Below are 45,988 nucleotides of genomic sequence, written 5' to 3'. Positions count from 1 at the left end.
CCGATCTCGGGCCTCAACACCTCAAGATCTGCACAGGGGACGGCGTGTACTGCGTCAGGCGCTCCTCAGCGACCCACAGATGGAGCACAAGAGCCCTTTAGGCCCCCCAAATGAGATGTCCTCCTAGGGGGCCGTCATGACCGCCGAGATGGTCGTGCCCGCGTGGATGCGTGCCCAGGTCACGGCGGAGCAGTACGACGCATGGTCCGAGGAGCAGTGCGCCGGCATCGAGATCGTGGACGGGATGATCGTCGTGAGTCCGAGCGCGTCCAAGCAGCACAGTCGCCTGGCCCGGATCCTGGCGAACGCCCTGGACGCCGCCGCAGGACCGGAGGTGGAACACCGGCACCGACTTCGACGTCCGGCTGCAGGACGTGCCGCTCACCAACCGCCGCCCCGACGTCGTCGTCTGCCGCGCCGACACGATCGACGTCACGCCGACCCGCCCGGAGCACATCCCGTTCTACTGGCGGGTCGAACGGGCTCCCACGGGTGTCCCGCTCGTCCACACGCACCGGCTCGATCCCGCGTCCGGGAGCTACCGGGACGGCGAGGTGTTCGCCGGGACGGTCAGGGCCTGGCGCCGTTCGCCGTCGAGGTCGATCTGGGGGGCCTGACCCTGCCCCGGCGGTACTCCGTCCGGGTAACACCCCCCGATCGGGGGTGTCCGTGCGCTTCGCCCGGCGGGCACAGTGACCGCATGCAGACTCCACTCTCTGTGCTGGACTTCCTCCACCGGGCCGAGCTGGTCTACGGCGACCGGGTCGGAATCGTCGACGAGCCGGACCAGCCGGCCGCCTCCTGGGGCGAGGTGACCTACCGGCGGATGGCCGAGCTGGCCCGGGCGCAGGCCGCGGGGCTGGACCGGCTGGGGGTGGGGGCCGGTGAGCGGGTGGCGATCGTGTCGCACAACTCGGCCCGGCTGATGACCTCGCTGTTCGGGGTGAGCGGTCACGGCCGGGTGCTGGTGCCGGTGAACTTCCGGCTGAAGGCGGAGGAGGTCGCGTACATCGTCGAGCAGAGCGGCGCGTCGGTGCTGCTGGTCGACCCCGAGCTGGACGAGTCCCTGGCGGGGGTGGCGGTCCGGCACCGGTTCGTGCTGGGCGCGGAGAGCGACGCCGAGCTGTACGACTTCGACCGGGAGCCGGTGGCCCGGGAGGTGCCCGAGTCGGCGACCGCGACGATCAACTACACCAGCGGAACGACCGCCCGCCCCAAGGGCGTTCAGCTGACCCACCGCAACCTGTGGCTGAACGCGGTGCTGATGGGCCTGCACTTCGGCGCGAGCGACCGCGACGTGTACCTGCACACGCTGCCGATGTTCCACGCCAACGGCTGGGGCATGCCGTTCGCGCTGACCGGCCTCGGCGCGCAGCACGTGGTGCTGCGCAAGGTGGACGGCGCGGAGATCCTGCGGCGGGTGGAGCGGCACGGGGTGACGTTCCTGTCCGGGGCGCCGGCGGTGGCGGCGATGGTCCTGGAGGCGGCGGCCGAGTGGGACGGGCCGGTGCCGGGCCGCGACCGGGTGCGGATGATCGTGGCCGGGGCGCCGCCGCCGACCTCGATGGTGCAGCGCATCGAGAGCGAGCTCGGCTGGGAGTTCATGCAGATCTACGGGCTGACCGAGACCTCCCCGCTGGTCACGGCCAACCGCACCCGGGCCGAGTGGGACGCGCTGCCGCCGGCCGAGCGGGCCGAACGGCTGGTGCAGGCGGGCGCTCCCGCGCTCGGCAGCCAGGTACGGGTGGACGGGCAGGGCGAGGTGCTGGTCCGGTCCAATGTGGTGCTGGACGGCTACTGGGGCCAACCGGAGGCGACCGCCGAGGCCGTCCGGGACGGCTGGTTCCACACCGGTGACGGCGGCACGCTGACCGACGGGTACCTGTCGATCTCGGACCGCAAGAAGGACGTCATCATCTCCGGCGGGGAGAACGTCTCCTCGATCGAGGTCGAGGACTGCCTCTACGACCACCCGGCGGTCGCCGAGGTCGCGGTGATCGGGGTGCCGGACGAACGCTGGGGCGAGACGGTCAAGGCCCTGGTGGTCCTGCGCGAGGGGCAGAGTGCCGGGGAGGACGAGCTGATCGCGCACTGCAAGCGGCGACTGGCCGGCTACAAGGCGCCGACCTCGGTGGAGATCCGGGAGTCGCTGGCCCGGACGGCCACCGGGAAGCTGCAGAAGTTCAGGCTGCGCGAGCCGTACTGGCGGGACCGGCCCCGTCAGGTCAACTGACCGGGTCGCCGACCAGGCCCACGTCCCGTGCGGCGAGGGCGAGTTCGACCCGGTTGCGGACCCCGAGCTTGTGCATGGCGCTCTTCAGGTAGCCGGTGACGGTGTTGCAGGTGAGGCCGAGGTGGCCGGCGATCTCCGGGTTGGTCCGGCCGGTCGCCGCCCACCGGATCACCTCCCGTTCGCGCGGCGTCAGCCCGGCGGGCGGCGCGGCCGGGCCGGGCGGCTGGCACCAGGCGGCGGCCCCCGCCAGGGCCCGGGTGGCGGCGGCGGCCAGCCGGGCCACCGAGCCGATCCGGACGTCGCCGAGCGGGACCACCGTGCGCACCGAGGCGTACACCACACCGTGCACGGCCGTCCCGTGCACCAGGGGCACGGTGAGCATGGTGTACAGGTCCTCGGCACCGACGGCGGTGTCGTACTGGTGCGAGATGGTGGTCGCGGCGCGGTAGTCGGACACCCAGGTCGGCGTCCGCTCGGCCAGTGCGCGGCCGCCGAGGCCGGTGCCGATCGGGACATCCAGGCCGTGCAGCAGGTCGGCCCTGGTCCCTGACCAGTGCCGTAGGGTCATCCGCCCGGGGCGCTCCGCGCGGTCCGGGACGCCGACCAGGCCGACGTCGGCGCCGCACTCGTCCACCACCCGGCGGGCCAGGTCGCCGAGGACGGACTGCCGGACCAGCTCGGCGGCCCGGGCGTCGAGCTCGGCCGCCCGGGTAGGGATGGACTCCGTCGCCGCGGTCATCGGGCGATTCTCACACGGGTCGCGGGAGTTGGGGAGTCCCGTGAAGCACCCGCGAACCACCCACCACCGAGGAGTGCACGACATGACACAGCTGGATGCCCTGCTGGCCGACCTGCGGGCGGAGAGCGCCGAACTGGACGGCCTGGTCGCCGGTCTGGACGCGGCGGGACTGGCCACCGCGACCCCGGCCGTCGGCTGGACCGTCGCCCACCAGCTCTCCCACCTCGCCTGGACGGACCGCTGGTCGCTGCTGGCGGCCACCGATCCGGAGGGGTTCGGGGCGGCCGTGCAGCGGGAGTTCGCCGCCGGGTTCGACGTCGTCGAGGAGGGGGCGGCCGAGGGGGCCGGCGAGGACCCGGCGAAGCTGCTGGACCGCTGGCGGGACGGCCGGGAGCGACTGGCGGCGGCCCTGGCGGCCGTGCCCGCCGACGTCCGGCTGCCGTGGTTCGGGCCGCCGATGAAGGCGCCGTCGATGGCCACGGCCCGGCTGATGGAGACCTGGGCCCACGGTCAGGACGTCGCGGACGCGCTGGGCGTCGTCCGGGTGCCGGGCGAGCGGCTGCGGCACGTGGCCCACCTCGGGGTGCGCACCATCGGGTTCGCCCTCGCCCTGCACGGGCTGCCGGCCGACCGGCCGGTGCGGGTGGAGCTGGTCGCGCCCTCGGGAGGGGCGTGGTCCTGGGGCCCGGAGGACGCCGCGGACCGGGTGAGCGGCCCGGCCCTGGACTTCTGTCTGCTGGTCACCCAGCGGCGCCACCCCGACGACCTGGCGCTCACCGCCACCGGCCCCACGGCGCAGGCCTGGCTCCCGATCGCGCAGACCTTCGCCGGCCCGCCCGGAGCAGGGCGCCCGCCGCGGGGGTGAGGGCCCGACGCAGGGGTGAGGGCCCGACGCAGGGGTGAGGGCCCGCCGCGGGGGTGAGGGCCTGACGCGGCCCGACGCGGTCCGGGGGCCGGCGTCGTCGCCTGCCGCGTGGCGCGTGGCGCGTGGCGCCGGGCAGCCTCCGCCGGCGGTCCGGTCCGCCCGAGCTGCCGGGCCGGGCCGTCGCGACGACCACGGTGCCCAACTCCTGCACCACTCCGCTCGGTTCGCTGCTCGGCGGTTTCCTCGGCGAGGTGATCGGGCCCCGGCCGGCGGCGGTGGAGCCGGCCGGGTGTGCCACAGTGGGCCGATGAGGACGATCGGGCTGCTCGGCGGCATGAGCTGGGAATCCACGGCGGAGTACTACCGCCTGCTGAACGTGCTGACGCGGGAGCGCCTCGGCGGCCTGCACTCGGCGAAGTGCGTGCTGTACTCGGTCGACTTCGCGGAGATCGAACGGCTGCAGGCGGCCGGGCGGTGGGAGGAGGCGGGCCGGGTGCTCGCCGCGGCCGCGAAGTCGCTGGAGGCGGCCGGCGCCGAGCTGCTGCTGATCTGCACCAACACCATGCACAAGGTCGCGGACCAGGTCGAGGCCGCCACCGCCGTCCCGCTGCTGCACCTCGCGGACACCACCGCCGGGGCGGTGCTGGCCGCCGGGCTGGACCGGGTCGGGCTGCTGGGCACGGCGTTCACCATGGAGCAGGACTTCTACCGGGACCGGCTGGCCGGCCACGGTCTCGAGGTGCTCGTCCCGGACGCGGCGGGCCGGGCGGAGGTGCACCGGGTGATCTACGAGGAGCTGTGCGTGGGCGTCGTCCGGGAGGAGTCCCGGGCCGCCTACCGGCGGGTGATCGCCGATCTGGTCGCGGCCGGGGCGCAGGGCATCGTCCTCGGCTGCACCGAGATCGAGCTGCTGATCGGCCCCGAGCACAGCCCCGTCCCGGTCTTCGCCACCACCAGCCTGCACGCCCGGGCCGCCGTCGAGGCCGCGCTCGGGAGCTGACGACGACGGTGCGGCGACCCGGGTACGGGTCCGACCGCCCCGCTCACAGCGTGCGCCAGCGGGCCGAGGCGAACGAGAAGACGCCGAAGAGCAGCAGGCCCGCGGCCACCGGAAGGAGCAGCCACGGCCCGGCCGGGCTGACGGCGAAGGACCGCAGCGTGTCGTCCATCCCCTTGGCCCGGCCGGGATCGAAGCGGACGGCGGCGGTCACCACGAAGACCCCGGCCCCGGCGAAGACCGCGCCGCGGGCGAGGTTGCCGCCCACTCCCGCCGCCGTCACCGCCGTCCGGGTCCGCGGGCCCATCGCCGCCGTGTCCAGTTTGCGCAGGAACCGGCGCAGCAGCGCCCGGACGGCGACGGTGACGCCGGCCACGACCAGCGCGGCGCCGGCCAGACCCGCCAGGATCCGGCCCGCCGGCAGCCGCAGCAGCGCCGCCGTCCAGTCCCGTGACTCGGCGTCGCCGCCGCCCGAGCCCGCCTGACCGCCCGAACCCCGGGCGCCCGTGCCGCCGGACGTTCCCAGGGCGAACGCCGCGGTCCCCCAGCACACCGAGGCGTAGAACGCCGCCCGGACGGCGTCGAGCGCCCGGCTGCCGGCCTTCCGCCGGCCGGCCCCGCCGGGACCGGTCGAACCGAGGACCGCCGCCGAGCCCCGCCAGAGCGCCATGCAGCCGAACCCCGCCGCCAGCGCCCACAGCATCACCGACCCGAACTCCTGCGCCGCGATCTGCCGCAGCGCGCCCTGCCGGTCGGCCTCCTCGTTGCCGGAGCCGAGTCCGATCCGCGCCGCCAGCAGTCCGATCAGCGTGTACACCACACCGCGGGCGAGGAATCCGGCCCGCCCGGCCGACCGCACCGCGCGGCGTCCCGCGGGGCCCGGGGCGAGCTGCCGGCCGGGGCCACCGGCCCGGTCGTGGACGTGAGACGACATCGCGGCATCCTTCCGACGGGTGGAGCGCGGCGCGCTCCCGTCCCGGGCCGTCTGCCCGCTCCCCCCGCCCGCACGCCTGCTCGGCGTGCCCCGGTGTCCGCGCGCCGCCCGTCCCCGTTCGCACGCCGGGCGCGCGGCCGCCGGGGCTGGGCCACCTGAGTGGTCGGGGGCGCACCGGCGTGTGACACGGCGTCCGGTGGTGAGAACCCCGGGGAGTGAGCGACCGCACCCCGGAAGGATCGCCATGATCGTCTCGATCTCCGCCGTCGTGTTCTTCGGCGTCCTGCTCGTCTTCCTGCTCCGCGCCCGCCGGTCGACCGTGTCCACCGCCCTGGTCGCCACGCTGTTCGGCTTCCTGCTCGCCTCCTCCGGCGTCGCGCCGGCCGTCGACAGCATGCTGCGCAGCGTCGCGCAGGCCGCGCACACCCTCAAGTGAGCGCGGGACGAAGTCCGTGCGAACGCGCCGCCGTTGGTCAGGACGGGCCGCTCGGCCTGCCGGGCGAAACGATTCGCCGCCCGGCGGACACGGACGGGCCCGGCAGCCGGAGCCACCGGGCCCTTCACTGGCGTGACGTCAGTTGCTGGTGTTGATCGCGGTGTCGTCGATCACGAAGCTCGTCTGGAGCGAGGAGTCCTCGACGCCGTTGAACTTCACGGTCACCGACTGGCCCGCGTAGGAGGACAGGTCGACCGTCTTCTGGACGTACCCGGTGGCCTTGTTGAGGTTCGAGTACGAGGCGACGGTGGTGCCGTTCGCCGTGACGGTCAGCTTGTCGTACGCGGTGGAGGTGCTGGTCTCCGCCGTGTCGACGTGCAGCCAGTAGCTGAGGGTGGCCTTGCAGCCGGCCGGGATGGTCACCGTCTGCGCGGCGGAGTCCGTGTGGGCCGAGCCGTAGCCGTTCAGCCAGGCCTTCCAGGAGCCGGCGTGCGAGGCCTGCGAGGCGCTGTTGTCGACCACGCCGCTGGTGGTCGTCCACGGCGCGGCGGTGCCGGTCTCGAAGCCCGCGTTGCCGAGCAGCTGCGCCGGGGTGCAGGTGCCGCCGGTGGTGTTGACCGTCCAGGTGAAGCCGGCGGTGCCGGTCTTGTTGGCGGTGTCCTTGGCGGTCACGACCACGTTGGAGGTGCCCACAGTGGTCACGGTGCCGGTGATCTTGCCGGTGGAGGCGTTGATCGACAGGCCGGCCGGCAGGCCGGTGGCCGAGTAGGTCAGCGCGCCGGTGCCGCCGGAGGCCGAGATCTGCAGGTTCACCGCGGTGTTGACCAGAGCGGACTGGTTGCCCGGGTTGGTCACGGTGACGCTGGTGCTGCCGGCCGGCTTGGTGAGCAGGCAGCCGCTGACGCTGAGGTCGATGGCGCGGCCGGCCCCGAGGCAGGTGGTGAACCAGTAGGTCTCCTCACCGTAGCTCTGCCCCTTGGTCACCGTGGTGGTGCCGTCGGCCGCCACCTCGCAGGGGTTGTTGAGCGTGCACATCTCACCATCGTCGTTGCCGGTGTTGTTGATGCCGACGATCTTCTTGCTGGTGGCGTCCACGATCGGCGAGCCGGAGGTGCCGTGGGTGGTGTTGCAGCCCGTGCTGTAGCGGATCGAGTCGCGCCAGGTCCACTGGTCCTCGCGCAGGGTGTCGACGAACCCGTTGACGGAGCAGTTCCACACCTGCTTCCAGTAGGACGAGGGTATGAACATCGAGGACCCGTTGACCGGGTGCGTGTCACTGATCGTCAGCGCCGTCGCACCGAACTTGCTGGTGACGGACGCGAAGGTGTCGGTCAGCTGGTAGAGCGCGACGTCGGTGCCCGTCATGGTCGCGTAGAGCACCTTGTCCGCCTGGACGGTGCCCAGCGAGGTGCCGGCCCCGTTGAGCAGGGTGCCGCTGCGGCTGGCGCTGGTGTTCTGGATCACCTGCCCCGCGGACGGCATGGTCGGCAGGCAGTGGCCGTTGGTGAGCATCATGGCCCGGTCGGTGTCGACCGAGGTGGGGTAACGCACGAGCGACGCCGAGCAGTTGCTCAGCGCGATGGTCGACGTCAGATCGCCTGCCTGGACGGCGTGCGCCGTGGTGGCCGCGGGGATCAGTGTGCCCGCGACGACCGCGACCGCTCCGAGCCCGGCGGCAAGTCCCTTGAACATGGGTCTCCTTGTGGGGGAACGCCGGGCGCACGACCGGTTGCGAACGCCAGGCCGCACGAAAATGCCATGGCCACTTCAACGCGGTCAACTGTTCGGACAGAATTGCTGGTTGAGGCCACCCCCGCCCAACCTGACCACCCCGGCCGCCCCGGCCGCCCCGGCCCCCGGGTCCCGCCCGGTCAGGCGCCGATCCGCAGCGGGACCAGCCGGGTGGCGACCAGGTTGGTGGCTCCGTGGTCGCGTTCGACCTGGCCGTGCACCAGGAGGCCGGCCCGGTCCAGGGCGGTGCGGCGCTGCGACTCCCAGACCGGTCGACTGCAGATCACGTTGATCAGACCGGTCTCGTCCTCCAGACTGAGGAAGAGCACCCCACCTGCCGTCGGCGGCCGCTGACGGTGCGTCACCAGTCCGCCGACCACCACCTGGGAGCGCGGCGGCACGGCCCGCAGTTCGGCGGCGGTGAGCGCGCCCGCCCGGCGCAGGACGTCGCGCAGGTGCTGCATCGGGTGGCTGGTCGCGGAGGAGCCGGTGGCCCACAGGTCCGCGATGGTCTCCTCGACCGGGCTCATCCGGGGCAGCGGGGGCGCGGCGGTGCCCGGGGTCGTCCCGGGGATGGTGTCCGGGCCCGTGGTGGCGTACACGCCGGCCATCCACAGCGCCTGGCGCCGGCTCAGCCCGAAGCAGCCGAAGGCGCCGGCAGTCGCCAGTGCCTCCAACAACGGCGCGGGCAGCGCGCTGCGGCGGGCGAAGTCCTCCAGGTCCGCGTACGGCTGCCCGGCGACGAGCGCCTGGGCCTGCGGGAGGCCGATCCCGCGGACGGTGGCCAGGCCCAGCCGGATCGCCGGCTGCGGCTTTCCCGCGGTGAGCGGCGGCGGGGCCGAGGGTTCCGGATCGGGTTCCAGCGCCGGACCGGCGGCACTGGCGTTGGCGTCGACCCCGCGCACCCGCACCCCGTGCCGGCGGACGTCGGCGATCAGGCTGAGCGGCGAGTAGAAGCCCATCGGCTGGTTGGCCAGCAAGGCGCAGGTGAAGGCCGCCGGGTAGTGGTACTTGAGCCAGGCGCTGATGTACACCAGGTAGGCGAAGCTGATCGCGTGGCTCTCCGGGAAGCCGTAGTTGGAGAAGGCCTCGATCTTGGTGTAGACGTCCTCGGCGACGTCGGCCGGGATGCCGCGCCGCGCCATCCCCTCCAGCAGCCGGGCGCGCAGTTCGGCGACCCGCTGGTGGGAGCGTTTGGCCCCCATCGCCTGGCGCAGCCGGTCGGCCTCGGCGGGGCTGAACCCGGCGCAGTCGATGGCGAGTTGCATCATCTGCTCCTGGAACAGCGGCACCCCTAGGGTCTTGCCGAGAGACTTCTCCATCAGCGGGTGCGGGCAGTCGGGGGCCTCCACGCCGTCCCGGCGGCGCAGGTAGGGGTGGACCGAGCCGCCCTGGATCGGGCCGGGGCGGATCAGGGCGACCTCCACCACCAGGTCGTAGAACGTCCGCGGCCGCAGCCGGGGCAGGGTGGCCATCTGGGCCCGGGACTCGACCTGGAAGAGGCCGACGGTGTCGGCGCGGCAGAGCATCTCGTAGACCTGCGGGTCGTCGTCGGGGATGCCGGCCAGGTCGTACCGGTCGCCGTGGTGCTCGGCGATCAGGTCGCAGGCGTCGTGCAGGGCGGAGAGCATGCCGAGGCCGAGGAGGTCGATCTTGACCAGTCCGGCGCCGGCGGTGGACTCCTTGTCCCACTGGAGGACGGTGCGGCCGGGCATCCGGGCCCACTCGACCGGACAGACCTCGCCGATCGGGTCCCGGGTGAGCACCATGCCGCCGGAGTGGATGCCCAGGTGCCGTGGCAGGCCGTGCAGTTGGAGCCCGAGGTCGAGGACGTCGGCGGGGATCACGGCGTCCGGGCCCGGGGTGGAGCGGAAGTCGACCTGCCGGGTGAAGGCCTCGACCTGGCCCATCGGGTAGCCGAGCACCCGGGCGGCGTCGCGCAGGGCCAGCCGGGGCCGGTAGGTGATCACGTTGGCGACCTGGGCGGCGTGCTCGCGCCCGTATCGGCCGTAGACGTACTGGATGACCTCCTCGCGGCGGCGGTTCTCGATGTCCAGGTCGATGTCGGGCGGTCCGTCGCGCTCCAGGCTGAGGAAGCGTTCGAACAGCAGGCCGTAGTGGACCGGGTCGACCGAGGTGATCCCGAGGGCGTAGCAGACCGCGGAGTTGGCGGCCGACCCGCGGCCCTGGCACCAGATGTCCTGCTCCCGACAGAACGCGACGATGTCGTGGACGATGAGGAAGTACCCCGCCAGGTCGAGCTGTTCGATGACGTCGAGTTCGCGGGCGAGCTGGTCGAGGGCGGGCCGGTTGCCGGCGCCGAAGCGGGCCGGGCCGCACTCGACCACCAGGGCGCGCAGGTGGCCGGCCTCGGTGCGCCCGGCGGGAACGGGGAAGCCGGGGAGTTCGGGGGCGAGGCCGCCGAAGTCGAAGGCGCAGGCCCGGCCGAGGTCGACGGTGGCCTCGCGGACGCCCGGGAAGCGGGCCAGCCGGGCCGCCATCTCCCGGCCGGAGCGCAGGTGGGCGGTGCCGGCGGCGAAGGTCCAGCCGGCCGCGTCGTGGAGGGTGCGGCGGTCGTGCAGGGCGGCCAGGCTCTGGGCCAGCCGGGCCTGGCCGGGCCCGGCGTGGTGGACGTTGTTGGAGGCGACCAGCGGCAGTCCGGTCCGGGCGGCGAGCGCGGCGAGGCGGTCGTTGCGGGGGTCGTCGCCGGGCAGCCGCTGGTCGGTCAGTTCGACGAAGACGTTGCCCCCGCCGAACGCCTCCCGCAGCCGGTGGAGTTCGGCCGCCGCGGCGTCGTCCCCGTGGTCGGCCAGGGCGGTCCTGACCCGGCCCCTGCGGCAGCCGGTGAGGACGGCCCAGTGGCCGTCGTGGGCGCCGGCGAGCTCGGCGAACTCGTACACCGGGCGGCTCTTGGCGCCGCCCCTGAGCTGGGCGGCGCTGATCGCGGCGGACAGCCTGCGGTAGCCGGCCGGGTCGCGGGCGAGGACCAGCAGGTGTTCGCCGGGGCCGGTCGAGAGCTCCGCGCCGAAGACGGTGGCGAGGCCGGTCCCCCGGGCGGCGGCGGCGAGCCGGACCACCCCGTAGAGGCCGTCGTGGTCGGTCAGGCCGAGGGTCTCGATGCCGAGCCGGTCCGCCTCCTCGGCCAGCGCCTCCGGGTCGCTGGCGCCGTCCAGGAAGCTGAAGGCCGAGTGGGTGTGCAGCTCGGCCCACGGGACGGCGCCCCGGGACGGCTCGGGGTGACGGGGCTCCGGACGGCCCGGCCTGCGCAGCGGCAGCACCGTGCCGTCCGCCGGGCCGGCCATCCGGCGCTGCAGTTCGCTCCAGGGGAGCGAGGGGTGGCTGGTGAAGCCCATGGCGGGTGGTGCTCCGTCGTCTCGGGGTGGTTCGGTCGAGCTCGGGCCCGTCGGGACGGGCGGCCCCCCGGCAGCCGTGCAGGTCAGTCGTAGGCGCCCTCCACGTACCAGCGGCCGTCCTCGACGGTCAGCAGCAGGGCCCGACCGTCCGCGACCGCGACCTGGAAGCGGGCCCGACGGCGGGCCCTGGCCTGGTCCCACCAGTACTCGACGGCCGGCCAGGGGCCGGTCCAGGCGGTGACCGGGAGCGGACGGCCCGCCAGGTCGAGCCGGGCGGGCGGGGCGGAGACCTCGGCCCGGCCGCTGACCGTGACGGGCGCCCCGCCCGCGTCCAGGACCCCGATCGGGACGGGGGCCCGCGGCACCACGGACGGCGAGGGGTCCGTGAGCCGGCCGGGCCAGGGGGCGGGGCCGCGGGCGGGCGGCGCCTCGCCCCAGGGGGTCCGGGCGACCTGCTCGGCCGGTCCGCGGCCGCCGGCCGGGTCGACCCGGCGCAGCCCCGCGTACCCGAGCAGGGACTGCACCCGGGCGACGGCCCGTTCGACCCGGTCCTCGGCGACGGCCCGGCCCCACAGCGCCAGCTGCCGGCCGCGGTCGGGCACCAGCTCGTCGGGGACCAGCCGCAGTCCGGTGAAGCCGTCCGCCGGGCCGCCGTCCGCCCCGAACGTCCCGGTGGACTGCCAGGCCTGGAGCTGCCAGCGGACCCGTTCGGCGAGGGCGGCGGCGGACAGCCGGCCCTCGTGCCGCCAGAGCCGGGCGGCCGTCCTGCCGTCGGCGCAGGTCACCTCGACCGAGACCCGGCGGCAGGCCAGGCCGGCCGCGCCGAGCCGGGTGTGCAACTGCTCGGCGAGGGTGCGGGCGACGAAGACCAGCGGCTCGGCCAGCCGCTCGGGCGGGTCGAACAGCTGCTCCGCGGTGAGGTCCGGCCCCTCCGGCCGGGACGCCACCGGCCGGGCCTCCAGGCCCCGGGCCAGCCGGTGGGCGGCCGTCCCGGTCGGACCGAAGCGGTCCGCCACGGCGGCGCCGGCCAGCGCGGCGAAGGCCCCGACGGTCTCGACCCCGAGCCTGGTGAGCAGTTCGGCCAGGACCGCATCGCCGAGCGCCGCCACCGGGTACGGGGCCAGGAACTCCGCCGTCCGGCCGTCCGGGACGAGCACCCCGACCCGGGCGGCCAGCACGGCGGCGAACAGGCCGTCGGCCACCCCGACGTGGCTGCGCGGCGGGTCCCGGGGCGGCGGGTCCTGCGGCGGCTCGGCGGCGGTGGGCTCGGGGGCGGGGGCGGGGGCGGAGGCTGCGGGCCGCGGGGGTTCCGGGCCGCGGGCGGGCTCCTCCCAGCCGAGGGCGAGGGCCGCGGCCACCGCCGCGTGCACCTGGGCGGCCAGGGCCTCCTCGCCGCCGAAGTAGCGGCCGGGCCCCTTGACCGGGATCGCGCACATGCCGGGGCGCAGCACCTCCACCCGGGGCGTGAAGGTCGCCACGGCGGCGACCACCGACTCGAAGCGGCGGGCCTCGGCCTGGGGGTCGCGGTCGCGCAGGCGCAGCTGCGGGCAGAGCCGCTGGGCGAGCCTGAGCCGCTGGCCGCGCCGCACGCCGGCGGCCCGGGCGGCGTCGGAGCAGGCCAGCACCCGGCCGGCCTCGACGACCGCCACCGGGTCGGCCGGGGTGTCGCCGGGTTCGGGGGCCGCCGGGTCGGTGGCGACCACCGGCCAGTCCGGGCACCACACCACCAGCACCCGCAGCGCTCCGGGCGGCGGTGGTTGCCGGTGCTGCTGCGTCGGGGTCATCTCACACCGCCGCCAGACCGGTGCCGGCGAGGGCCGCCCGGGCCACGCCGTGGATCGCCGGCACCACCGGCGTCACGGGCAGCTCGGCCGGCTCCACCGGGCGGGCCGCGCCGTGCTCGTCCGGCAGCCAGAGCCTGGCTGTACGCGCCCGGTCGGCCGCGCCACGACCCCGGGCGGCCACCTCGACCTGGCGGCCGCGCAGCTGCCCGTACCCCTCCCCCAGGCCGAACCAGCGGCCCGAGCGCACGCTCAGCCGCAGCCCGGCACCCGGCCAGGCACCGGCCACCAGCAGGGCGCAGCCTCCGCGGCGCAGGACGGCGGTGAGGCGTGCGGCCAGCTGCGGGGCGACCGGGCCGGTGGGGCGCAGCAGGATCAGGCCGACCGCGCCGGCCAGGGCGGAGACCACCTCCGGCCACTGCGGGCCCGGGTCGTCCACCAGCAGCAGGCGGCCCAGGTCCATCCCGTACCCGGCGGCGGCGGCCAGTCCGAGGTCGGGCAGTCCGACCGTGGCCGCCCAGGCGCCCTCCGAGGCGGCGCCGGCGGCCAGGGCCAGCAGCAGGCCGGTGTCGCCCTCCACCGAGACCGCCGCGCCGCGCCGCAGTCCGCCGCCGGGCAGCAGCGGGGCCAGGGCGGGCAGGGCGGGCAGCAGCGTGCCGCCGCCCGGGAGGGCTTCGCACCCGGACGGGTTCGCCCGGGTCGAGGGCGAGGGCGGGGTCGAGACCGAGACCGAATCGAACATGTGCACGCATTAAGGATCGAACACATGTTCGCCGATGTACAAGTCCGGAAATCTGACCGAGCCGCAGATCAGACCCACCCGAACACAGTGCGTGACGACCACGTCGAACGCTCCCGTGGAACTCCCGCCCGGGCCCCGCCCTCAGCCGCGCCGCCGCCGGTGCTCGCCGCGGAGCACCAGCGCGGGCGCCAGGTCGTCGTAGGCCCCGCACGCGGTGGCCGACCACGGCGACCACTGCTGCGGCACCGCGTAGTACGGCACCAGCACCCGGGGCGAGCGGCGGCCGGAGGCCGGGAGCAGCGCCGGCAGGACGTCCGGGCTCTGCCCGGCCAGGATCGCCCGGCGGCAGGCCGGGCAGGCGGGCCGGCGGTCGGCGGCCGCCTCGCGGGCGCCCAGCCGGCGGCGCTGCCGCTCCCGGTGCGAGCTCCGTGCGGCCGCGGGCGGCGCGGGCGGCACGGGCGCGTGCAGCGGGTTGTAGAAGCAGCGCACGACGGGCGTCCCCGGCCGCCGCCCGGCGTGGACGGCGTGCGCCGCGGCGAGCCGCTCCACCGCCCGCTCGGCGAGGACGACCACCGCGGCCAGGTCCGGCAGGTCCGCGGCCTCGTCGAGGAGCCGGCCCGCCGCCTCGTACGCCTCCAGGGCCCACAGGTAGTCCCGCCGGGCAGCCTCCGCCTCGGGCGGCAGGCGCAGTTCGGCGGCCCGGAACACCTCGCCCGCCGCCGCCACCCGCTCGCCCGCGACGCCGGCCAGCCGTTCGCGCAGCACCTCCCACTCCCGCAGGAGGAGCTCCTGCCGCAGCTTCTGATCCTTCGACAGCCGGCGTCCGGACAGCCGGCGTTCGGGGTCGGGGTCGGGGTCGCGCAACAGCCTGACGAACCACCAGCGGCGGAACACCTGACCTCCTGTCCGGGTGACGTGGAGCGCCCATTGTCCGCGCGCCGCGCGGCCGGGGGAAGGCCGGACCGCACAGGGGGCGACGCAACGGTCCGGTCACGATCGCCACCGCCCCGCCCGCCGGGCCGTCGGCCCCCGCAGGATGATCCGGTGGACATCTCCGGGGGAACGCGTCGGGCCGTCGCGGCCGTCCTCCTGCTCGTCCTGGCCACCGGCTGCGGCAGCACCGCCGCGGACCGGCAGACCGGCACCGGGAACGGCCAGAGCCCGCCTCCCACCGGCAGCCCGGTCGCCGTCGCCTTCTGCCCGCCGTCGGAGGCCGGCCCCGCTCCGACCCCGTGCATCCCCGCCGGCGAGGCGCAGCGCTACGCGGAGAACCACGCCCACCGGCAGGAGATGCCGCTCTCCGCGTCCGCCGCGGCCGAGAACGGGCGGCGCGCCGAGGCCCTGGTGGCCGCCCTTCGCAGGCTCGCCGCCGCCGCACTGACCGAGGACGGCCTGCGGGACGCGACCGCCGCCGCGACCGGCGTCGAGCCTGCCGCCGTGCACGTGGAAATGGGGGGCGACGACCGCTCCGCCCGGGTCGTGGTGGAGGTCGGCGGCGGCTGCGTGACGGGTGACGTCCACAACGGCGAGGCCGACGCCGGGAGCACCGGCGCCCTCGCCGACGGTGGCTGCGTCCCGGCCGTCGGCCACTGACGGCCGGGCGCGGCGGGACGCCACCCGGCCCGGCGTCCCCGGAACGGCCACCCGCTCCGACGATCCACGAGCCCTAGGCTGCGGACATGATTCGTGCGGTGGTGTTCGACGTCGGCGAGTGCCTGGTGGACGAGACCCGTGAGTACGGGAGTTGGGCGGACTGGCTCGGGGTGCCGCGGCACACGTTCGTGGCGCAGTTCGGGGCCGTCGTCGCGCAGGGGCGGGACTACCGCGAGACGTTCCAGGTGTTCCGGCCGGGTTTCGACCTGGACCGGGAGCGGGCGGCCCGGGCCGCGGCGGGGCAGCCGGAGTGGTTCGGCGAGGGCGACCTGTACCCGGACGTGCGGCCGGCGCTGGCCGGGTTGCGGGCGGCCGGGCTGTGGCTGGGCGTCGCGGGGAACCAGACCGCGCGCGCCGGGCGGATCCTGCGCGGGCTGTTCGAGGGCGAGGTCGACCTGATCGGCACCTCGGAGGACTGGGGGGCGAGCAAACCGGATCCCGGGTTCTTCCGGCGGCTCGCCGGGGCGATCCCGTTCGGGGCGGGCGAGACCCTGTACGTCGGCGACCGTCTCGACAACGACATCGGGCCGGCCGCCGCGGCGGGCCTGTGCACCGCGCTGGTCCGGCGCGGGCCCTGGGGGTGGATCCAGCAGCACGACCCGGCCGCGGCCACGGCCACCTTCCGGATCGACTCCCTCGGCGAACTACCGTTCCTGATAGCCGAGTTCAACGCTGCAGCGCGCTGAGCGTCGCCGACCAGCTGTACAGCCGGTCGTCGACCCGCCGGACGGCCGGCGAGTCCTGCCAGGGCACCAGCGCCCGGCGGGCCTCGCGGACCCGTTCCATGCCGGTGGCGTACCAGGTCACGGCGAGCTGGTCGAGGGCCTGGTCCAGCAGCTCGCAGGCCTCCTGGGGGTGCCGGGACGCGGCCTCGACGGCGGCCAGGTCGCCGAGCACGACGACACGCTGCTTGCCGTCGGTGCCGGGCAGCCGGTCGAGGACGTGCCGCAGGGTGTCACGGGCCTGCGGCAGGTGGCCGGCCCGCAGTTCGGTGTTCCCCTTGAACGCGGCCAGCCGGACCGGCGAGAACCAGTCCAGCCAGTCCGGGCTGGTGTGGCCGGAGCCGGCGGCCAGGGTGGCTTCGGCGCGGTTCAGCAGGGCCAGCGCGCCGCGCTGGTCGCCGCACCTGGTCAGGCACTCGGCCTCGACCGCGTCGAGCCAGGCGAGCAGTTCGGCGGAGGCCGGCCCGCGGCGGGCGTACGTCCGGGCGGCCTGCATCCGTTCGACCGCCTCCTCCCGGCGGTCGGTCCAGCCGGGGAGGAAGGCGGTGTGCGCCAGGATCGCGGCGCCGAGCAGCGAGTCGTCGGCCTCGCCGGCCGCCTGCAGCGCGCGGACGTAGGTGCCGTCGGCCTGGTCGGGCTGGCGCAGGTCGAAGAACTGGATCCGGCCGGCCAGCAGCAGGCTCTCGGCCAGGGCCGCCGCCAGGACCCGCCGAACGACGCCGGTGGTCTCGCCGAGCAGCACCGTCCCGAGGTTGGCGTGCTCGGCGACGGCCTGGTGCAGGGTGGCGGGCGCGACGCTCCAGTACAGCCGGCGGTGGGCCGCGGTCACGGTCGCGTAGGTGGCGCCGACGGTGTCGGGCTGGACGGGGGCCGACCGGGCGGGGCGCGGAAGGGTGGGGCGGGGCAGCACCGGACGGACGGTCGCGGCCGGCCCCGGGGCCTGCGGGCCGGTGCCCGCCCGGAGGGCGTCCTGCCACGGCGCCCGGAAGCCGAGGCGTTCGACCGGCAGGTGCAGGACGTGGGTGAGCAGCCGCTGGTAGTCGTCGCGCGGCCACGGCGGGGTGTCGGACTCCCAGCGGCCGATCTGGCGGGTGCTGACGGTGATCCGGCCGAGGCCGAGCTGTTGGGCGGCGGCGGCGAGCGCTTCGACGAAGGCCCGCTGCGAGCTGAGTCCGGCGGCCTGGCGGGCCGACTTCAGCGCGGTGTTGCCGCTGGAGCGAGGAGGCATGAGACCCTCCGGGTTGGTCGACAGTCCGTCAACGGTAGCCGCGTGCAGGACGGTTGGGCGACACCTTCGGCCGACGCCCCGGCCGGAAGTCCGGGAAGAGTCCGCAATGAGTCCTGGGCAGGGCATTCAAACGGCGGCGGCCGCCGACGACGATGGACCGAGACACCCCTTCGTCGAGGGATCGACCACGCGCAGAGCACAGGGGGACGGCCATGTCCGACGCCGCACCGCGGGCCGCTCGCCCGCCCGCCGCCGACCAGTTGACCGACGGACAGCGCAGGGGCAGGGCCTGCTGGCACTGCGGCAGCACGGCAGCGCCCCTCCATCCGGACGGGCACGCCTACCTGGAGGCCTCGGCGGGCGCCCCGCTCGGCTTCGCGATCGTCGCCTGCGCCACCCACCTGCGCACTCCGGCCCCCGGGCGCCACGAGCCGGAGCTGCGGCACGGCTACTGCGTCGCCTGCGGCCTGTACGGGGTCGGCACGTTCGCGCACGTGATCAGCGCGTACGCGGACGCCATCCGGGAGCACACCCGGTGCCGCGGGCCGGCCCCGCCCGACGGAGCCGCCCGGGCCACCGGCTGACCTGCCGCGGGACGCGGGTGCGGCGGCCGCCGGTGCCGTCGCGCGTACCGCCGCCGGTGCCGTCGCCGCCGCGGGTGCCGTTGTCGGTGACGGGTGACAGGCTGGCCGGATGACCGAGAACCCCCCGCAGCACTACGCCCAGGGCTGGGCCGACGCCGAGACCCGCCGGACGCCGCCGCTGGTCGGTGACGAGCGCGAGATCCTCACCTCCTACCTGGAGTTCCACCGCGAGACCTTCGCGCTCAAGTGCGCCGGCCTGCCGGCCGACCGGCTCTCGGAGCGCGGCCTGCCACCGTCGACGCTCAGCCTGCACGGGCTGCTGCGGCACCTGACCGGGGCGGAGCGGTGGTGGTTCCGGCAGCAGTTCGCCGGCGAGGACGTGCCGATGCTCTACTACTCCGACGAGGACCCGGACCAGGACTTCGAGCGTCTGGACGGCGATCCGCAGGAGGCGTTCGCGCTGTGGCGGGCGGAGTGCGCGCGCTCCCGCGAGATCGTCGCGGCCGCGGCCTCACTGGACGAGACCGGGGTGCACCGGGCGAGCGGCGACCCGGTGTCGCTGCGCCGCATCGTGGTGCACGTGCTCGCCGAGTACGCGCGGCACAACGGGCACGCCGACCTGCTGCGGGAGCGGATCGACGGCGCGACGGGGTACTGAGCGACGCCGCCGGGCGGCGCTACGGGGTACCGAGCCGCTCGGCGGCGAGCCGGACCGGCTCGCCGGGGGCCGGGGCCGGTCCCGGCGCGTCCAGGAAGGCGCAGTCCGCGTAGCTGCGGCCGAGCCGGGCGAACCCGGCGGCCAGGATGTCGCGCACCACGGCCTCGATCTCGGCGAGCGGGGCGCCGGCCGCCAGCCGGGCCCGCATCGCCTCGAACGCGGTCGCTCCGGCCGCGTCGGCGAAGCCGGTGAACAGGGCGAGTTCGGCGCGGACCACCGGCTCGGCGCCGGCCGGCCCGGCCCGGTCGAGCAGCAGGGCCAGCAGCATGCTCCGGCGCTCGTCGACCACCGCGGTGTGGAAGCGGTGCAGGGCGGGGCTGGCGAGCAGGATCCGGGCGAAGGTCCGGGAGGCGTCCTCCACCTCGGGGGTGAGCACCAGGCGCGCGTTGCCTGCGTAGTAGCCGTGCAGCCCCTCGATGAGTTCCTCCCCCGTCCGGGCGTCGACCACGGCCCCCGGGAGGGCGTCTGCGAACTCCTTGCGCCGGCTGAAGAAGATCTCCTCCTTCGACGCGTAGTGCGTGAAGACGGTGGCCGGGGCGACCTCGGCCTCGGCGGCGATCTGCGCCAGGGTGACGCCGTCGAAACCCCGCTCGGCGAACAGCCGGAAGGCGGCGTCGGCGATCGACCGGCGGGTCCGCTCGCGTTTGCGCCCCCGGAGGCCCGGGCGGGCCACGGGCGCGGCGGGGTCGGCGGCGGGGGTCGTGGTCATGGATTCAGAATAGTGCACGGCCTCAGAAAAATGGAGATGCTACATTTTTGGAGAGTCTCCAGAAACAACCCTCCCGGAAGGAGCCCGCCGTGGGCACCAGCCCGTCCACCGTCCGCCCCTCGGCCGGCACCGGCCGCCCGGCCGCTCCGCCCGGCGGCCGCCCGCTGTCCACCACCGCCGTCCTGGTGATCGCCTGCGCCGCGCAGTTCATGGTGGTGCTGGACGTCTCGATCGTGAACGTGGCCCTGCCCGCGATGCGCGCCGACCTGCACCTCACCCCGGCCGGCCAGCAGTGGATCGTCAACGCCTACACCCTCGGCTTCGCCGGGCTGTTGCTGCTCGGCGGCCGGATCGCCGACCTGGTCGGCCCCCGGCGGGCGTTCCTGACCGGGCTCGGGGTGTTCACCCTGGCCTCCCTGGTCGGCGGCCTCGCCGACGGCGCGGGACCGCTGATCGCGGCCCGCGCGGCCCAGGGCGTCGGCGGTGCGGTGCTGGCCCCTGCCACCCTCACCCTGATCATGACCACCTTCACCGAACCCCGGGCCCGCACCCGCGCGATGGGCGCCTGGAGCGCCGTGATGGCGGCCGGCGGCGCGGCCGGCGCGGTGGTCGGCGGGCTGCTGACCGAGTACGCGGGCTGGCGTTGGGTGCTGTTCGTCAACGTCCCGGTGGGCATCGCGCTCTTCCTGGCCGCGCTGGCGTACGTGCCCGGCGGCACGGTCGGCCGGGGCGGGCTGCGGCGGATGGACCTGCCGGGCGCCGTCACCGTCACCGCCGGGCTGACCGCCCTGGTGTACGGGATCATCTCGACCGAGTCGCACGGCTGGGGCTCGCCCGCCGTCTGGGGGCCGCTGGCGGCCTCCGGTCTGCTGCTGGCCGCGTTCACGCTGATCGAGTCGAAGGTCGCGCACCCGCTGGTGCCGCTGCGGATCCTGCGCCGCCGCACCCTGGTGACGGCCAACGTCGTCACCATGCTGGCCGGTGCGGCGATGTTCGCCATGTGGTTCGTGCTGTCGCTCTACTTCCAGCAGGTCCTCGGCTACAGCGCCGTGCGGGCCGGCCTGGCCTTCGTCGCCGGGTCGGTGGCGATCATCGCCGGCTCGCAGATCGCCACCCGGACGATCGCCCGGACCGGCCCCCGGCCGCTGCTGGTGGCCGGCACCCTGACCAGCACCGTCGGCTTCCTCTGGCTGTCGCGCTTCGCCGCCGACGGCAGTTACCCCGTCGACGTGCTCGGCCCGTTCGTGCTCTGCACGCTCGGCATGGGCCTGTCGATGATGCCCGCCACGGTGACCGCCACCAGCGGCGTCCCGCGGGAGGAGGCCGGACTGGCCTCCGGGCTGGCCAACACCTTCCGCCAGGTGGGCGGCGCGGTCGGCCTGGCCGTCCTGGCCACCGTGGCCTCGCACACCACCGCCACCCGGCTCGCGGAGGGCGGGGTGAGCGCCGCGCAGGCGCTCACCGACGGCTTCGGGCGCGCGCTGCTGGTCGGCGCCGCCTTCACCACCTGCGCGCTCGTCGGTGCCCTCACGCTCCCCGCCCGGCAGGCCCCCGCCCGCGCCGCGGAGGCCACCGGCTCCTGACGCCGGGTCCCGCCGAACGGGCCGCCGGCCCCCGCAACCGACGGACGGCCGGCCCGGCTCCCGGCCCGGCGGACGGCCCCCCGTTCGGAGGCGCCCGGCTGGCCCGCGCCGCGGGCGGTGCCCGAAGGTCGACTTGGGCCGCACGCCGCGGCCCACCGCACCGACGGGAGAGCCGGATGCCGAAGTACCTGATCCGGGCGAGCTACACCGCCGAGGGGGCCCGGGGGCTGCTCGCCGAGGGCGGCACCGGCCGCCGGGCCGCCGTGGAGAACGTGCTGCGGCCGCTCGGCGGCACGCTGGAGTCGATGTACTTCGCCTTCGGCGAGGAGGACCTGTACTGCATCCTCGACCTCCCCGACCACGTGTCGATGGCCGCCGTCTCGCTGACGGTCCGGGCCAGCGGGGCGCTGCGGTCCAGCGCCGTCGCGCTGCTCGACCCCGAGGAGGTCGACGCCGCAGCCCGCCGGCAGGTGGACTTCCGGAGCCCCGGCGTCTGACCGCGCCGCAGCGTCCCAGCGCGCTCCCTTGACGAACCGTCACCGTTGACCAAGCCTGGTCAAAATGCTCCCCGGCCGAGGAGGTCAACGGTGACCGGACAGGCGTCCCACACGCACGGCGGTGCGGAGGTCGCGCTGCTGGACGAGACCATCGCCGAGCGGCTGGACCGGACGGTCGCCGCCTTCCCCGACCGGGAGGCCCTGGTCGACGCCCCGACCGGCCGGCGCTGGACGTACCGGGCGCTCGGCCGGGACGTCGACCGGATCGCCCGGGGCCTGCGCGCCCGGGGCGTGGCCCGCGGCGACCGGGTCGGCATCTGGGCGGCCAACTGCCCCGAGTGGGTGCTCACCCAGTACGCCACCGCCCGGCTCGGCGCCGTGCTGGTGAACGTCAACCCGGCCTACCGCGCCCACGAGCTGGCGCACGCGCTGAACCGGGCCGGGGTCTCGCTGCTGGTCGCACTCGCCGACGAGCGCGGTGGCGACCGGCCGGGAACGGTCGCCGGGATCGCCGACCGATGTCCGCGGCTGCGCGAGACCCTGTGGATCGGGGAGGCCGCCTGGAACGGACTGGACGGCCCGGACACCGGATTCCCGACGCTGCACTGCGACGATCCGATCAACATCCAGTACACCTCGGGCACCACCGGCTCCCCCAAGGGCGCCACCCTCTCGCACCGCAACATCCTCAACAACGGCCACTGCGTCGGCGCGCTGCTCGGCTACACCGAGCAGGACCGGATCTGCGTGCCGGTGCCCTTCTACCACTGCTTCGGCATGGTGCTGGCCAACCTCGCGGCGCTCAGCCACGGCGCCTGCGTCCTGGTGCCGTCCCGCTCCTTCGACCCCGCCGCGACCCTGCGTACCGTCGCCGCCGAGCGGGCCACCGCGCTGTACGGCGTCCCGACCATGTTCATCGCCGAGCTCGGCCTGCCGGACTTCGCCGACCACGACCTGTCCTCGCTGCGCACCGGGCTGATGGGCGGCTCCCCCTGCCCGGTCGAGGTGATGAAGCGGGTCCGGGACGACCTGGGCATGGCCGAGGTCGCCATCGCGTACGGGATGACCGAGACCTCCCCGGTGTCCACCCTGACCCGGCGCGACGACGACCTGGCGCACCGCACCGGGACGGTCGGCCGGGTGCTCCCGCACGTCGAGGTCAAGGTCGCCGACCCGGCCGACGGGCGGACCGTGCCGCGCGGCACGGTCGGCGAGCTGTGCACCCGCGGGTACTCGGTGATGCTCGGCTACTGGGAGGAGCCCGAGCGGACGGCCGAGGCCGTCGACCCGGACGGCTGGATGCACACCGGCGACCTCGCGGTGATGCACCCGGACGGCTACCTGAGCGTGGTGGGCCGGATCAAGGACATGATCATCCGGGGTGGCGAGAACGTCTACCCCCGCGAGGTCGAGGAGTTCCTGCACACCCACCCCGCCGTCGCCGACGCCCAGGTGGTCGGCGTGCCGGACGAGCGCTACGGCGAGGAGGTCTTCGCCTTCGTCGTGCTGCGCGACCCCGCCACCGGGCCCGGGCCCGAGGAGCTCACCGCGTACTGCCGGGCCGGGATCGCCCGCTTCAAGGCACCCCGGCACGTCCGGGTGGTGGACTCCTTCCCGATGACGGTCAGCGGCAAGGTCAGAAAGGGCGACCTGCGCGAGCTGGCGGCCAGGGAACTCGGTCGGTGACCGGGCAGCGGCCCCGGCCCCCGCACCGTGTTCGCCCACCGCCCCGACGATCATCTAACCTGGTGACGTGCTCATACTCGTCAGCCGTCGCCACGTGGACCTGCTCCGCGTCACGAGCATGTCCTGTCGACGCTCCGGCTGATCTCACTCCCTCTCCTGCCCTCGGGGGCACACACCCTCCCCCGGCCCCGCCGCACCCGCCCGATCGGACGGGTCGGCGGCAGCGTTCCCGGACACCCGCCGGGCGCCGCCGGGGCACCGACACAGCGGATGTCACCCATGACACAGCAGTCCCAGACCACCGGTCTCCCCGTGATCGACCTGTCCCTCGCGGACGGCACCGAGGAGGACCGTGCCCGCCTGCACGACGCACTCCGCTCGGCCGCCACGGACGTCGGCTTCTTCCAGCTCACCGGCCACGGCATATCAGCCGACGAGACCGGGTCCCTGAACACCGCCATGCGGGCCTTCTTCGACCTCCCCGAGGCCGACCGGCTGTCCGTGAGCAACCTCAACTCCCCGCACTTCCGCGGCTACACCCGCACCGGGGACGAGCGCACCGGCGGCAGCCGGGACTGGCGCGACCAGCTCGACATCGGCGCCGAACGCCCCCCGCACGTGCCCGGCCCGGCCGAACCCCCGTACTGGTGGCTGGAAGGCCCCAACCAGTGGCCCAAGGCCCTGCCCGAGCTGCGGACCGCCGCGCTGCGCTGGATCGAGCGGCTGGAGGCCGTGGCCCACCGGCTGCTGCACGAGCTGCTCGCCTCGATCGGCGCCCGGCCGGACTTCTACGACGACGCCTTCGCCGGCCAGCCGCACCTGCGGCTCAAGCTGGTCCGCTACCCCGGCACCGCACCGGACGGCGCCGGCCAGGGCGTCGGGACCCACAAGGACTACGGCTTCATCACCCTGCTCCTCCAGGACACCGTCGGCGGCCTCCAGGTCGAGCGGCCGGACGGCTCCTTCCTGGAGGTGCCGCCGATGGAGGGCGCCTTCGTGGTGAACCTCGGCGAACTGCTGGAGGTCGCCACTGACGGGTACCTGAAGGCCACCAGCCACCGGGTGGTCAGCCCGGCCGGGGCCCGGGAGCGGTTCTCCGTGCCGTTCTTCTACAACCCGCGCCTGGACGCCCACATCGAGCCGCTGGACTTCCCGCACGCCCACCACGCGCCGGGCGCCACCCAGGACCCGTCCAACCCGCTGTTCGCCGAGTTCGGACGCAACGAGCTCAAGGGCTACCTGCGTGCCCACCCCGAGGTGACCAAGCGGCACCACACCGACCTGATCCCGCTCGCCGGCGCCTGAGCCGGAGCCCCCGATCCGGCCCACGCCCGACCAGCGCCCCGGCCCGCGCCCCGGCCCGCGTCATCGCACGCGGACCGGGGCGCGGCGCCGTGCCCGGGCCCGCCTGGACACCCGCGGGCTCAGACCGGGAGCGGCTCAGCCGGTACCGCCCGCCGGCTCCGAACCGAGCGCCGCGGCCAGCCCCTTGCGGCTCACCCCGAGCTTGCGCAGGACGCTCGCCACGTGGTGCTCCACCGTGCGGGCGGACAGGAACAGCACCCGGGCGACGTCCTGGTTGGTGGCGCCCTGCGCGACCAGCTCCGCCACCTGCCGCTCCCGGGGCGACAGCCCCTCGCCGTAGCCGCGGCGGCCCGGCGACGACGCCCGGGCCCCTCCCAGCTCGCGCAGGGCGTGCTGGCAGCGCGCGGCGTCGGAGGTGGCGCCGAGGGCGGTGAAGGATTCGGCGGTCCCGGCCAGCCGGGCGGCCGCACCCTCCGGATCGGTCACGGCCAGCGCGCGGGCCAGGTGTTCCGCGGCGAGCGCCGCGTCGTACGGCCGGCCGATCTCCGCCCACCCGGCCCGGGCCCGCTCGAACTGCCGGGCGGCCTCCTCCGGCCGGGTGTCCCGCAGCAGGGCGCCCCGGGCCAGCCGGACCCCGGCGGCGGCGGCGGGCGCGTCCCGACCCGCCAGACCCTGCTCGGCGTCCTCGGCCAGCCGGGCGGCGGCCGGCCGGTCGCCGCAGGCCAGCAGCGCCTCGACGGCGGCCGGGAGCAGCTCCGCCCCGCGCGCCCACGCACCGGCCCGGCGCAGCGCGGCCACCGCCGGGGCGACCGCCGCCGCGGCCTCCTCGACGGCGCCCTCGGCGAGCCGGAGCGCGGCGAGGCCCGCGGCGGCGCGCAGCACCATGGTCACCTGGGACTCGCGGTCCGCGTACGCGGCGGCGGCCGCGAGGCAGGCCCCGGCCCGGGCGCGGCGGCCGCGGGCGACGCCCGTCCGGCCCGCCAGCAGCGCCTGCTCGGCGCCGGCCATCGCCAGGTCGGGGAACTCGGTGCCGAGGGCGGCGAACCGCTCGTCCAGCCGGTCCCAGCGGCCGGCCAGGCCCTCCAGCCGGAGCAGCGCGATCCGGCTGTAGCACTCCAGGTACGGGATGCCGGCCGCGCGGGCCAGCCGGCGGCTCTCCCGCAGGAGGTCCGCGGCCCGGCGGTCGTGGCCGAGCTCGACGGCGATGTCCCCGGCGTTGTAGAGCGCCCGGGCGCTCTGCCGGACCACCTCCGGGTTGCCGGCGGTGCGCGGCAGCTCGTCCAGCCGGGGCCACACGGCGGGGTCGCCGGCCCGGGCGAGGAACGTCAGGCGGGTGGCGCGGACGGCGGCGGCGGTGGCCTCGTCGGGGGCGGCCGCCAGGGTGCGGTCGGCCCGGTCGAGCCGGCTCCAGGCGTGGTCGCCGGCGCCGTCCCGTTCGTTCATGGCCAGCGCGACCATGGCCCGGGCGGCCCGGGCCGGGCGGTCGGCGAGCTCCTCGACGGCCTGTTCGATCTCCCGGTAACCGGCGCGGTCGCCGCCCTGGGTGGCCATCAGGATGCCGAGGGTCAGCCGGATCTCGCCGCGGTCGGCGGCGGACAGCCGCGGGTCCGCGATGATCCGGGCCAGGGCCGCGGCGCTGGCGCTGGCGTCGACGCCGTTGGCGGCGATCCGGGACAGCGCGAGGGCGACCCGGCCGCGCTGCTCCTCGCCGAGCTCCGGTTCGGCGAGGATTCGGCGCAGCATGGCCTCGGCGGTGCCGGTGTCGCCGAGGGCGACGGCCTGGTCCGCGGCGGCCTCCGCGACCCGCAGCCAGGCCCGGTGGTCGCCGAGCGCGCGGGTGTGGTGGGCGATCTGCACCAGTGGCGGCGGGGACTGCGCGTCGAGGGCCGCGACGGCACGGCGGTGCAGCAGGGTCCGGCGGGGGCCGGGGACGCGGCGCAGGGCGACCTGCTGGGCGAGGGCGTGCCGGAAGCCGTAGCGGGCCGGGGCGCTCTCGTGGAGCGCGGCGGCCTGCAGGGCCTCGGTGAGGCCGAGCGCGGTCTGATCGGCGTCGAGCCCGGCGACCCGGGCGAGGAGTTCCTCGCCCGCGGGCACGCCGAGCACCGCGGCGGCGTCGGCGACGGCCGCGGCGGCGGGCGGGAGGGCGGCGAGGCGTTCGGTGACGGCGTCCCGCAGGCCGCGGGGCACCTCGGCGTGTTCCAGGTCCGCGGTGAGGTCGGCGGCGTCGGCGAGGCCGCCGGGACGGCCCTGCTCGCAGAGGGTGATCAGGTCCTCCTCGGCGACCAGCGGCAGGCCCTCGCTGCGCTCGAACAGCACCCGGGCCAGCGCGGGGGTGGCCCGCGGGCCGAGGGCGGCCTGCGCCAGTTCGTGGACCTCGGGCTCGGCGAGCGGGGCCAGCGCGATCCGGGTGCCGCCGACACCGGGCGGGCGGCGGTAGGCGGCGCCGAGCACGGGGGTGTCGCGGGGCAGGTCCTCGGCCCGGTAGGTGAGCAGCAGGGCGAGCTCGGGCGGCAGGTCGCGGGCCAGGAGCAGGAGCAGGTCGCGGGTGGCCTCGTCGACCCAGTGCATGTCCTCCACGACCAGGACGGCCGGGCCGATCGAGGTCAGGAGCGAGCGGGCGGCCTGGACCAGCCGGTGCCGTCCGGCGCCGGTGTCCGCGGGGGCGGGCGGCAGCCGGTCCGCGAGGTCCGGCAGCAGCGGGGCCAGCGCGCCTGCGCTCGGCGGGATCAGCGCGGCGGCGGGCAGCCGGGGGCCGGCCGCCCGCAGCGCGTCCACCACCGGGCCGAACGGGAACGGCTCGCGCAGCGGGTGGCAGAAGCCGGTCAGGACCGGCCGGCCCTCCCCGGCGAGGGCGGCGGTGGCCTCCGCGACCAGGCGGGACTTGCCGATGCCGGCCTCGCCCTCGACCAGCACGACCGAGCGCGGGCGGCGCAGTGCGGCGAGCAGCAGGGCGAGCTCCCGGCGGCGGCCGACGAAGCCGAAGCCGCCGCCGGGCGCGCGGGTGTCCTGACCGGCCGGGGTCATGCGGGCCGGCCGGGAGCGCCGGTGCGCGGTGGGCGGTGCGCGGGGGTCATGCCTTCATGATGACCGGGGGTGCCGCGGGCCGGGGCGGCCGGGGGTTCACCGGTCGCGCCACCGGTCGGTGGTCTCGTGGCGGCCGAGGTCCTGACGGACGGTCAGCGCGTCGGGGGTCGGCGCCGGCCGGGCGCCCGAAGCCGCGGGCTGATCCGACACGACCGCCCGGACAGGACCTGACGCCGGGCACCGGCAGGGGTGGCGGTCGAGGGTGCCCGGGCTGCTGGACCGGTGTGGAGGGGCGGTGTCACACTTCTGCTGTCACAGTGCTGCTGCATCACGCTCCGAGGACGGACCATGACGGCTACTCCCCCGGCGCCGGCGCGCCTGACCGTGGACGAGCTCGCGGCCCGGGCCGGGGTGACGGTCCGGACGCTGCGGTTCTACAGCGCGAAGGGGCTGCTGCCGCCGCCGGAGCTCGGGCCGCGGCGGGTCGGGCACTACGGGCCGGAGCACCTGGGGCGGCTGGAGCTGATCGAGGAGTTGCAGCGGCAGGGGCTGACGCTGGCGGCGATCGAGCGCTACCTGGCCCAGTTGCCGGAGGACATCAGCTCGCTCGATCTGGCGATCCACCGGGCGCTGGTGGCGTCCTGGACACCGGAGGCGGCGGAGGAGGCCGGCCGGGAGCAGGTCGAGCGGCGGGCCGGGCGGACGCTGACCGACGCCGACGTGGACCGGCTGACCGCGATGGGGGCGCTGCACCGCACCGGGGACCCGGAGGTGTTCAAGGTCGACCCGGGTCTGCTGCCGCTCGGGGTGCGGGTGCTGGACGTGCCGATTCCGCTGGAGACGCTGGTGGCGGCCCGGGCGGTGGTGCGGCTGCACAGCCAGGCGACCGCGCACGACCTGCACCGGCTGTTCCGGGAGACGGTCTGGAAGCCGTACCGGGAGAGCGATCCGCCGGCGGAGGAGCTGGAGCGGATGAAGGAGCTGACGGACCAGATCCAGCCGATGGTGGTGCAGGCGCTGGTGACGGCCTTCCAGCGGTCGCTGGCGGACGAGTTGGCGGCGGGGGACGCGGGCTGAGGGCCCGGCCCCGGGGCGCGGGGTGCCCCCCCGGGGGCGCGCGGATGCCCTCGCGCCCCCGGGGTGCCGGTCAGCCGGTGAAGGTGCGGCCGTCGGCGGCCATCCGCTCCAGCAGGGCGGGCGGCTGGAAGCGCTCGCCATAGGCGGCGGCCAGTTCGCGGGCGCGGGCGGTGAAGCCCGGCAGCCCGCCGCGGTAGCCGTTGATGTACTGGAGCACGCCGCCGGTCCAGGCCGGGAATCCGATGCCGAGGACGGAGCCGACGTTGGCGTCGGCGACCGAGGTGAGGACGTTCTCCTCCAGGCAGCGGACCGAGTCCAGCGCCTCGGCGAAGAGCATCCGCTCCTTCATGTCCTCGAACGGGATCTCGGCGCCCGGCCGGGTGAAGTGCTCGCGCAGGCCGGGCCACAGCCGGGTGCGCCGGCCGTCCCGGTACTCGTAGAAGCCGGCGCCGCCGCTGCGGCCGGGCCGCTCGAACTCGTCGAGCATCCGGTCCATCACCGCGTCGGCCGGGTGCTCGGACCAGCTGCCGCCGGCCTCCTCGATCGCCCGCCGGGCCTCGTTGCGGATCTTGCGGGGCAGCGTGAGGGTGAGTTCGTCCAGCAGGGACAGCACCTTGGCCGGGTAGCCGGCCTGGGCGGCGGCCTGCTCGACCGAGACCGGGTCGAGTCCCTCACCGACCATGGCGACGCCCTCGTTGATGAACTGGCCGATCACCCGTGAGGTGAAGAAGCCGCGCGAGTCGTTGACCACGATCGGGGTCTTGTTGATCTGGCGGACCAGGTCGAAGGCGCGGGCCAGCGCCTCGTCGCCGGTCTGCGGGCCGCGGATGATCTCCACCAGCGGCATCTTGTCGACCGGCGAGAAGAAGTGCAGGCCGATGAAGTCGGCGGCGCGGGTGACGCCCTCGGCGAGCAGGGCGATCGGGAGGGTGGAGGTGTTGGAGCAGAGCAGCGCGTCGGGGGCGACGACGTCCTGGACCTCCTGGAACACCTTGTGCTTGAGCTCCGGGTTCTCGAAGACCGCCTCGATCACCGCGTCGCAGCCGGCCAGGTCGGCGGCGTCCGCGGTCGGGGTGATCCGGGCCAGCAGCTCCGCGCGCTGCTCGGGGGTGGTCCGGCCGCGGGCCACCGCCTTGTCCAGCAGGCCGGCCGAGTAGGCCTTGCCGCGCTCGGCGGCCTCGGCGGTGACGTCCTTGAGCAGCACCTCGATGCCGGCCCGGGCGCAGGAGTACGCGATGCCGGCGCCCATCATGCCCGCACCGAGCACGGCGACCCGGCGCACCGTGCGGGGCTCGACGCCCTTGGGACGGCCCGCGCCGGAGTTGACGGCCTGCATGTCGAAGAAGAACGCCTGGATCATGTTCTTCGAGATCTGACCGCAGGCCAGCTCGGTGAAGTAGCGGGCCTCGATGACCATCGCGGTGTCGACGTCGACCTGGGCGCCCTCGACCGCGGCGGCCAGGATGTTGCGCGGGGCCGGGTAGTCGGCACCGGCCAGCTGCTTGCGCAGGTTGGCCGGGAAGGCCGGCAGGTTGGCGGCGAAGGCGGGGGTGCTGGGGGTGCCGCCGGGGATCCGGTGGCCCTTGACGTCCCAGGGCTGGACGGCCTCCGGGTTGGCGGCCACGAAGGCGTGCGCCTTGGCCATCATCTCCTCGCGGGTGGCGGCCAGTTCGTCCACCAGGCCGTTCTCCAGGGCCTGCGCCGGACGGTACTGGCGGCCCTGCAGCAGGACCTTGAGCAGCGCGTCGGTGATGCCCATCATCCGCACGGTGCGGACCACGCCGCCACCGCCGGGGAGCAGTCCGAGGGTGACCTCGGGCAGGCCGATCCTGCTGCCGGGCGCCTCCAGGGCGATCCGGTGGTGGCAGGCGAGGGCGATCTCCAGGCCGCCGCCGAGCGCCGCGCCGTTGATGGCGGCGACCACCGGCCGGCCGAGGGTCTCCAGGGTGCGCAGCGCGCGCTTGATCCGCATCGAGTTGGCGAAGACCTGGTCGGCGGTCTCCGGGGTGGCCGCGGAGATCAGCCGCAGGTCGCCGCCGGCGAAGAAGGTCTTCTTGGCGGAGGTGATGATCACGCCGCGCAGGCCGTCGGTGGCCTTCAGCCGCTCGACCGTCGCCTCCAGGGCGTCGGTGAAGGCGGCGTTCATGGTGTTGGCGGACTGGGCCGGGTCGTCGAGGACGAGGGTGACCACGCCGTCCTGGTCCTGCTCCCAGCGGATGGCAGTCGTGTTGCTCATGGAAACGTGTCTCCCGGGAGTCAGATGCGCTCGATGACGGTGGCGACGCCCATGCCGCCGCCGACGCAGAGGGTGGCCAGGCCGTAGCGCAGGTCGCGGCGCTCCAGCTCGTCGATCAGGGTGCCGATCAGCATCGCGCCGGTCGCGCCCAGCGGGTGTCCGAGGGCGATCGCGCCGCCGTTGACGTTCACCTGGTCGTGCCGGAAGCCGAGTTCGCGGATGAAGCGGAGCGCGACGGCGGCGAACGCCTCGTTGATCTCGACCAGGTCGATGTCGGCGGCGGTCAGCCCGGCCTTGGCGAGGGCCTTGCGGGTGGCGGGGGCCGGGCCGGTCAGCATGATGGTGGGCTCGGAGCCGGACACGGCGGCCGAGACGATCCGGGCGCGCGGGCGCATCCCGTACCGCTCGCCGATCTCGCGGGAGCCGATCGCGACCAGGGCGGCGCCGTCCACGATGCCGGAGGAGTTGCCGGCGTGGTGGACGTGGTCGATGGACTCGACCCAGTGGTACTTCTGCAGGGCGACGGCGTCGAAGCCGCCGGCCTCGCCGATGCCGGCGAAGGACGGCTTGAGGCCGGCCAGCGTCTCCACGGTGGTGCCGGGGCGGATGAACTCGTCGCGGTCCAGCACCACCAGGCCGTTGCGGTCCCTGACCGGGACGACGGAGCGGTCGAACAGGCCGTCGGCCTGCGCCTTGGCGGCGCGGGCCTGGGACTCGGCGGCGAAGGCGTCCACGTCGGTGCGGGACAGGCCCTCGATGGTGGCGATCAGGTCGGCGCCGATGCCCTGCGGGACGAAGCCGGTCTGGTAGCTGGTCATCGGGTCCATCGCCCAGGCGCCGCCGTCGGAGCCCATCTTCACCCGGGACATCGACTCGACGCCGCCGGCCAGGATGAGGTCCTCCCAGCCGGAACGGACCTTGGCGGCGGCCAGGTTGACGGCCTCCAGGCCGGAGGCGCAGAAGCGGTTCTCCTGGACGCCCGCGACGGTGTCCGGCAGGCCGGCCGCGATGGCGGCGATCCGGGCGATGTCGGAGCCCTGGTCACCGATCGGGCTGACCACGCCGAGCACGATGTCGTCGATCGCGGCCGGGTCCAACCCGGGGAAGCGGGCACGGAGTTCGTGGATCAGACCGACCACGAGGTCGATCGGCTTGGTGCCGTGCAGCGAGCCGTTCGCTTTGCCCCGGCCTCGCGGTGTGCGGACAGCGTCGTAGACGTACGCTTCGGTGGTCACGGTGGGTGCCTTTCCGGGAGGTTTCTAGCCGAGGAGGGAGCGGCCGATGATCTCTTTCATGATCTCGGTCGTGCCGCCGTAGATGGTCTGGATCCGGCCGTCGGTGAATGCCCTGGCGACCGGGAACTCGCTCATGTAGCCGTAGCCGCCGTGCAGTTGGAGGCAGCGGTCGGCGGTGCGCTTCTGCAGTTCGGTGGCCCACCACTTGGCCATCGAGGCGTCCACGGGGGTGAGCGCGTAGCGGTTGTGCTCGGTGACGCAGCGGTCGACGAAGGTCCGCGTGACGGCGCACTCGGTGGCCAGCTCGGCGATCTCGAAGCGGATGTGCTGGAGCTTGGCCAGCGGCCGCCCGAAGGCGGTGCGCTGCTTCACGTACGCGGTGGTGAGCTCCACCAGGTGCTCGGCGCCCGCGATCGCGGCGACCGCGATGGCCAGCCGTTCCTGGGCGAGGTTGCGCATCAGGTACAGGAAGCCCTGGTTCTCCTCGCCGAGCAGGTTCTCCTTGGGGACCCGGACGTCGGTGAAGAACAGCTCGGCGGTGTCCTGGGACTTCTGGCCGATCTTGTCGAGGTTGCGGCCGCGCTCGAAGCCCGCCGTGCCGCGCTCCACCACCAGCAGGCTGAGCCCGTGCGCGCCGCCCTCGGGGGTGGTGCGGGCGACCACCACGACCAGGTCGGACAGGATGCCGTTGGAGATGAAGGTCTTGCTGCCGTTGAGCAGGTAGTGGTCACCGCGGTCGACCGCCGAGGTGCGGATGCCCTGGAGGTCGGAACCGGTGCCGGGCTCGGTCATCGCGATCGCGGTGACCAGCTCGCCGGTGCAGAAGCCGGGCAGCCAGCGCCGCTTCTGCTCCTCGGTGCCGAGCGAGGTCAGGTACGGGCCGATGATGTCGTTGTGCAGGCCGAGCGCCAGGCCGCTGACCCCGGCACGGGTGAACTCCTCCGCCAGCACGGCCGCGAAGCGGAAGTCGGGGGTGCCGCCGCCGCCGTACTCCTCGGGGACGGCCATGCCGAGCAGGCCCTGCCGGCCGGCGGCCCGCCAGGCGTCGCGGTCGACGATGCCGGCCTGCTCCCAGCGGTCGTAGTGCGGCAGCACCTCCTTGGCCAGGAAGGCCTTCACGGTCTCCCGGAACGCCTCGTGCTCCTCGGTGTAGAGCTCTCGTTGCACCTGGGTCGGTCCTCTCAGGGGGTGGGCCCGGGGTCCAGCCCCGGCACCCGCCAGTCCTCGGCCACCTCCGCGGTGTGCTGGCCGGGCCGGGCGGGCGGGCGGCGCAACGAGCCGGGGGTGTCGGAGAACCGGGGGGCGGGGGCGGGCTGGGTGATGCCGTCGTGGGTGGGGTACGTCTCGCGGGCGGCCAGGTGCGGGTGCTCGGCGGCCTGGCGCAGGGTCAGGACGGGTGCGACGCAGGCGTCCCGGCCCTCGAAGAGCGCCGTCCACTCGGCCTGGGTGCCGGTGGCGAAGCGGTCGGCGATCCTGGTCCGGAGGTCGGGCCAACGGGCGAGGTCGTACTGGGCGGGCGCGTCCTCGCCGAGGTCCAGCAGCCGGGCGAACTCGGCGTAGAACTGCGGCTCCAGCGCCCCGACGGCCATGTAGCGGCCGTCCGCGGTGCGGTAGGTGTCGTACCAGGGCGCGCCGCCGTCGAGCAGGTTGACGCCCCGGCGGTCGTGCCACTGGCCGGCCGCGAGCAGCCCCCAGAGGATCGAGGTGAGGTGGGCGGTGCCGTCCACGACGGCCGCGTCGACCACCTGGCCGCGACCGGTCCGCTCGGCGTGGCGCAGCGCGGCGAGCAGGCCGACGACCAGGTAGAGCGAGCCGCCGGCGTAGTCGCCGAGCAGGTTGGCGGGGATGGCCGGCGGACCGTCGGCGGGACCGATCAGGCCGAGTGCGCCGGCCGTGGCGGTGTAGCCGATGTCGTGGCCGGCGCGGGCGGCCAGCGGGCCGCTCTGGCCCCAGCCGGTCATCCGGCCGTAGACGAGGGCCGGGTTGCGGGCGAGGCAGGCTTCGGGGCCGACACCGAGGCGTTCGGCGACGCCCGGGCGGTAGCCCTCGATCAGCAGGTCGGCGCGTTCGGCCAGGTCCAGGACGAGGCCGGGGCCGCCGGCGCTCTTGAGGTCGACCAGCACCGAGCGCTTGTTGCGGTTGGTGAGGTCGAAGGCCGGCTCGGGCCCGATCGGGGGCGGCCCCGGGCGGTCCACCCGGACGACGTCGGCGCCCAGGTCGGCGAGGAGCATGGCGGCGAACGGCCCCGGCCCGATCCCGGCCAGTTCCAGCACGCGCAGCCCGGCCAGCGGCCCGGCTCCGGTCGTCTCCGTCACTGCTCGGCCTCCCGGGCTCGACCATGTGTGACAGTGGAGCTGTCACAGTCGTGATGATAGGCAGTTGACCCGCCGGTAACAAGGGTCGCACCCGGCGACCGACGGCCCTCCTTGCGAACGGCGGCGGGCAGGCGGATTCTGGGGCTGACGCTCCCGCCACAGAGAGGGTGATCTGCCGTGCACAACCACTGGATCGTCGATCTCGACTTCGACGAGGACGAGGACCGCACCACCTGCACCGCCAAACTCAGCGGTTTCAGCGCTCCCGGCGCCCTCGGCGTCGGCGTCGCCCGCCGCAGCCCCGACGACACCCCGGACTCCACCGTCGGCGAGGAACTCGCCGCCGCCCGGGCCTGCTCCGACCTGGCCCACGCCCTGATCGACCAGGCCGCCGACGGCATCCAGCGGCGCACCCACGAGAGCACCCACCTGCACTACTGAGCCCGACCTGAGCCCGCCTGCCGTACGGCCCGAGGCCCGTCCGACCCGAGACCCGTCCGGCCCGCGGCTCCCCCGACCTGCGGCTCCGCCGGTCTCCCCCGTGCGGGGGAGCGGGATCGGCCGCCGGTCGGACGCGCCCGCCGGGCCCCGGACGGCAGGATCGGGGGATGGCCACCGACGCTCCGGACCGCACACGCCCGTACGCCCGCCGGGCTGACGTAGGGTCGGCCCGGTGAAGGCACTGCTCGGGGGACGGGCCGCACGGCGCTGGGTGCACCTAGTGCTCGGCGGCGCACTGCTGATGCCGTACTGGCTGCTGGCCCTGGTGATCCTGACCTCGCTCCACCGCGGCGCCGCCGCCGGCGACGCCCGGCAGGCCGCCGTCCTGCAACTACTGGCCCTCGTGGCCGCGCTGCCCGCGGCCGCCGCGACCGCCCTCCTCCCGGTGGTGCGGGTGCTGGAGGCGACCGCCGCGCGGGCGCTGTGCGCGGGCGCCGACGGCGACCTGGCCGTCACCCCCTCGCACTCCTGGGCCGCCCGCCGGCGCACCGCCGTCTGGTACGTGCTCCACCTGCTGCTCGGCGGCGTGGTGGCCGGCATGTCGCTGGCCGTGCCCCCGGCGGTGGCCGTCCTCCTGTTCTTCCCGGACCCCGCCTGGACACGCCTCTACTTCGGCGCCCACCCACCACCCGCACCGGTCGTCGCGGCCGGGCTGGTGGCACTGCTGCTGACCGCCAACGCGGCGGCCGGCAGCAGCCTGGCCCGGCTCGCCCCGCGACTGCTCGGCCCCACCCCCGCCGAGCGGCTCGCCGCCGCCGAGGCCCGGGTGGTGGAACTGGCCCACCGCAACCGGCTCGCCCGGGAGTTGCACGACTCCGTCGGACACGCGCTGAGCGCCGTCACCATCCAGGCCGCCGCCGTCGGCCGGGTCCTGCGCAGCGACCCGGAGTTCGCGGCCGAGGCGCTCCGGGCGATCGAGGAGACCGCACGGGCCGCCGTCGCCGAGTTGGACACCGTCCTCGGCGTGCTGCGCGAGGAGGAGAGCGGCCCGGCCGGCCCGACCCTAGCCGAACTCGACTCCCTGGTCCGGCAGATGCGGCTCTCCGGGGTCCGGGTGGACCTCCGCACCGGCCCCGGCCTCGGCCGGCTGCCCGCCCCCCTCTCCCGGGAGGCCTACCGGATCGTGCAGGAGGGCCTCACCAACGTACTGCGGCACGCCGGTCCGGTACCCGCCCGGCTCCGGATCGACCTCGGCGAAGGACGCCTGACCGTGGAACTGACCAACCCGATCGGCGCCGACAGGCCCTCCCGTCCGGGCGGCGGACGCGGCCTGCGCGGCATGGCCGAACGCGCCGCCGCCCTGCACGGCGACTGCCGCTCCGGCCCCACCGAGGACGGCGCGGACTGGCGCCTGACCGCCGCACTCCCGACCGACCGCTCCGCCGTGAGCCCGCGGTGACCGGCACGCCGCGCCCGCCGATCCGGGTGGTGATCGCCGACGACGAGCGGCTGGTGCGCACCGGCCTGCGGGTGGTGCTCGACGTCGAACCGGACATCACCGTGGTCGGCGAGGCCGCGACCGGCGCCGCGGTCCTACCGCTGGTGCACGACCTGCGGCCGGACGTGGTGCTGATGGACGTCCGGATGCCGGAGCTGAACGGCATCGACGCCACCCGGCGGCTGGTCGGCGGGCTCGAACCACCACCCCGGATCCTGGTGGTCACCACCTTCGAGAACGACGACTACGTGTACGAGGCGCTGCGGGCCGGCGCCGCCGGATTCCTGCTGAAGCGGGCCCGGGCCGAGGAGATGGTGCACGCCGTCCGGCTGGCCGCGCACGGCGACTCGCTGCTGTTCCCGTCCTCCGTCCGCGGCCTCGCCGCCGGGGAGGCCGACCGGCGCGACGCCGCCGCTGCGGACAGTCCGGGCGGCCCGGGCGGCCCGGGTGGTCGCGGCGGTCAGGGCGGCCGGGGCCCGGTCGACCGGCTCACCGGCCGGGAGGCCGAGGTGCTGCGCCTGATGGCCGCCGGCCTCAGCAACGGCGAGATCGCCGAACGGCTGGTGGTCAGCCCCGAGACGGTGAAGACCCACGTCGGCAGCGTGCTGGCGAAGCTGCGCGCCCGCGATCGCACCCAGGCGGTGATCGCCGCCTACGAATCCGGCTTCGTCCGGCCGGGCTAGGGCTTCGCGTCCGGACACCGGCGGGCCGACGGTCGGCGACCTCCGAGTCACGCCTTCCTCGGGTGTACTACCGGCGGGTAGAGTGCGGCATTCGTCCGTATCCTCCGGGTGAACCCCCTGACACGAACTGGTGAACGCATGTCAGTCTGGACCCGCCCCGCACCGTGGTGGCGCCTGGCCATCGTGATCTCCGCCGGGCTCGGGCTGATCCTCAGCAACAGCTCGCTGGTGTACTTCACCGTCGAGAGCAACGTGATCGTGCTCGGCTACTTCGCCTCCGCCCTCTACTGGATGACCCGGCGCGGCACGGTGGACGCCCCGGCGCCCAGGCTGCGCGGGGCCGCCACGCTGTACATCACCATCACCGGCCTGGTCGCCCACATCCTCCTCAACCACGGCGAGAACCCGCTGCCCGGTCTGGGCTCCGGCCCCGCCCAGCTGCAGAACTGGTCGAGCTTCCTGCTGCACTACACCACGCCCGTCATGGTCCTGGTGGACTGGCTCTGCCTGAAGCCGCGCAACGCCTCCCGCTGGCGCGACCTGCCACTGTGGCTGGCCTTCCCGGTTGGCTACGCCGTCGTCACCGAGGTCCGCGCCGCGCTGTTCCCGTCGTTCCCGCTCAAGTACCCGTACTTCTTCCTCGACCCGGGCATCGAGGGCCACGCCTGGGTGGCCGGCCAGATCGCCCAGCTGACGGTCGAGTTCGTCGTGCTGGCCGCCGCCGTGGTCGGCCTGGACCGCCTCGGCACCCTGGTCAACCGCCGGCTCTTTCCGGCCGCGGCAACGGCGGCGGCCCCGGCGACGGCGACGGCGACGGCGACGGCGACACTGGACACCTCCGCCAAGGCGCCGGCCCCCGCCGGCGAACGGTAGGCCCGCCGAAGCCCCGCCGAAGCACCCCGCCGCTCGGCCGGCGGCTCAGCCGGCCGCCCAGGCGGCGAAGGCGCGGTGGAAGTCGGGGAAGGTCTTGCGAACGCACCCCGGGTCGTCGTACGTGATGCCCGGGGTGCGCAGGCCGGCCACGGCGAAGGACATCACGATGCGGTGGTCGCCGTGCGTCTCGATCTCGGCGGCGGCGGGGGTCCCGGGGTGGATCTCGATCCAGTCCCGGCCGGTGGCGACGGTGATGCCGAGCCGCCGGAGGTTCTGCGCGCAGGCCTCCAGCCGGTCGCACTCCTTGATCCGGGTGTTGTACACGTCCTCGATGCGGACCGGGCCGTCGGCGAACGGGGCGATCGCGGCCAGCGTCGGCATGGTGTCGGAGATGTCGCGCATGTTCGCGGTCACGCCGCACAGCCGACCGCCGGGGGCTCCCGTCACCGTCACCCGGTCCGCCCGCAGGTCCACCCGGGCGCCCATCCGCTCCAGCACCTCGACGAACCGCAGGTCGCCCTGGAGCGCCCCGGTGCCGAGGCCCGGCACGGTGACCTCGCGGCCGGTCGACGCGGCGGCGGCGAAGAAGTAGCTGGCGGTCGAGGCGTCCGGCTCGACCGGGTACTCGGTGGCCCGGTAGCCGCCCGGCGGCACCGAGAAGACGTCGCCCTCCCGCTCCACCCCGACGCCGAAGCTGCGCATCATCGCCAGGGTGATCTCCACGTACGGCGCGGAGACCAGGTCGGTGACGGTGATCCGCAGGCCGTCGCGGGTCAGCGGGCCGAGCAGCAGCAGCGCGGTGAGGTACTGGGAGGACAGGCCGGCGTCCAGCGTCACCTCGCCGCCGCGCACGCCGCGGCCGGTGATCCGCAGCGGGTGGTGGCCCTCGCGCTCCTCGTGGTGCAGTTCGACGCCGAGGGCGCGCAGCGCGCCGGTCAGCGGGGCGAGCGGGCGGCGGCGCATCTGGGCGGAGGCGTCGAAGCGGAACTCGCCGTGGCCGGCGGCGGCCAGGGTGGGCAGGAAGCGCGCGGTGGTGGCACCGTCCCGGCAGTACACGTCGGCGTCCCTGGCCGGGCCCTGCGGGCGGCCCTCGATCCGCCAGGCGCCGTCCGCACGCGCGATGCCGTAGCCGAGCGCGGCCAGCCCCTCGGCGAAGCCCTCGGTGTCGTCGGAGGCGAGCGGGCGGAGCAGGGTGGTGGTGCCCTCCGCCGCCGCGGCCAGGAACAGGGCCCGGGCCGTCACCGACTTGGAACCGGGGATCTCGACGGTGGTCACGCTCTCTCCAGGGGTCTCGGGCCGCGGGGTTCGCCCTGCTGATGATCGCCCCATCCTGCCCGCCGGGCCCGCCCCCGTGCCCGAGAGTGTCACCTGCTGGACGCTGGTCGACGCCGACCGCGACGGCTGTGGCGGTGATCACACCGGGGTGGCCCGTAACGTCCCGCCGGGGTCGCGGCGTGGGTGTGGTGAACATCGAAGCTCGGAAGGACAACCTGGTGGGGGAAGCACCCGCGGACTTCTTGGAGTTCGCCCACGCCCGCAGCGGACAGCTGTTCCGCAGCGCGTGCCTACTGACCGGCGACTGGCACCTGGCGGAGGACCTGGTCCAGGAGACGCTGGCGAAGATGTACCGCTCCTGGCGCCGGATCGACCGCACCCAGCCGCCTGCCGCGTACGCGCACACGGTGCTGGTCCGCACCTTCATCTCGCAGCGGCGGCTCGGCCGTTCCGGCGAGCGGCCGTCCGATCGGCTCCCGGAGGCCACCGCGCGCTCCGACGACCCGGCGCTGCGGCTGACCCTGGTGGACGGCCTGGCGGCGCTCGGCCCCAAGGACCGCGCCGTCCTGGTGCTGCGGTACTGGGAGGACCGCTCGGTGGAGGAGACCGCCCGGGCCCTGCACCTCACCGCGGGCACGGTCCGGACCCGCAGCTCACGGGCGCTGCAACGGCTGAGACAGATCCTCGGCACGGATTTCGCCGAACTCAGCAGGCTCTGACGGTGCCGCGCGCCCGTCCCCATTGCGATCGAACGGAGAGCACAGTGTCCCCTGACGAGCAGCCTCAGCACGGGCTGCACGACGCGATGAGCGTGGCCGTCGAGCGGTTCGGCCGGCACGGGCCCGACCTGGTGGCACGGGCCGCCGTCCGGGGCCGGCGGCTGCGCCGGGTCCGCCGGATGCAGCTGGGCGCCGTCGCCGTACTCGCCGTCGGGGCGGCGGGGCTGGGGATCAACCAGCTGGCGCCGCGCACGGCGGCCCCGGTCGGACCGGCCACCGCACCGGCCTCGGCCGGCGCGACGCCGTCACCCGCGTTCACCCCGCCGGTGGTGTCCCGGTCGGGCCCGGTGGCCGGTCAGCTGGCGGCGATGCTCCCGACCAGGGGCTCCACCACGGTGGCCCACTCGCTGGGCGAGTTCACCGACGGACGGGTCGGCGCCACGCCCGGGCACGAGCCGCGGGTCGACGTCTCGCTGCTCTACGACGACGGGCACGGCCGGGTCGCGCTGGCGCTGAACGTGCACGACATCACCCCCGCGGTGCTGGCCGGCCGGACCTGCGGGCCGGTGCCGGGGCGGACCTGCGAGGTACTGCCCGACGGCACCCAGGTGGAGACCGAGCGGCCGCAGGCGGGGTCGGCGGGGTCCGGCGGGTGGACGGCGATCGCGATCCGCCCGGACGGCCGTTTCGTGCAGCTCACCGAGTTCGACACCGACCAGCTCGCCGAGATCCCCCGCGGTCCGGCCACCCGGACGGACGCGGCACTGACCGTCGAGGAGTTGAAGGCCGTGGTGCTGAGCCCGCACTGGAACCGCTAGATCCGGTCCGGCCGGACGAGACCTCGTCCCCGTCCGGCGGGCTCAGCGGTAGTCGATCCGCTCGAACGGCCAGTCGGCGGCCAGCCAGTCGGCCACCGCCCGGTGCAGCGGCCCGTCCAGCTCGGCACGGTCCGCCCGGACCCAGGAGCTGGCGCGGGCCGTCCCCGGTTCGGTGCGGGAGGGGTAGACGTACACGCAGCCGACCACGTCGGCGTCGGTCGGGCCGTCGAGGACGCTGAAGGTGAAGCCGGTCCGCTGCTCGAAGTCGTCCGCGTGCCGTCGCAGGTCCCTGAGGTTGTCGGCGGGCGCCATGCCGTCCGCCGGCGGCCAGGACCCTTCGGCGAAGCCCGGGGTGGCCCGGATGTGCGCCACGCTGGACGTCCAGGCCGCCAGGTCGGCGGCGTTGTGCTGCGGGCCCAGCGGCTCCAGCCGGAACCGGTCGGCCGTCAGCGTGCGCGGGGGCGTGAAGTCGTCCGGGACGAAGGCGGGGGTCGGCATGCCCCGAGCGTACGGGCCGGGCGGCCCCCGCTCGACCGGTTCCGGTCAACCCGCGCCGCCGCAGGAGGTGCGGACCTTCAGGCTCGGCAGCAGCGCGACGTGGTGCGCGGGCAGCTCGGCGCCCGCCGAGAGGCGGCGCAGCAGCAGGTCCAGGGCGGTGGCACCGACCGCGAGGTCGGGCGACGCCACCGCGGTGAGCGGCGGGGCGGCGAGTGCGGCGAACCCGTCGCCGTAGGAGATCAGGGCGACGTCGTCCGGCACCCGCAGGCCGCGGGCGCGGAGCAGCGACGGCAGGTGGATGGCGTCCTGGTCGTCGTGGACGAGCACCGCGCGGACGCCCGTCCCGGCGGCCGCGGCGATCCGGTCCGCGACCCGCTCCGGATCGGGATCGGGATCGGGATCGGCCGACGGAGTGCCGGGAGGCTGCGGGTCGAGCACCGGCTGCGGTTCCAGGTCGAGCAGCCGGACGGCCTCGGCGTAGCCCGTGCGGACCGCCCGTGCCGTCCGGGTGTCGCCGCGGGCGGCCAGCAGGACGCCCCGGTGGCCGAGGGCCCGCAGGTGCCGCAGCGCCAGCAGGACACCGTGCCGGTGGTCGGCACCGACCGCGTCGAGCCCCGTGCCGGGCGACACCGGGCCGGCCGGCGGCTCGACCAGCACGGCCGGGACCGGAAGGCCGGCCAGCCAGTCGTACTCCTCGGCCCGGTGCGCGGGGTGCCGGCCGGGGGTGAGCAGCAGGCCGTCGGCGGCGGACTCCAGCAGCCGTTCGACCTGGGCCCGCTCGTCGCCGGCCCCGGAGCGGGCGACGCCGAGCACCAGTCGGGCCCCCGCGGCGGCGGCGGCCGAGCGGGCGCCGGCGATCACTTCGTCGTAGGAGGAGCCGACGGCGGGGACCAGCATCCCGACCACCCTGCCACGGCCGTCGGCGCGGCCGGACCGTCCGGCGCTCTCCGGGCCGGGCGGGAGCGAGACGGCGCCGTGCGAGCGGCGCAGCCGGCCGGCGTGCGCCAGGGCCGCGACGTCCCGGCGGACGGTGACGGCGGGGACGCCCAGCCGGGCGGCCAGGTCGACCACCCGGACCGTGCCGAGCTCCCGGACGATCCCGGTGATGCGGGCCCTGCGTTCGTCGGCCGGGATGGTCATGGTGCCCCTCCTGTGGTGCGTTCCGCCGGGCGGCGGGTGGGCGCTTCGGTGGCTCAGCGCCCCGGCGTCCGGCGCAGGGCGTGCAGCAGCAGTTCCATCCGGCCCGGGGCGCAGCCCAGCAGGACCACGGCGTCCTCGTCCCGGCACTCGGCCACCCGCCAGTGGGGCCGGATGCCCTTCGGGTCGGACCGGAGCCGGTCGCGGACCAGCACCACTTCGATCCGCTCCATCGGCAGCTTCCGGCCGGTCGCGCCGAGCCCGCCCGACGGCGCCGCCAGCAGTTCCGTCCGGGAGAGGTTGAGCACCCCGATCTCCGGCCGGCAGTACGGCTCGGCGCCGAGCACCCCGGCCTCGAAGGTGACCACCCGGCCGGCCTCGAAGTTCCGCCACTGCCGTCGGCGGCGGCGTCCGGTGCCGGGCAGCGGAGGCAGCACGCCCAGCAGCCCGGCCAGCAGATCCTCGATCAAGACACGTCCCAGGTCGCTCGGAGGGCGGATCCGCCGGCCGCGGACGCGTCGGCCTCACGATGCTACGCACCCGGGCAACCGGACACCATCGCGGGCCGGCGGGCATGGTGACGATGCGTCACCCCGGTCCCGCCCGGGACGGCCGGTCACGGTGCGGACCGCCCGGAGCGGGGCGCCCGCGTGCGCGGGCTCCCCGCCGGGCGGTACCGGCGCCCGCTCAGAGCGGGTCGATCCGGCGCAGCTCACCGTCCTCGAACTCCAGCCACCGGGTGATGCCGAGGCCGCGCAGGAACGGCACGTCGTGGCCAGCCACGACCAGCGCCCCCCGGTACCCGGACAGGGCCTGGGTGAGCTGGCGGACGCTCGCCAGGTCCAGGCTGTTGGTCGGCTCGTCGAGCAGCAGGAGCTGCGGCGGCGGTTCGGCGAGCAGCAGGGCGGCCAGCGTGGCCCGGAACCGCTCGCCGCCGGAGAGGGTGCCCGCGAGCTGGTCGGCCCGCGCCCCCCGGAACAGGAAGCGGGCCAGCCGGGCCCGGATCGCGTTCTCCCCGGCGCGCGGCGCGAACGTCCGGACGTTGCCGACCACGGTCAGCGCGTCGTCGAGCAGGTCGAGCCGCTGCGGGAGGTACCGCAGCGGCACCGGGGTGCCGCTCTCGCCCTCCAGCGGGGCGAGTTCGCCGGCGACGGTGCGCAGCAGGGTGGACTTGCCGGAGCCGTTGCGGCCCACCAGGGCGATCCGCTCGGGACCGCACAGCTCCAGCTGGATCCTGGGACCGTGGGCGAGCCGCACCTTGTCCAGGGTGAGCACCGTACGGCCGGCGGGGACGGCGGTGTGCGGCAGGTCGATCCGGATCTCGGCGTCGTCGCGGACCGCCTCCTCGGCGGACACCAGGCGCTCCTTGGCCTCGGTGAGCCGCTCGGTGTGCATGCCGCGCAACCGCCCGGCGGTCTCCTGGCCCTGCGCCCTCAGCTTGCCCGCGAAGATCTTCGGGTCGTTCCGGGTGACCGAGCGCTTCTTGCCGTAGCTGGCGCTGCGCTCCAGCCGGACACGGGCCTCGACCAGGTCGCGCTGCTGGCGCCGGACGTCGGCCTCGGCGTTGCGGACCAGCCGCTCGGCGCTCGCCTGCTCGGCCGCCAGGGCCGCCTGGTAGTCGCTGAAGTTTCCTCCGTACCAGGTGACTTCGCCGTCCCGGAGGTCGGCGATCCGGTCCACGTGCTCCAGCAGCTCGCGGTCGTGGCTGACGATCAGCATCACGCCCTGCCAGGCGGCCACCGCCTCGTACAGGCGGGCGCGGGCCGCCCGGTCGAGGTTGTTGGTCGGCTCGTCCAGCAGCAGCACGTCCGGGCGGCGCAGCAGCAGGGCGGCCAGGTGCAGCAGGACGGCCTGGCCTCCGGAGAGTTCGCCGACGGTGCGGTCGAGGTCCAGGTGCAGGCCGAGCCGGTCGAGGGTGGCGCGGGCGCGCTCCTCGACGTCCCAGTCGTCGCCGAGGACGGCGAAGTGCCGCTCGTCGCCGTCGCCGGACTCGATGGCGTGCAGCGCGTGCCGGGCGGCCCGGATGCCGAGCGCCTCGTCCACGCCCTGGTCGGCCCGGGTGGTGATGTCCTGTGGCAGGTAGCCGAGTTCACCTCCGAGCCGGACGGCTCCGGAGGTCGGGGTGAGCTCGCCGGCGATCAGCCGGAGCAGGGTGGACTTGCCGGCCCCGTTCAGGCCGATCAGCCCGGTGCGGCCGGGGCCGACGGCGAGGTGGAAGCCGTCCAGGACGGTGGTCCCGTCGGGCCACTCGAAGCCGAGGTCGGTGCACAGGACGGAGATGGGGGGATGTGACATGCAGGCCTCCTGCGGTTGCCGTGGGTGATCGGAGCAACACGGGAGACACCGCTGGTGCGGTACGACGGCACAGAGTGGAGGGGCCCGCGGATCCGGGGCCGGCTCAGCCGAGGTCGCACGCTCACGCCGCACGCCGGGTCCTCAGGCGCGGGGGGCGGTGTCTCGTGACCTCAGAAGAGCAACGGCCTTCTCCAGACGTGCGGGGCGGAACCGGGCGGACCGCCGCCCGGTGGTGCCACGGTAGGCCGGGGGTCCGGAGCGCCGCAACGGATTAAGCGGCACCCCGGGTGGGCCCGGGGCATGGGCCTGCGCAACGGCGGGCGGGCCGGGCCGCCCCGCGGCGGCGACTAGGATCGGGGCATCATGAGTGCCACTCTCGTCGTCAAGGATCTCAGCGCCGGCCACGGCGACCGCACCCTCTTCTCCGGGCTGGACCTGGTGGTCGCCCCGGGCGAGGTGATCGGCCTGGTCGGTGTCAACGGTGCCGGAAAGTCCACCCTGCTGCGGCTGATGGCCGGCCTGGACACGCCCGAGGGCGGCTCGCTGCGGCTCAGCCCGGCCGGCGCCAACGTCGGGCACCTCCCGCAGGAGCCCGAGCGCCGCGAGGGCGAGTCGGTCCGTGACTTCCTCGCCCGCCGGACGGGCGTCGCGGCGGCCCAGGCCGCGCTGGACGAGGCCACCGAGGGCCTGGTCGAGGGCCGGGCGGGCGCCGACGACGCGTACGCGGAGAGCCTGGACCGCTGGCTGGAGCTCGGCGGCGCCGACCTCGACGAGCGGGCCGAGGAGGTGGCCGCCACGCTCGGTCTCAAGGTCGGCCTGGACCTGCCGATGACCGCGCTGTCCGGCGGCCAGGCCGCCCGCGCGGGCCTGGCCTCGCTGCTGCTGTCGCGCTACGACGTCTTCCTGCTGGACGAGCCCACCAACGACCTGGACCTGGACGGACTGGAGCGGCTGGAGTCCTTCGTCCGCGGCCTGCGCGCCGGCACCGTGCTGATCAGCCACGACCGCGAGTTCCTGGCCCGCACGGTGACCCGGGTGGTCGAGCTGGACCTGCACCAGCAGAGGGTCAACGTGTACGGCGGCGGCTACGAGGCGTACCTGGAGGAGCGGGACATCGCCCGCCGGCACGCCCGCGAGGAGTACGACGAGTACGCCGACACCAAGGCCGCACTGGAGGCCCGCGGCCGGATGCAGCGCAACTGGATGGAGCACGGCGTCCGCAACGCCCGCCGCAAGGGCCCGGACAACGACAAGATCGGCCGGGCACAGCGCCAGGAGTCGACCGAGAAGCAGGCCTCCAAGGCGCGGCAGACCCAGCGGATGATCGAGCGCCTGGAGGTGGTCGAGGAGCCGCGCAAGGAGTGGGAG

General features: G+C 75.4%; 38 protein-coding genes and 3 pseudogenes (1 of these 41 only partly in view). 21 read left to right on the top strand and 20 right to left on the bottom strand.

Annotated elements, in window-relative coordinates; translation table 11 throughout:
• Positions 1–136: 136 nt before the first annotated feature.
• Both ACIOFR_RS28215 and ACIOFR_RS28210 read left to right on the top strand, forming a co-directional pair.
• Positions 137–616: pseudogene (locus ACIOFR_RS28215) on the top strand (Uma2 family endonuclease); the annotation flags it as partial.
• A gap of 84 nt (positions 617–700) precedes the next feature.
• Entirely contained in the window at positions 701–2,233 is a 1,533-nt protein-coding gene (locus ACIOFR_RS28210; RefSeq protein ID WP_401002003.1) for an AMP-binding protein, read from the top strand.
• Here ACIOFR_RS28210 and ACIOFR_RS28205 read toward each other — a convergent pair.
• The gene (locus ACIOFR_RS28205; protein WP_401001997.1) at positions 2,226–2,972 is read right to left on the bottom strand and encodes a LuxR C-terminal-related transcriptional regulator; all 747 of its coding nucleotides are present in this window, start codon (positions 2,970–2,972) and stop codon (positions 2,226–2,228) included. The two genes, ACIOFR_RS28210 and ACIOFR_RS28205, sit on opposite strands and share 8 nt — an antisense overlap.
• Before the next feature lie 82 nt (positions 2,973–3,054).
• On the opposite strand from ACIOFR_RS28205, the gene ACIOFR_RS28200 reads away from it, so the two are divergent.
• A complete protein-coding gene (locus ACIOFR_RS28200) occupies positions 3,055–3,837 on the top strand; it encodes a TIGR03084 family metal-binding protein (RefSeq protein WP_401001995.1) in 783 nt (260 codons plus the stop codon).
• A 307-nt stretch (positions 3,838–4,144) separates the two neighbouring features.
• Positions 4,145–4,837, top strand: coding sequence for an aspartate/glutamate racemase family protein (locus ACIOFR_RS28195; protein WP_401001993.1), 693 nt, complete (start codon positions 4,145–4,147; stop codon positions 4,835–4,837).
• A 43-nt stretch (positions 4,838–4,880) separates the two neighbouring features.
• Here the strand turns inward: ACIOFR_RS28195 and ACIOFR_RS28190 are convergent, their stop codons facing one another.
• Positions 4,881–5,768: a DUF1206 domain-containing protein gene (locus ACIOFR_RS28190; RefSeq protein WP_401001991.1), complete on the bottom strand. Its 888-nt coding sequence runs from the start codon at positions 5,766–5,768 to the stop codon at positions 4,881–4,883.
• A gap of 244 nt (positions 5,769–6,012) precedes the next feature.
• Here ACIOFR_RS28190 and ACIOFR_RS28185 point away from each other — a divergent pair, with 244 nt between their 5' ends.
• Positions 6,013–6,204, top strand: a complete 192-nt coding sequence (locus ACIOFR_RS28185) for a hypothetical protein (protein WP_401001989.1) — start codon at positions 6,013–6,015, stop codon at positions 6,202–6,204.
• Positions 6,205–6,342: 138 nt separating this feature from the next.
• Here ACIOFR_RS28185 and ACIOFR_RS28180 read toward each other — a convergent pair.
• The 6 genes and pseudogenes from ACIOFR_RS28180 to ACIOFR_RS28155 form a co-directional block, all read right to left on the bottom strand.
• Positions 6,343–7,071: pseudogene (locus tag ACIOFR_RS28180) on the bottom strand (putative Ig domain-containing protein); the annotation flags it as partial.
• A 207-nt stretch (positions 7,072–7,278) separates the two neighbouring features.
• Positions 7,279–7,719 (bottom strand): annotated as a pseudogene (locus ACIOFR_RS28175) (serine protease); the annotation flags it as partial.
• Between the two features lie 356 nt (positions 7,720–8,075).
• Entirely contained in the window at positions 8,076–11,288 is a 3,213-nt protein-coding gene (locus ACIOFR_RS28170; protein ID WP_401001987.1) for an error-prone DNA polymerase, read from the bottom strand.
• Positions 11,289–11,371: 83 nt separating this feature from the next.
• Positions 11,372–13,072 carry a DNA polymerase Y family protein gene (locus ACIOFR_RS28165; RefSeq protein WP_401001985.1) on the bottom strand — a complete coding sequence of 567 codons (1,701 nt, stop codon included), beginning with the start codon at positions 13,070–13,072 and terminating at the stop codon, positions 11,372–11,374.
• A 1-nt stretch (position 13,073) separates the two neighbouring features.
• Positions 13,074–13,817 carry a hypothetical protein gene (locus ACIOFR_RS28160; RefSeq protein WP_401001983.1) on the bottom strand — a complete coding sequence of 248 codons (744 nt, stop codon included), beginning with the start codon at positions 13,815–13,817 and terminating at the stop codon, positions 13,074–13,076.
• Positions 13,818–13,952: 135 nt separating this feature from the next.
• A complete protein-coding gene (locus tag ACIOFR_RS28155) occupies positions 13,953–14,705 on the bottom strand; it encodes a hypothetical protein (protein WP_401001981.1) in 753 nt (250 codons plus the stop codon).
• Between the two features lie 150 nt (positions 14,706–14,855).
• Here ACIOFR_RS28155 and ACIOFR_RS28150 point away from each other — a divergent pair, with 150 nt between their 5' ends.
• Together ACIOFR_RS28150 and ACIOFR_RS28145 are read left to right on the top strand one after the other, a co-directional pair.
• Entirely contained in the window at positions 14,856–15,404 is a 549-nt protein-coding gene (locus ACIOFR_RS28150; protein WP_401001980.1) for a precorrin-3B C(17)-methyltransferase, read from the top strand.
• 86 nt (positions 15,405–15,490) lie between these two features.
• Positions 15,491–16,150, top strand: a complete 660-nt coding sequence (locus ACIOFR_RS28145) for an HAD family hydrolase (RefSeq protein ID WP_401001978.1) — start codon at positions 15,491–15,493, stop codon at positions 16,148–16,150.
• Here ACIOFR_RS28145 and ACIOFR_RS28140 read toward each other — a convergent pair.
• The gene (locus tag ACIOFR_RS28140; protein ID WP_401001976.1) at positions 16,131–17,414 is read right to left on the bottom strand and encodes a transcriptional regulator; all 1,284 of its coding nucleotides are present in this window, start codon (positions 17,412–17,414) and stop codon (positions 16,131–16,133) included. The genes ACIOFR_RS28145 and ACIOFR_RS28140 overlap by 20 nt on opposite strands.
• A 212-nt stretch (positions 17,415–17,626) precedes the next feature.
• On the opposite strand from ACIOFR_RS28140, the gene ACIOFR_RS28135 reads away from it, so the two are divergent.
• Both ACIOFR_RS28135 and ACIOFR_RS28130 read left to right on the top strand, forming a co-directional pair.
• Positions 17,627–17,998 (top strand): hypothetical protein, encoded by a 372-nt coding sequence (locus ACIOFR_RS28135; protein ID WP_401001975.1) that lies wholly within the window; start codon positions 17,627–17,629, stop codon positions 17,996–17,998.
• 109 nt (positions 17,999–18,107) lie between these two features.
• Positions 18,108–18,656 (top strand): DinB family protein, encoded by a 549-nt coding sequence (locus tag ACIOFR_RS28130; RefSeq protein ID WP_401001973.1) that lies wholly within the window; start codon positions 18,108–18,110, stop codon positions 18,654–18,656.
• A 19-nt stretch (positions 18,657–18,675) separates the two neighbouring features.
• On the opposite strand, the gene ACIOFR_RS28125 is transcribed toward ACIOFR_RS28130, so the two are convergent.
• Positions 18,676–19,425: a TetR/AcrR family transcriptional regulator gene (locus ACIOFR_RS28125; protein ID WP_401001971.1), complete on the bottom strand. Its 750-nt coding sequence runs from the start codon at positions 19,423–19,425 to the stop codon at positions 18,676–18,678.
• Positions 19,426–19,514: 89 nt separating this feature from the next.
• Between ACIOFR_RS28125 and ACIOFR_RS28120 the strand changes: the two genes are divergently transcribed.
• The 4 genes from ACIOFR_RS28120 (at position 19,515) to ACIOFR_RS28105 (ending at position 24,496) form a co-directional block, all read left to right on the top strand.
• Positions 19,515–21,008, top strand: coding sequence for an MFS transporter (locus ACIOFR_RS28120; protein ID WP_401001970.1), 1,494 nt, complete (start codon positions 19,515–19,517; stop codon positions 21,006–21,008).
• Positions 21,009–21,184: 176 nt separating this feature from the next.
• A complete protein-coding gene (locus ACIOFR_RS28115; RefSeq protein WP_401001968.1) occupies positions 21,185–21,505 on the top strand; it encodes a GYD domain-containing protein in 321 nt (106 codons plus the stop codon).
• A 90-nt stretch (positions 21,506–21,595) separates the two neighbouring features.
• A complete protein-coding gene (locus ACIOFR_RS28110) occupies positions 21,596–23,191 on the top strand; it encodes an AMP-binding protein (protein WP_401001967.1) in 1,596 nt (531 codons plus the stop codon).
• Between the two features lie 279 nt (positions 23,192–23,470).
• The gene (locus ACIOFR_RS28105; protein ID WP_401001965.1) at positions 23,471–24,496 is read left to right on the top strand and encodes an isopenicillin N synthase family dioxygenase; all 1,026 of its coding nucleotides are present in this window, start codon (positions 23,471–23,473) and stop codon (positions 24,494–24,496) included.
• Positions 24,497–24,631: 135 nt separating this feature from the next.
• Here the strand turns inward: ACIOFR_RS28105 and ACIOFR_RS28100 are convergent, their stop codons facing one another.
• Positions 24,632–27,520 (bottom strand): ATP-binding protein, encoded by a 2,889-nt coding sequence (locus ACIOFR_RS28100; protein ID WP_401001963.1) that lies wholly within the window; start codon positions 27,518–27,520, stop codon positions 24,632–24,634.
• Positions 27,521–27,868: 348 nt separating this feature from the next.
• Between ACIOFR_RS28100 and ACIOFR_RS28095 the strand changes: the two genes are divergently transcribed.
• A complete protein-coding gene (locus ACIOFR_RS28095; RefSeq protein ID WP_401001961.1) occupies positions 27,869–28,597 on the top strand; it encodes a MerR family transcriptional regulator in 729 nt (242 codons plus the stop codon).
• A 70-nt stretch (positions 28,598–28,667) separates the two neighbouring features.
• Here the strand turns inward: ACIOFR_RS28095 and ACIOFR_RS28090 are convergent, their stop codons facing one another.
• From ACIOFR_RS28090 to ACIOFR_RS28075, 4 genes are read right to left on the bottom strand one after another with little or no spacing between them, the layout of a single operon-like run.
• On the bottom strand, positions 28,668–30,833 hold the full coding sequence (locus ACIOFR_RS28090; protein WP_401001959.1) for a 3-hydroxyacyl-CoA dehydrogenase NAD-binding domain-containing protein: 2,166 nt from the start codon (positions 30,831–30,833) through the stop codon (positions 28,668–28,670).
• 20 nt (positions 30,834–30,853) lie between these two features.
• Positions 30,854–32,068 carry an acetyl-CoA C-acetyltransferase gene (locus tag ACIOFR_RS28085; protein WP_401001957.1) on the bottom strand — a complete coding sequence of 405 codons (1,215 nt, stop codon included), beginning with the start codon at positions 32,066–32,068 and terminating at the stop codon, positions 30,854–30,856.
• Between the two features lie 24 nt (positions 32,069–32,092).
• The gene (locus tag ACIOFR_RS28080) at positions 32,093–33,235 is read right to left on the bottom strand and encodes an acyl-CoA dehydrogenase family protein (protein ID WP_401001955.1); all 1,143 of its coding nucleotides are present in this window, start codon (positions 33,233–33,235) and stop codon (positions 32,093–32,095) included.
• 14 nt (positions 33,236–33,249) lie between these two features.
• Complete coding sequence (locus ACIOFR_RS28075; RefSeq protein ID WP_401001953.1) at positions 33,250–34,383, bottom strand: CaiB/BaiF CoA transferase family protein; 1,134 nt, start codon at positions 34,381–34,383, stop codon at positions 33,250–33,252.
• Positions 34,384–34,560: 177 nt separating this feature from the next.
• On the opposite strand from ACIOFR_RS28075, the gene ACIOFR_RS28070 reads away from it, so the two are divergent.
• The 4 genes from ACIOFR_RS28070 (at position 34,561) to ACIOFR_RS28055 (ending at position 37,878) form a co-directional block, all read left to right on the top strand.
• Complete coding sequence (locus ACIOFR_RS28070; protein WP_401001951.1) at positions 34,561–34,824, top strand: DUF1876 domain-containing protein; 264 nt, start codon at positions 34,561–34,563, stop codon at positions 34,822–34,824.
• A gap of 232 nt (positions 34,825–35,056) precedes the next feature.
• A complete protein-coding gene (locus ACIOFR_RS28065) occupies positions 35,057–36,283 on the top strand; it encodes a sensor histidine kinase (RefSeq protein ID WP_401001949.1) in 1,227 nt (408 codons plus the stop codon).
• Positions 36,280–37,005: a response regulator gene (locus ACIOFR_RS28060; RefSeq protein ID WP_401001948.1), complete on the top strand. Its 726-nt coding sequence runs from the start codon at positions 36,280–36,282 to the stop codon at positions 37,003–37,005. The genes ACIOFR_RS28065 and ACIOFR_RS28060 overlap by 4 nt, the downstream gene beginning before the upstream one ends.
• Positions 37,006–37,143: 138 nt before the next feature.
• Positions 37,144–37,878, top strand: a complete 735-nt coding sequence (locus tag ACIOFR_RS28055; protein WP_401001946.1) for a Pr6Pr family membrane protein — start codon at positions 37,144–37,146, stop codon at positions 37,876–37,878.
• A gap of 45 nt (positions 37,879–37,923) precedes the next feature.
• On the opposite strand, the gene aroA is transcribed toward ACIOFR_RS28055, so the two are convergent.
• Positions 37,924–39,153, bottom strand: coding sequence for a 3-phosphoshikimate 1-carboxyvinyltransferase (gene aroA, locus ACIOFR_RS28050; protein ID WP_401001944.1), 1,230 nt, complete (start codon positions 39,151–39,153; stop codon positions 37,924–37,926).
• Positions 39,154–39,371: 218 nt separating this feature from the next.
• Here aroA and ACIOFR_RS28045 point away from each other — a divergent pair, with 218 nt between their 5' ends.
• Both ACIOFR_RS28045 and ACIOFR_RS28040 read left to right on the top strand, forming a co-directional pair.
• Positions 39,372–39,872 (top strand): SigE family RNA polymerase sigma factor, encoded by a 501-nt coding sequence (locus tag ACIOFR_RS28045; RefSeq protein ID WP_401001942.1) that lies wholly within the window; start codon positions 39,372–39,374, stop codon positions 39,870–39,872.
• Between the two features lie 44 nt (positions 39,873–39,916).
• On the top strand, positions 39,917–40,690 hold the full coding sequence (locus ACIOFR_RS28040) for a hypothetical protein (RefSeq protein WP_401001940.1): 774 nt from the start codon (positions 39,917–39,919) through the stop codon (positions 40,688–40,690).
• Positions 40,691–40,732: 42 nt separating this feature from the next.
• Here the strand turns inward: ACIOFR_RS28040 and ACIOFR_RS28035 are convergent, their stop codons facing one another.
• The 4 genes from ACIOFR_RS28035 to ACIOFR_RS28020 form a co-directional block, all read right to left on the bottom strand.
• Positions 40,733–41,188 (bottom strand): N-acetyltransferase, encoded by a 456-nt coding sequence (locus tag ACIOFR_RS28035; RefSeq protein ID WP_401001938.1) that lies wholly within the window; start codon positions 41,186–41,188, stop codon positions 40,733–40,735.
• Positions 41,189–41,233: 45 nt separating this feature from the next.
• Positions 41,234–42,328 (bottom strand): substrate-binding domain-containing protein, encoded by a 1,095-nt coding sequence (locus ACIOFR_RS28030; RefSeq protein WP_401001936.1) that lies wholly within the window; start codon positions 42,326–42,328, stop codon positions 41,234–41,236.
• 53 nt (positions 42,329–42,381) lie between these two features.
• A complete protein-coding gene (locus ACIOFR_RS28025; RefSeq protein ID WP_401001934.1) occupies positions 42,382–42,795 on the bottom strand; it encodes a hypothetical protein in 414 nt (137 codons plus the stop codon).
• A 217-nt stretch (positions 42,796–43,012) separates the two neighbouring features.
• A complete protein-coding gene (locus ACIOFR_RS28020) occupies positions 43,013–44,620 on the bottom strand; it encodes an ABC-F family ATP-binding cassette domain-containing protein (protein WP_401001932.1) in 1,608 nt (535 codons plus the stop codon).
• A gap of 363 nt (positions 44,621–44,983) precedes the next feature.
• Here ACIOFR_RS28020 and ACIOFR_RS28015 point away from each other — a divergent pair, with 363 nt between their 5' ends.
• Positions 44,984–45,988 carry the 5' portion of an ABC-F family ATP-binding cassette domain-containing protein gene (locus ACIOFR_RS28015; protein WP_401001930.1) on the top strand. The gene runs 633 nt beyond the window's last position, so 1,005 of the gene's 1,638 nt are visible here — the first part of the coding sequence; the start codon lies at positions 44,984–44,986; the stop codon falls past the right edge of the window.

The sequence above is a fragment of the Kitasatospora sp. NPDC088346 genome (genome assembly GCF_044740765.1).
Lineage (GTDB): Bacteria > Actinomycetota > Actinomycetes > Streptomycetales > Streptomycetaceae > Kitasatospora.
The sequence above is the reverse complement of the archived record's forward strand: the minus strand, read 5'-3'. Positions and strand labels throughout refer to the sequence as shown.

Bases quoted from the DNA above. Each gene is read 5' to 3' on its own strand.
- ACIOFR_RS28125 (WP_401001971.1), bottom strand. From the start codon at position 19,425: ATGACCACGACCCCCGCCGCCGACCCCGCCGCGCCCGTGGCCCGCCCG.
- ACIOFR_RS28020 (WP_401001932.1), bottom strand. From the start codon at position 44,620: ATGTCACATCCCCCCATCTCCGTCCTGTGCACCGACCTCGGCTTCGAG.
- ACIOFR_RS28030 (WP_401001936.1), bottom strand. From the start codon at position 42,328: ATGACCATCCCGGCCGACGAACGCAGGGCCCGCATCACCGGGATCGTC.
- ACIOFR_RS28145 (WP_401001978.1), top strand. From the start codon at position 15,491: ATGATTCGTGCGGTGGTGTTCGACGTCGGCGAGTGCCTGGTGGACGAG.
- ACIOFR_RS28205 (WP_401001997.1), bottom strand. From the start codon at position 2,972: ATGACCGCGGCGACGGAGTCCATCCCTACCCGGGCGGCCGAGCTCGAC.
- ACIOFR_RS28035 (WP_401001938.1), bottom strand. From the start codon at position 41,188: ATGCCGACCCCCGCCTTCGTCCCGGACGACTTCACGCCCCCGCGCACG.
- ACIOFR_RS28105 (WP_401001965.1), top strand. From the start codon at position 23,471: ATGACACAGCAGTCCCAGACCACCGGTCTCCCCGTGATCGACCTGTCC.
- ACIOFR_RS28165 (WP_401001985.1), bottom strand. From the start codon at position 13,072: ATGACCCCGACGCAGCAGCACCGGCAACCACCGCCGCCCGGAGCGCTG.
- ACIOFR_RS28055 (WP_401001946.1), top strand. From the start codon at position 37,144: ATGTCAGTCTGGACCCGCCCCGCACCGTGGTGGCGCCTGGCCATCGTG.
- ACIOFR_RS28210 (WP_401002003.1), top strand. From the start codon at position 701: ATGCAGACTCCACTCTCTGTGCTGGACTTCCTCCACCGGGCCGAGCTG.
- ACIOFR_RS28200 (WP_401001995.1), top strand. From the start codon at position 3,055: ATGACACAGCTGGATGCCCTGCTGGCCGACCTGCGGGCGGAGAGCGCC.
- ACIOFR_RS28115 (WP_401001968.1), top strand. From the start codon at position 21,185: ATGCCGAAGTACCTGATCCGGGCGAGCTACACCGCCGAGGGGGCCCGG.
- ACIOFR_RS28130 (WP_401001973.1), top strand. From the start codon at position 18,108: ATGACCGAGAACCCCCCGCAGCACTACGCCCAGGGCTGGGCCGACGCC.
- ACIOFR_RS28140 (WP_401001976.1), bottom strand. From the start codon at position 17,414: ATGCCTCCTCGCTCCAGCGGCAACACCGCGCTGAAGTCGGCCCGCCAG.
- ACIOFR_RS28170 (WP_401001987.1), bottom strand. From the start codon at position 11,288: ATGGGCTTCACCAGCCACCCCTCGCTCCCCTGGAGCGAACTGCAGCGC.
- ACIOFR_RS28195 (WP_401001993.1), top strand. From the start codon at position 4,145: ATGAGGACGATCGGGCTGCTCGGCGGCATGAGCTGGGAATCCACGGCG.
- ACIOFR_RS28095 (WP_401001961.1), top strand. From the start codon at position 27,869: ATGACGGCTACTCCCCCGGCGCCGGCGCGCCTGACCGTGGACGAGCTC.
- ACIOFR_RS28190 (WP_401001991.1), bottom strand. From the start codon at position 5,768: ATGTCGTCTCACGTCCACGACCGGGCCGGTGGCCCCGGCCGGCAGCTC.
- ACIOFR_RS28100 (WP_401001963.1), bottom strand. From the start codon at position 27,520: ATGACCCCGGCCGGTCAGGACACCCGCGCGCCCGGCGGCGGCTTCGGC.
- ACIOFR_RS28135 (WP_401001975.1), top strand. From the start codon at position 17,627: ATGTCCGACGCCGCACCGCGGGCCGCTCGCCCGCCCGCCGCCGACCAG.
- ACIOFR_RS28090 (WP_401001959.1), bottom strand. From the start codon at position 30,833: ATGAGCAACACGACTGCCATCCGCTGGGAGCAGGACCAGGACGGCGTG.
- ACIOFR_RS28185 (WP_401001989.1), top strand. From the start codon at position 6,013: ATGATCGTCTCGATCTCCGCCGTCGTGTTCTTCGGCGTCCTGCTCGTC.